Source organism: Actinomyces sp. HMT897 (assembly GCF_016626125.1).
Lineage (GTDB): Bacteria > Actinomycetota > Actinomycetes > Actinomycetales > Actinomycetaceae > Actinomyces.
In genome coordinates, this window is the sequence record NZ_CP067336.1 from 114082 (window position 1) to 170638 (window position 56557).

At 72.9% G+C, this 56557-nt stretch carries 50 protein-coding genes and 1 riboswitch (2 of these 51 running past the window's edge); of the genes, 14 read left to right on the top strand and 36 right to left on the bottom strand.

The genetic code is table 11. From position 1 onward, the window contains the following. Positions 1-625, top strand: the 3' portion of a protein-coding gene (locus JJJ15_RS00480) for a hypothetical protein (RefSeq protein ID WP_246742086.1). 140 nt of this gene lie to the left of the window's left edge; 625 of the gene's 765 nt are visible here — the last part of the coding sequence; its start codon lies off the left edge, out of view; its stop codon occupies positions 623-625. A 1379-nt stretch (positions 626-2004) separates the two neighbouring features. Here JJJ15_RS00480 and JJJ15_RS00485 read toward each other — a convergent pair. From JJJ15_RS00485 to JJJ15_RS00495, 3 genes are all read right to left on the bottom strand, one after another. Beyond that, positions 2005-3021, bottom strand: coding sequence for a GNAT family N-acetyltransferase (locus tag JJJ15_RS00485; RefSeq protein WP_200511075.1), 1017 nt, complete (start codon positions 3019-3021; stop codon positions 2005-2007). A 307-nt stretch (positions 3022-3328) separates the two neighbouring features. Beyond that, complete coding sequence (locus tag JJJ15_RS00490) at positions 3329-3994, bottom strand: hypothetical protein (protein WP_200511076.1); 666 nt, start codon at positions 3992-3994, stop codon at positions 3329-3331. Between the two features lie 166 nt (positions 3995-4160). After that, a complete protein-coding gene (locus JJJ15_RS00495) occupies positions 4161-5285 on the bottom strand; it encodes an ATP-dependent 6-phosphofructokinase (protein ID WP_106109056.1) in 1125 nt (374 codons plus the stop codon). Between the two features lie 222 nt (positions 5286-5507). Here JJJ15_RS00495 and JJJ15_RS00500 point away from each other — a divergent pair, with 222 nt between their 5' ends. Beyond that, entirely contained in the window at positions 5508-5864 is a 357-nt protein-coding gene (locus JJJ15_RS00500) for an RNA polymerase-binding protein RbpA (protein WP_106109057.1), read from the top strand. A 276-nt stretch (positions 5865-6140) separates the two neighbouring features. Here the strand turns inward: JJJ15_RS00500 and lnt are convergent, their stop codons facing one another. From lnt to JJJ15_RS00540, 8 genes are all read right to left on the bottom strand, one after another. Continuing rightward, the gene (gene lnt / locus JJJ15_RS00505) at positions 6141-7814 is read right to left on the bottom strand and encodes an apolipoprotein N-acyltransferase (RefSeq protein WP_246742087.1); all 1674 of its coding nucleotides are present in this window, start codon (positions 7812-7814) and stop codon (positions 6141-6143) included. Continuing rightward, positions 7811-10681, bottom strand: coding sequence for a DEAD/DEAH box helicase (locus JJJ15_RS00510; RefSeq protein ID WP_200511077.1), 2871 nt, complete (start codon positions 10679-10681; stop codon positions 7811-7813). The genes lnt and JJJ15_RS00510 overlap by 4 nt, the downstream gene beginning before the upstream one ends. 61 nt (positions 10682-10742) lie before the next feature. Then, positions 10743-11702 (bottom strand): diacylglycerol kinase family protein, encoded by a 960-nt coding sequence (locus JJJ15_RS00515; protein ID WP_200511078.1) that lies wholly within the window; start codon positions 11700-11702, stop codon positions 10743-10745. Positions 11703-11731: 29 nt separating this feature from the next. Continuing rightward, complete coding sequence (gene tatC, locus JJJ15_RS00520) at positions 11732-12595, bottom strand: twin-arginine translocase subunit TatC (protein ID WP_200511079.1); 864 nt, start codon at positions 12593-12595, stop codon at positions 11732-11734. A 78-nt stretch (positions 12596-12673) separates the two neighbouring features. After that, entirely contained in the window at positions 12674-12946 is a 273-nt protein-coding gene (gene tatA / locus JJJ15_RS00525) for a Sec-independent protein translocase subunit TatA (RefSeq protein ID WP_106109061.1), read from the bottom strand. Positions 12947-12992: 46 nt separating this feature from the next. After that, positions 12993-14018: a WYL domain-containing protein gene (locus JJJ15_RS00530; protein ID WP_200511080.1), complete on the bottom strand. Its 1026-nt coding sequence runs from the start codon at positions 14016-14018 to the stop codon at positions 12993-12995. Continuing rightward, positions 14015-15058: a WYL domain-containing protein gene (locus JJJ15_RS00535; protein ID WP_246742088.1), complete on the bottom strand. Its 1044-nt coding sequence runs from the start codon at positions 15056-15058 to the stop codon at positions 14015-14017. Before JJJ15_RS00535 ends, JJJ15_RS00530 begins: the two co-directional genes overlap by 4 nt. Positions 15059-15104: 46 nt before the next feature. Then, positions 15105-16304, bottom strand: a complete 1200-nt coding sequence (locus JJJ15_RS00540; protein ID WP_200511081.1) for a DUF3866 family protein — start codon at positions 16302-16304, stop codon at positions 15105-15107. Positions 16305-16365: 61 nt separating this feature from the next. Between JJJ15_RS00540 and JJJ15_RS00545 the strand changes: the two genes are divergently transcribed. Then, positions 16366-16629: a phosphoribosyl-ATP diphosphatase gene (locus JJJ15_RS00545; protein ID WP_106109064.1), complete on the top strand. Its 264-nt coding sequence runs from the start codon at positions 16366-16368 to the stop codon at positions 16627-16629. A gap of 38 nt (positions 16630-16667) precedes the next feature. After that, a complete protein-coding gene (gene hisG, locus JJJ15_RS00550; RefSeq protein WP_106109065.1) occupies positions 16668-17513 on the top strand; it encodes an ATP phosphoribosyltransferase in 846 nt (281 codons plus the stop codon). 27 nt (positions 17514-17540) lie between these two features. Here hisG and JJJ15_RS00555 read toward each other — a convergent pair whose 3' ends face one another. From JJJ15_RS00555 to JJJ15_RS00565, 3 genes are all read right to left on the bottom strand, one after another. Further along, a complete protein-coding gene (locus JJJ15_RS00555; RefSeq protein WP_200511082.1) occupies positions 17541-19796 on the bottom strand; it encodes a hypothetical protein in 2256 nt (751 codons plus the stop codon). Between the two features lie 235 nt (positions 19797-20031). Further along, positions 20032-21054, bottom strand: a complete 1023-nt coding sequence (locus JJJ15_RS00560; protein ID WP_200511083.1) for an ABC transporter substrate-binding protein — start codon at positions 21052-21054, stop codon at positions 20032-20034. Between the two features lie 85 nt (positions 21055-21139). Continuing rightward, entirely contained in the window at positions 21140-21883 is a 744-nt protein-coding gene (locus JJJ15_RS00565; RefSeq protein ID WP_200511853.1) for an ABC transporter permease subunit, read from the bottom strand. Positions 21884-22117: 234 nt separating this feature from the next. Continuing rightward, positions 22118-22258, bottom strand: a riboswitch (FMN riboswitch). 264 nt (positions 22259-22522) lie between these two features. On the opposite strand from JJJ15_RS00565, the gene JJJ15_RS00570 reads away from it, so the two are divergent. Both JJJ15_RS00570 and JJJ15_RS00575 read left to right on the top strand, forming a co-directional pair. Further along, entirely contained in the window at positions 22523-23098 is a 576-nt protein-coding gene (locus JJJ15_RS00570) for a YbhB/YbcL family Raf kinase inhibitor-like protein (protein ID WP_200511084.1), read from the top strand. A 128-nt stretch (positions 23099-23226) separates the two neighbouring features. Then, complete coding sequence (locus JJJ15_RS00575; RefSeq protein ID WP_246742208.1) at positions 23227-23949, top strand: SDR family oxidoreductase; 723 nt, start codon at positions 23227-23229, stop codon at positions 23947-23949. A 6-nt stretch (positions 23950-23955) separates the two neighbouring features. On the opposite strand, the gene JJJ15_RS00580 is transcribed toward JJJ15_RS00575, so the two are convergent. Next, positions 23956-24414, bottom strand: a complete 459-nt coding sequence (locus JJJ15_RS00580) for a tRNA (cytidine(34)-2'-O)-methyltransferase (RefSeq protein WP_106109069.1) — start codon at positions 24412-24414, stop codon at positions 23956-23958. A gap of 104 nt (positions 24415-24518) precedes the next feature. Here JJJ15_RS00580 and JJJ15_RS00585 point away from each other — a divergent pair, with 104 nt between their 5' ends. Continuing rightward, entirely contained in the window at positions 24519-25148 is a 630-nt protein-coding gene (locus JJJ15_RS00585; protein WP_200511086.1) for a GNAT family protein, read from the top strand. Between the two features lie 115 nt (positions 25149-25263). Here the strand turns inward: JJJ15_RS00585 and JJJ15_RS00590 are convergent, their stop codons facing one another. From JJJ15_RS00590 to JJJ15_RS00605, 4 genes are all read right to left on the bottom strand, one after another. After that, a complete protein-coding gene (locus tag JJJ15_RS00590; RefSeq protein ID WP_200511087.1) occupies positions 25264-26724 on the bottom strand; it encodes an FAD-dependent oxidoreductase in 1461 nt (486 codons plus the stop codon). A 320-nt stretch (positions 26725-27044) separates the two neighbouring features. Further along, positions 27045-29729 (bottom strand): aconitate hydratase AcnA, encoded by a 2685-nt coding sequence (acnA, locus tag JJJ15_RS00595; protein WP_210338793.1) that lies wholly within the window; start codon positions 29727-29729, stop codon positions 27045-27047. A 238-nt stretch (positions 29730-29967) separates the two neighbouring features. Next, positions 29968-31431 carry a class I SAM-dependent RNA methyltransferase gene (locus tag JJJ15_RS00600; protein WP_200511088.1) on the bottom strand — a complete coding sequence of 488 codons (1464 nt, stop codon included), beginning with the start codon at positions 31429-31431 and terminating at the stop codon, positions 29968-29970. Continuing rightward, on the bottom strand, positions 31428-33491 hold the full coding sequence (locus tag JJJ15_RS00605; protein ID WP_200511089.1) for an APC family permease: 2064 nt from the start codon (positions 33489-33491) through the stop codon (positions 31428-31430). The genes JJJ15_RS00600 and JJJ15_RS00605 overlap by 4 nt, the downstream gene beginning before the upstream one ends. Before the next feature lie 58 nt (positions 33492-33549). On the opposite strand from JJJ15_RS00605, the gene JJJ15_RS00610 reads away from it, so the two are divergent. Together JJJ15_RS00610 and JJJ15_RS00615 are read left to right on the top strand one after the other, a co-directional pair. Next, complete coding sequence (locus JJJ15_RS00610) at positions 33550-34215, top strand: TrkA family potassium uptake protein (RefSeq protein ID WP_200511090.1); 666 nt, start codon at positions 33550-33552, stop codon at positions 34213-34215. A gap of 3 nt (positions 34216-34218) precedes the next feature. Then, positions 34219-34926, top strand: a complete 708-nt coding sequence (locus JJJ15_RS00615) for a TrkA family potassium uptake protein (RefSeq protein WP_200511091.1) — start codon at positions 34219-34221, stop codon at positions 34924-34926. Here JJJ15_RS00615 and JJJ15_RS00620 read toward each other — a convergent pair. The 4 genes from JJJ15_RS00620 to JJJ15_RS00635 all read right to left on the bottom strand — a co-directional run bounded on the left by JJJ15_RS00620 (position 34923) and on the right by JJJ15_RS00635 (position 37089). Further along, positions 34923-35657, bottom strand: coding sequence for a DUF3159 domain-containing protein (locus tag JJJ15_RS00620; protein ID WP_200511092.1), 735 nt, complete (start codon positions 35655-35657; stop codon positions 34923-34925). The two genes, JJJ15_RS00615 and JJJ15_RS00620, sit on opposite strands and share 4 nt — an antisense overlap. Beyond that, positions 35654-36028 carry an OB-fold nucleic acid binding domain-containing protein gene (locus tag JJJ15_RS00625; protein WP_200511093.1) on the bottom strand — a complete coding sequence of 125 codons (375 nt, stop codon included), beginning with the start codon at positions 36026-36028 and terminating at the stop codon, positions 35654-35656. The genes JJJ15_RS00620 and JJJ15_RS00625 overlap by 4 nt, the downstream gene beginning before the upstream one ends. Beyond that, a complete protein-coding gene (locus tag JJJ15_RS00630) occupies positions 36025-36717 on the bottom strand; it encodes a DUF3710 domain-containing protein (RefSeq protein ID WP_200511094.1) in 693 nt (230 codons plus the stop codon). Before JJJ15_RS00630 ends, JJJ15_RS00625 begins: the two co-directional genes overlap by 4 nt. A 66-nt stretch (positions 36718-36783) precedes the next feature. Continuing rightward, positions 36784-37089: a DUF4193 domain-containing protein gene (locus tag JJJ15_RS00635; RefSeq protein ID WP_200511095.1), complete on the bottom strand. Its 306-nt coding sequence runs from the start codon at positions 37087-37089 to the stop codon at positions 36784-36786. 285 nt (positions 37090-37374) lie between these two features. Here JJJ15_RS00635 and sepH point away from each other — a divergent pair, with 285 nt between their 5' ends. Beyond that, positions 37375-38433 (top strand): septation protein SepH, encoded by a 1059-nt coding sequence (gene sepH, locus JJJ15_RS00640; protein ID WP_200511096.1) that lies wholly within the window; start codon positions 37375-37377, stop codon positions 38431-38433. Positions 38434-38966: 533 nt separating this feature from the next. Here the strand turns inward: sepH and JJJ15_RS00645 are convergent. Together JJJ15_RS00645 and JJJ15_RS00650 are read right to left on the bottom strand one after the other, a co-directional pair. Further along, positions 38967-40196: an alkaline phosphatase family protein gene (locus JJJ15_RS00645; protein ID WP_200511097.1), complete on the bottom strand. Its 1230-nt coding sequence runs from the start codon at positions 40194-40196 to the stop codon at positions 38967-38969. Positions 40197-40252: 56 nt separating this feature from the next. Next, positions 40253-40837, bottom strand: a complete 585-nt coding sequence (locus tag JJJ15_RS00650; RefSeq protein ID WP_106110633.1) for a DUF5998 family protein — start codon at positions 40835-40837, stop codon at positions 40253-40255. A gap of 95 nt (positions 40838-40932) precedes the next feature. On the opposite strand from JJJ15_RS00650, the gene JJJ15_RS00655 reads away from it, so the two are divergent. Beyond that, positions 40933-43470 (top strand): DNA topoisomerase IV subunit A, encoded by a 2538-nt coding sequence (locus JJJ15_RS00655; RefSeq protein ID WP_200511098.1) that lies wholly within the window; start codon positions 40933-40935, stop codon positions 43468-43470. A gap of 90 nt (positions 43471-43560) precedes the next feature. On the opposite strand, the gene JJJ15_RS00660 is transcribed toward JJJ15_RS00655, so the two are convergent. Next, positions 43561-44610 carry a GNAT family N-acetyltransferase gene (locus JJJ15_RS00660; protein WP_246742089.1) on the bottom strand — a complete coding sequence of 350 codons (1050 nt, stop codon included), beginning with the start codon at positions 44608-44610 and terminating at the stop codon, positions 43561-43563. Positions 44611-44699: 89 nt separating this feature from the next. After that, positions 44700-46832 carry a DNA topoisomerase IV subunit B gene (locus tag JJJ15_RS00665; RefSeq protein WP_246742090.1) on the bottom strand — a complete coding sequence of 711 codons (2133 nt, stop codon included), beginning with the start codon at positions 46830-46832 and terminating at the stop codon, positions 44700-44702. A 159-nt stretch (positions 46833-46991) separates the two neighbouring features. On the opposite strand from JJJ15_RS00665, the gene JJJ15_RS00670 reads away from it, so the two are divergent. Genes JJJ15_RS00670 through JJJ15_RS00680 form a run of 3 tightly spaced genes read left to right on the top strand, consistent with a single transcriptional unit; the run spans position 46992 to position 48265 of the window. Next, complete coding sequence (locus tag JJJ15_RS00670) at positions 46992-47255, top strand: hypothetical protein (protein WP_106109092.1); 264 nt, start codon at positions 46992-46994, stop codon at positions 47253-47255. A 10-nt stretch (positions 47256-47265) separates the two neighbouring features. Next, positions 47266-47736, top strand: coding sequence for a YbjN domain-containing protein (locus JJJ15_RS00675; protein ID WP_106109093.1), 471 nt, complete (start codon positions 47266-47268; stop codon positions 47734-47736). Between the two features lie 49 nt (positions 47737-47785). Beyond that, positions 47786-48265 (top strand): YbjN domain-containing protein, encoded by a 480-nt coding sequence (locus tag JJJ15_RS00680; RefSeq protein ID WP_200511099.1) that lies wholly within the window; start codon positions 47786-47788, stop codon positions 48263-48265. Positions 48266-48420: 155 nt separating this feature from the next. Here the strand turns inward: JJJ15_RS00680 and JJJ15_RS00685 are convergent, their stop codons facing one another. The 9 genes from JJJ15_RS00685 to JJJ15_RS00725 form a co-directional block, all read right to left on the bottom strand. Continuing rightward, positions 48421-49683, bottom strand: coding sequence for a prephenate dehydrogenase (locus JJJ15_RS00685; RefSeq protein ID WP_281433029.1), 1263 nt, complete (start codon positions 49681-49683; stop codon positions 48421-48423). Then, positions 49680-50657 (bottom strand): pseudouridine synthase, encoded by a 978-nt coding sequence (locus tag JJJ15_RS00690; protein WP_200511858.1) that lies wholly within the window; start codon positions 50655-50657, stop codon positions 49680-49682. The genes JJJ15_RS00685 and JJJ15_RS00690 overlap by 4 nt, the downstream gene beginning before the upstream one ends. Before the next feature lie 1118 nt (positions 50658-51775). Further along, complete coding sequence (scpB, locus tag JJJ15_RS00695) at positions 51776-52372, bottom strand: SMC-Scp complex subunit ScpB (protein ID WP_200511859.1); 597 nt, start codon at positions 52370-52372, stop codon at positions 51776-51778. Positions 52373-52416: 44 nt separating this feature from the next. Continuing rightward, positions 52417-53286 carry a ScpA family protein gene (locus tag JJJ15_RS00700; RefSeq protein ID WP_200511100.1) on the bottom strand — a complete coding sequence of 290 codons (870 nt, stop codon included), beginning with the start codon at positions 53284-53286 and terminating at the stop codon, positions 52417-52419. Further along, positions 53276-54139: a ParA family protein gene (locus tag JJJ15_RS00705; RefSeq protein ID WP_246742091.1), complete on the bottom strand. Its 864-nt coding sequence runs from the start codon at positions 54137-54139 to the stop codon at positions 53276-53278. Before JJJ15_RS00705 ends, JJJ15_RS00700 begins: the two co-directional genes overlap by 11 nt. A 29-nt stretch (positions 54140-54168) precedes the next feature. Beyond that, positions 54169-55095: a site-specific tyrosine recombinase XerD gene (xerD, locus tag JJJ15_RS00710; RefSeq protein WP_106109097.1), complete on the bottom strand. Its 927-nt coding sequence runs from the start codon at positions 55093-55095 to the stop codon at positions 54169-54171. A 63-nt stretch (positions 55096-55158) separates the two neighbouring features. Continuing rightward, entirely contained in the window at positions 55159-55401 is a 243-nt protein-coding gene (gene secG, locus JJJ15_RS00715) for a preprotein translocase subunit SecG (protein ID WP_200511101.1), read from the bottom strand. Positions 55402-55546: 145 nt separating this feature from the next. Next, a complete protein-coding gene (gene tpiA / locus JJJ15_RS00720) occupies positions 55547-56326 on the bottom strand; it encodes a triose-phosphate isomerase (RefSeq protein ID WP_106109099.1) in 780 nt (259 codons plus the stop codon). A 5-nt stretch (positions 56327-56331) separates the two neighbouring features. After that, on the bottom strand, positions 56332-56557 hold the 3' portion of the coding sequence (locus JJJ15_RS00725; RefSeq protein WP_106109100.1) for a phosphoglycerate kinase. It continues 968 nt past the right edge of the window; only the last 226 of its 1194 coding nucleotides appear in the window; its start codon lies beyond the right edge, outside the window — the gene reads right to left on this strand; the stop codon is at positions 56332-56334.

Here is a 56557-nt window from a genome sequence, read left to right on the forward strand (position 1 = left end):
GGTCGGCCCACTTGACGACCTTCCTCATCCTGCGGTCTTTGCCGTCGACGGGCGCGGCGGAGCAGGCAAGACCACCCTCACCAGAGCGATTACGGCCCTCTACCCCAGTGCCCAGGTCCTGTGCATTGACGACCTGGCCTGGAACGAGCCCTTCTACCAGTGGGACTACCTGCTTGTGGCCGCACTGACCAAGCTGCGTCAGACCGGTGTCCTCGACCTTGTGCCCCCGGCCTGGCAGGCCCACCACGTGGAGGGGTCGATCAATATCTCTTCCTGTCCGCTGGTCATCGTGGAGGGCAGCGGGGCGGGTATGCGCGCCGTCAACGGCCTGATCGACGCCCACGTGTGGGTCCAGACCGATGACGACGTCGCCGAGCAGCGCAGGATCAGGCGCGACATCGCCGAGGGCGTGAATGGTGACGACCAGGAGTCGGCGCGTTTCTGGCACCAGTGGATGGCGGCTGAGCGAGCCTTCTTCGCCTTGGACCGTCCCTGGGAGCGTGCCGACGTCATTGTCGCGGGACAGGACCCCCAGGGCCTGGCCGATCGCGAGGTCGCCTGGGTCCGCGGGCCTCTCGGCCCTGCCGGACCGGCTGGCCCCAGGCCTGGCACCACGGGTGAATGACCTGGCGGCTCGTCCCAGCTGTTCTCTGCTCAGCCGCCCCTCCCCCGCCTGCGACCAGCTCAACCAGTGCGAGCCCGAGGACGCCCCTTGACTCCCTGACGTCTCCGGCTGGTGATACCTCCTTTTTACCGGGCAGCTCGACGACGGGGTCCCTCATACGTAATAGCGTGAACGGAACAGGGACTCATTGTGCGGGACGCCCCCTGGTCCCGCTGGCGCGGGTGGGGGCAGCGTGCTACTATTTCGGGAGAGCTTTTCCCTGTCTCCCGGCCTGCCTCGGACAAATAGGTCCAGGATTTAGGTTTTGTTTTGGTGTTATAGGGGGTCCAGTGACGTGGTCCGTCGCCGCCTCATTGCGCGCGTCGTGTGCGAGACGGGTGGAGGTCTACGGCACGGCGCCTGTAATCGACGACGGGGCCTGTATCGGAGGGGATCTTGGTGGGCGGAGAGGGCGTGGGGCGGGTGCTCGCGGGGTTGAGGCTGGCCGATCTTGTGGTCTTGGTCACTGCTACTGTGGTGCGGGACACCCTATCTGACCGCCACTTTTCCGCATGGTCTCGTCCAAAGCCGGCGCTGGATCCGCTCCCGGGGGCCGTCTGTGGCGAGTGGCGTCATACCAACGAAAGGTGGTAAAAATAGGTTTGTTCCGGCCGCTCCCGGAAGGCCCCCCACAGACCGGTGGCGATCCAGTCCCTGGAAACGTTGCAACCACGCGGCTCCCAGGAGCAGGGTCAGGGACCACCCCGCACCGTTAGGTGCATTAAGACAGGCCGCACCCACCACCCAGGCATCGCGGATCCAGTCAGGGAGTACCTCGCACCGCTATGGCGTGAGTAAAACACGATTGGTTTGCGGGGGCGGGGGTCCCTGATTGCTCGTGGCGCGGGATTCGGGTGGTTCTATGCAGTTCTCTGGATGGTCTACCGCCTGTCTGCTGACCCGGTTTCGTGCGTGTGTCGCAATCTGAGGATCAGAACGAGGGCCACCCTTGACCGCGTCGAGGCCCAGGCTCCTGACCTGCGTGGACATTGAGTGTACAAAGAGTTGCGCGGGGTGCCCTCGGCTCTGATCCTCAGATTGCGACAGAACCGTCCGCCCACCACCACCGAGGCCGCGCATACTCTCGCCTCCTCGCCCCAGGGCAGGCCCTGGACAGGCCCCGGACCAGGTGGCGACGGCCTGCCACCCACACCCCAGCCCCACACCTCAGGACTAGGGCCTGCGACAGACCCCTGACTGCGCCCACCGGGGCCTCGCACCGGGCGACCGGACTATGATCGCCGTCATCGAGGCGGGCACCCCGCCTGCCCGCCTGCACGAGCACCGGGGCTCCGCCACAGTCGGCACGATCCCACCGACGGGCGAGAGACGGCGACGGGCTACCGCCCTCCCTCCCACCCGGGGCGCCGGGCGATGACCTCAAAGCGCGTGCACACCACGAGCGTGTCATCGTCGACGGCAGGGGGCTCCGTGCCGCGCACGGTGAACCACCCCCGGTAGTCGGGCCCCGTCCAGAAGCGCTCATGGGCCGCACGCCACCCGACCAGATCCGTGTACCTCTCCCCCTCGGCCACGGCGTGCTCCAGGGTGACCTCGCCCAGGCGGACGACGTCGACAGCCACGTCCTCGGTGACGCACACGGGCGTCCCGGCGGAGTCGACGACGAGCTCGCGGCGGCCGGGGGCCGGCAGGGGCTCGGAGCCCGCCTCGTACTCGGCCAGCAGCGCCGTCGTCGTGCGCTTGCCGCCCGCCAGGACCGCCGCCACCAGCTGGTCGCGCGACGGCCCCGGGAAGGCGTACTCCCCCACGTCGAGCAGCTCCCAGCCTGCCGGCAGCCAGCCCGCGCCACGGCTGGCGCCGAAGGAGCGGAACAGCACCAGCCGGGCGTCGTAGAAGTCCCGGCTCAGGCCGAGGCGTTCCATGCCGATGCGCTCGGCCACGCGCTGCGAGGCGAGGTTCTCCGGGTCGGTGACGGCCACGACCTGCTCCACCCCGGCGGCGTGCACGGCGTCCAGGACGGCCCGCGCCGCCTCGGTGACGTAGCCGTGCCCGCAGTGCTCGGCCACCTGCCGCCAGCCGATCTCCAGCACGCTGGCCTCTGCCCCGTCCGAGGACGGGATCGGCTTGACCAGGACGAGCCCGACGGCGGTCCCCAGTGCCGTCCGCCCACCACCTCCGCCTCCGTCGCGCAGCTCAATGAGGCTGAAGCCCTGGACGGGATGGTCCACCAGGCTCATAAAGCGCCCCAGGCGCCTGCGTGCCGTCGCCTCGTCGGGGGTGGTGGCCGACGGGATGAAGCGGACCAGATCCGGGTTGACGTGCAGACGGCGCACGAACTCGAGGTCACCGGGCGCAAAGGCACGCAGCCGCAGCCGCTCAGTAGTTAGAGGGATCACACGCGGGTACTATACAGCAGGCTCCTGCGCAGGTTCCTCCATCCCGGCCCGCCACCCAGCCAGAAGGTGCCACTCCCCCGGGGCCTGTTCACGCTCGGCCATAAGTGAAGGATGTGCCCGTGGGCACGGGGCCTACGGCTTAGCGTCCGGGCCCGTGACGACGTACACCGCTACTCCCCCGCCAGCGCGGGGCGGGGTCTCCAAGCTCGGGTCGGGCAGAATCAGCGTGGCCGGGCGCCCAACAACCAGGGCCGGGGCCGAGCGCCCGCCAGCGCGGGGCGGGGGCCGGTGAGCAATGCGTGCCAGTTCAGGACACCCGCGCGCCTGGACCGCTGGGAGCGCGCCCGGCGGGCAGCCCGCGCGCCAGCGCCAGGACGCGGTCGGTGACCTCGCACTGGGTGCGTACCGAGGCGCGCCAGGAGGGCACCTGCAGCGAGTGGTTAGCACCGGGGACCGCCCAGACCTGCACGCCTGCCGCCACCGGGGTGAGGGCGGGGCCGCCGTCCCAGTGGGGGTCGTCCGTCCCGCCGACGACGAGGCCGGGGGCCGGGTAGGTCTCAATGGCCCGCCTGACCCGGGCGTCGTCGAGCAGGGGCGTGAGCCACACCCCGGCCACCTCGTGACGGCCCGCCCACGGGGCCAGGCGGGTCCCCAGGGACTTGGCCACCAGGAGCAGCGGGACGTCAGCCTGCTTGAGAGGCGCCTCCAGCGCGCGGGACAGGGCGGCCTCGGCGAGGGCCTCGAGCGCGGCGGGATCAGTAGGCGGCGTGCCCCACTCCAGGACCGTCACCGCCCAACCGTCCTCCACGAGCGCGGTGGCCGGCCAGAACAGCAGCGGCATGGTGGCCGGGTAGCCCCGGCCCGGGACGACCAGGCACAGACCCGCCGGCTCGTCGGGCACCGGGCCCGGCCAGCGGCGCAGGCGGGCCCCGTCGGCAAGGTGGACCCCGGCCCCCGGGCGGGCCGCCGTCACCTGGGACCGCCCGGGGGCCGGAGGGTCTCGGGGCGGCCGCGGTCGGCGTCGGCCAGGACCGTGCCTCCGGGCCCAGACGTGGCGCCCGTCGCAAACCAGGTGCACGTGGGGCGCCCTCGGGGTGCTCCCGGCCTGCGCCCTCGGGGTGCTCCCGGCCCGGGAGGCATCAGTCGCCCAGGGCGGTGCCCACGGAGCGGGCCGCCTGGATCCACTCGTGGTCGCGGGGCACGTACTTGACCTTGCCAGCGACCTCCTTGAGGGGCACGAGCTCGGTGCCGTTACCGCGGTCACCCACCATGACCCCGAAGCTGCCGTCCGCGATGGCGTCGGCGCCGGCCACTCCCAGGCGCGTGCCCAGGAGCCGGTCGGCCCCGCAGGGGGTGCCGCCGCGCTGGACGTAGCCGAGGATCGACACGCGCGCCTCCAGGCCGGTGGCCGCCTCCAGCTGCTCGGCCAGGGTGAAGGTGTTGGCACGGTGCGAGGCCTCCAGGCGCTTGACGCCACGCTTGGCCGCGGCCTTGGCCTCCGGGGAGGAGGCGTCCTTGACCAGGGCCTCGGCGTGGGTGATCTCCTCGCGGTCGACCACGCTCAGCGCGCCCTCGGCCACGGCCACCACGGAGAAGGTGGAGCCGCGTGAGCGGCGCTGCTCGATCCGCTCGGCGATCGCCTCCACCGAGTAGGGGATCTCCGGCAGGAGGATGACGTCGGCCCCTCCGGCGATGCCCGCGCCCAGCGCCAGCCAGCCGGCACGGTGCCCCATGATCTCGGTGAGGATGATCCGGTGGTGGGAGTGGGCCGTGGAGTGCAGGCGGTCCACCGCCTCGGTAGCGATCTCCAGGGCGGTGGCGAAGCCGAAGGACGTGTCCGTCTCGACGATGTCGTTGTCAATGGTCTTGGGCAGGTGCACGACGTTGAGACCGGCGTCCATGAGGCGCTTGGCGTTCTTGGCGGTACCGCCGCCGCCCAGGCAGACCAGGGCGTCCAGCTCGTTCTTCTCGTAGTTCTCCACGATGGTGGGGATCATGTCGCGGGCCTGGCCGTCGACCACCATACGGTGGACCTTGTCCCGGCTGGTGCCCAGCATGGTGCCGCCGGTGGTCAGGATGCCGGACAGGGCCGCGCCGTCCAGCACGGTGAAGCGGTTCTCTGCCAGGCCCCGCATACCGTCCCGGAAGCCGATGAGGCTCCAGCCGTGGTCCTGGATCGCGGCCTTGCCGAATCCGCGGATCGCCGCGTTGAGTCCAGGGGCGTCGCCGCCCGCGGTCAGGATGCCGATGCGTTTGGTTGCCATAGCACCTAGGATAGAGGTCACAGGCCCACCAGGGGGCGTGGTGGGACAAACCGGGTGCACCCTCTTGTGCCGTTCCTGGTGCCGGACCGACGACGGTGGGCCCGGGCCCGGTGCGGACGGTACAATGGTGCGTCGCTGCGCGGGCGCGGGAACAGTCCCGGGCGTCGCAGTGTTGCAACTACCGGCCAGGGGGCCGACGAGAGCCACGAGGGAAGGCACAGCATGGCAGACCGCGCGCTACGGGGGATGACGATCGGCGCCAAGTCGATGGAGTCCGAGGAGGGCGTCGAGTTCGCTGAGCGGATCACTGTCACCTACGAGTGCCCGCTGGGGCACACGACCACCATTCCCATGGCCAAGGAGGCGGAGGTCCCACCCACCTGGGAGTGCCCCGAGTGCGGGCAGGCGGCGGCCCGCCGCGGCGAGTCCGAGGAGCCTGAGGGCGACGAGCCCAAGAAGGCGCCGCGCACCCACTGGGACATGCTCCTGGAGCGGCGCAGCGTCGACGAGCTCAAGGTCCTGCTGGAGGAGCGTCTGACCATGCTGCGCAGCGGGGAGATCTACCGGGAACGCTTCTGAGCCCCGACGCCGCGGCCCGGGCCAGCCGATCGCGCCTGCCAGCCGCCGGAGATCCGCCGCCAGCCCGACGCCGGGGCCAGGGTCGGGGCCGGGGCTGGCCTGCCTTAAAGTCGCGGCGGTCGGAGTCGGAGGGCGGCGGCCCGGCACACCGCAGGTCAGGGGCTGACCGCCCGGCGGCCCGGTAAGGGCCCGGCAGGCTGCGCGCTGGCGCAGGGTCGGCCTGTACCCGTTCTCACGGGCAATAAGTACCGTTCTCGCGGCGAACAAGTACCGTTCTCACGCTCGGGTGGGGCGGCTGGCCCCGGCGGAGACGGCGCCCGCCCGGACCGGGACAGCACCTGCTCGGGCCGGGATCGCACTTGTCAGGACCGGGGCAGCACCTGCCAGGACCAGGACGGTGGCGGCGGCCAGGACGACCCGTGCGGGCCAGGGCCCCAGGCGGTCGGCCACGCTCAGCCCCCGGCGCAGGGGCACGTCGGCCACCAGGTACGCACGGGTGTAGGGCCGGGCCTCCTGGGTGACCACGCCCCGGGGGCTAATGACCGCAGTGACCCCCACGGTCGAGACCTGGACCACGGCCCGGCCGTGCGTCACCGCCTGGACCCGGCCCTGGGCCAGCTGCTGGGCGGCCTCGCTGGAGCCCCCGAAGGAGGCGTTGTTCGTGGGGACCACAATGACCTCCCCGCCCTGGCGCACGCCCGCGCGCAGCACGTCGTCGTAGGCCACCTCGAAGCAGATCCCCACGGCCAGGGGCACGTCACGGCCGTCACGGGTGCGGACGGTGAGCGTGTGGCCCCCGCTGCCGGGCAGCAGGTCCGAGCCGATCCGGTCCACCTGCCCGCTGACCGCTCGAATGAGGCGGCGCAGCGGGACGAACTCGCCGAAGGCCACCGGCCGGTGCTTGGTGTAGACCTGGCCCGCCCCGCTGCCCGGGGTCCACACCACCATGTCGTTGTAGCGGACCCGCCCCGTCACCCCGCTCATCCCCTCCGGGCGGTCGGCGAAGGCGATGGCGCCCACCAGGACCGGGACCCCGACGGCCTGGGCGGCGCGCTCCACCAGGACGGCGGTGACCCGGTCCTGGCGCGGGTCGCGGTCGGCGGCGTTCTCGGGCCAGATGACCAGGTCCACCCCGGTGGCGGAGCCGCTGGCGGCGAGCTCCACGGTAGCCAGGACGTGGTTGCGGGTGACCTCAAGGGCCCGTGAGTAGGCATCCTCGGCGTCCCCGGCCACATTGCCCTGGACGGCGGCGACGCGGACGGTGCCGTCCTCGGCCCGCTCCGGCAGGCCCACGAGCGCCGGGGAGGCGGTCAGGGCGCAGGCGGCGGTCGCGCAGACCAGCGTCGTAGCACGCCGCCCGTCGCGCAGCGCCCGGATCCCCTCCGCCAGCACCGCGCCCGTGAGGGCCACCAGGAGCCCCAGCCCCGTGCTCCCGGCCAGGGACGCCAGCGGGAGGACGGGCGCGTCGGCCATGGCGAAGGCCAGCCGCCCGAAGGGAAGACCTCCCCAGGGCCAGGAGGAGCGCACCTCCTCCACGGCCACCCACAGGACCGGGAAGCACACGGCCCGGACGGCCGGTCCCCGCCACCGGGCACCAGGACCGGGGACGAGGCGCTGTGCCACCGCCCAGGCCCCGCCCAGGGCCGCCAGGTAGAGGGACTCCACCACGGTCACCGCCAGCCAGCCCACGACGTTGCCCATGGACACGGCGGTGAAGTGCAGCAGCGGGGTGAAGAACCCGAGCCCGTGGGCCAGCCCCAGCACCACGCCCGCGCGCACCCGGCGTCCGTACAGCACGGTCACCAGCCCCGCCACCCCCAGGGGGGCGGCCCACCACCAGGACAACGGCGCGAAGGCCGCGTCCAGGAGCAGGCCGCTGCCGACCGCCGTCAGGAGCAGGCCGAGCCGGTGGCGGACGGTGGCCGCCCGCCACGCGGCCGGTCGGCTCACAGGGCCGACCACGCCAGGACCCCCCGGTTGACCGCGCTGCTGGCCTGGGCGGCGCTGTGGGCCAGGACGGCCAGGGCGGTGTCCCTGTCCGAGAGGGCGGGTTCCAGGGCCGAGATCTGCCCCAGGACGTCAAGCAGCTGCTTGCACCAGCGCACGAAGTCCCCGGCCGTCAGGTCGCTGTCCTCCAGGACCTGGGCCAGGTGGGCCCCCTGCGCCCAGGTCAGGACCGCCCCGGCCAGGGCGGGCTCGGCACCCGAGGAGGACTCGATCTGCGCCAGGGACTCCAGGTCGTGGATCCTGCGTGACAGGTCCAGCTCGGCGCGCAGGACCTCCCCCAGGCGCGAGCCCGGGGACACGGCCGGTCCCACAGAGCGCACAGCTGCGCGCGGCTCGTAGACGCAGGCGCTCACGGCGCCCGCCAGCTCGGCCGGTCCCAGGTCCTCCCACAGCCCCTCCCGCAGGCACTGGGCGATGAGCAGGTCCCGCTCGGCGTAGACCCGCGACAGGACCCGTCCGGCCGCGGTGACCCGCAGCTCGCGCTCAGGGTGCCCCCGGTCCACGGGCTCCAGGTAGCCCAGGGCGGTCAGGACCTCGCAGACGGCTTCAAAGAGCCGGGCGATGGTGCCCGTGCGCGCCTGGATACGCTCCTGGAGCCGTTCGGAGGTGACCAGGGCCTTGGCCCACCTGCGGCCGACGCGGGCGTGCTCCTCCCTGTCCGGGCAGGCGTGGCAGGGGTGGTTGCGCAGCTCGTGGCACAGCGCCTGAACCTGGCCCACGTCGGTGCCGGTCCCGTCGTCCGTCTGCTCCCCTGCCCGGGTGCGCCGTCGACGGCGCCCGTCCTGGGCCAGGTCGCCTGAGCGGATGGCGTCCACCAGGCGACGCACCAGACGGTCCCGCTGACGGGGGCGACGGGGGTCCACGGTGTCGGCCACCGTGAGGGCCCCGACCCTCACGACGCCGTCGGGCGCGGTGTCCGGGGTGAGGGTCACCAGGCGGGAGTCCTCCCCCAGGACCTCCAGGAGGGGGACCCCGGTCTGGTCGGTGCCGGTGCCCAGGACCACGCCGTGGCGGCGGCGTCGGCCCCGGGGGTAGACCACGACGTCACCGCGGCGCAGGGACTCCATGGAGTGACGTGCGTTACTGCGACGCCCCTCCCGGTTGGCGCGGGCCAGCTCGGCCTGCACCTCCCCCAGGCGCTGGCGCAGCATGGCGTACTCCCGGAAGTCCCCGTGGCTGCACTCCATCTGCCGCTCCAGGGCGGCCAGCCCCTGGCGGGCCCGGCGCGCCTGGGCGGCGAGCTCGACCACGCCCCGGTCGGCCTGGAACTGGGCGAAGGAGGACTCCAGGACCTCCCGGGCCCGGGCCCGGGAGGTGCGTCCCAGGAGGTTGACGGCCATGTTGTAGGTGGGTCGGAAGGCCGAGACCAGGGGGTAGGTGCGCCTGGAGGCCAGGGAGGCCACGACCTGGGGCTCCACCTGGTCGGCGGCCAGGACGACGGCGTGCCCCTGGGTGTCGATCCCCCGGCGTCCCGCCCGCCCGGTGAGCTGGGTGTACTCCCCCGGGGTGAGCTGGACGTGCCCGGAGCCGTTCCACTTGCGCAGGGACTCCAGGACCACCGTGCGTGCCGGCATGTTAATGCCCAGGGCCAGGGTCTCGGTGGCGTAGACGACCTTGACCAGCCCGGCGCTGAAGAGCTCCTCGACCGTCTCCTTGAACACCGGCAGGAGCCCGGCGTGGTGGGCGGCCACGCCCCGCTGGAGGGCGTGCGCCCAGGAGTGGAAGCCCAGGACGGCCAGGTCGCCCTCGGGTACCGCGGCGGTGCGCCGCTCGATGACCTCCTCGATCTGCCGGGCCTGGGCCCTGGTGGTCAGGTCCGCTCCCCCGGCCACCACCTGGCGGACGGCCTGCTCGCACCCGTTGCGCGAGAAGACGAAGACGATGGCCGGCAGCAGGTGGGCCTGGTCCAGGACGCTAATGACGGTGGTGCGCGAGGGGGGACGGAGCCGGGCCGCCCGGGCGCCGGCCGGGGCGGGCCACGTGGTCCGGCGGCCACGCCCCCAGGTCTGGGACCGGGCCGTCTGCTCGCTGGCGGCGGCTCGGCGGGCGTTCTTGACGGCCCTGACCAGGTCGGGGTTGAGCGGCGGGGTGCCCGTGTCCGTGTCGGGCGACCCGGTGGGCCCAGGCGGCTCCGCGGCGTAGAGGTCCATGAGGTGGCGGCCCACCATTATGTGCTGGGTCAGGGGGACGGGACGGTGCTCGGAGACGACCACGGCCGTGGTGCCGCGCACCTGGCCCAGCCAGTCGCCGAACTCCTCGGCGTTGGACACGGTGGCGGACAGGGAGACCACCTGGACGGCGGGGTCCAGGTGGATAATGACCTCCTCCCACACGGGGCCGCGGAAGCGGTCGGCCAGGTAGTGGACCTCGTCCATGACCACGAAGCCGAGCCCCTCCAGGCTGCGTGAGCCCGAGTAGAGCATGTTTCGCAGCACCTCGGTGGTCATGACCACGACCTGGGCGTGGGGGTTGACGGAGGTGTCGCCGGTCAGCAGGCCCACGGCCTCCTGCCCGTGGCGGGCCGCGAGGTCGAGGTACTTCTGGTTGGACAGGGCCTTGATGGGGGTGGTGTAGAAGGTCTTGAGCCCCCTGGCCAGCCCCAGGTGGACGGCGAACTCCCCCACGATCGTCTTGCCCGCGCCGGTGGGGGCGGCCACGAGCACGCCCTCACCGCGCTCCAGGGCCTGGCAGCCCTGGACCTGGAAGTCGTCGAAGGGGAAGTCGTAGCTGGTGGCAAAGCGTGACAGCTCACTGTTGGCGGCGGCCTGACGACGGCGTGCGGCGGCGTAGCGCTCTGCGGCTGACGGCATAGGGGCAAGACTACCCGTGACGGTGCGCCCGGGCACCAGGGGCCCGTCTCACCGGGCCCGCTCAGGCGGGCAGCAGGAGGCCTACCGCCTGCGGTACCACCTCCAGGTGCAGGGGCAGGCCGGCCAGGCGCTCACCGTCGGCGTAGGGGTGGGGCGGGTCACGCAGCCAGCCGCCGGCGCCGTCGTCCGGCCAGGGCTCGATGGTCAGGCTCCGGCTGCGCTCCAGGTGGACTCCTGGGCGGCCCACGTGGGTCCCCGCGAAGACCCGGCGGAGGAGGGCCAGGACGCTCAGGCGCCCGCAGGGGTCCAGCCGGACGACCTCCAGGAGGCCGTCGGTGGGGTCGGCCTGGGGCGCCAGGTCCATGCCGCCGCCGATGTACCGGGTGTTGGCGGCGCTGACCAGCAGGGCCGCCCCGGTCCAGGTGCCGGAGTCGGTGGTGAGCCGGTAGCCGTAGGGGGCCAGCCGGACGATCTCCTCCAGGGCGGCCACGGTGTAGCGGCTCTCCCCGGAGGGCCAGGGCAGGGTGTTGGCGCGGGCGTTGACGGCCGCCTCGATACCGGCCCCCACGGTGGCCATGGACCACTGGTGGCACGCCTGCACCGGGGTGCCGTCGGGGCGGGCGGCGTGGATGGCGTCCACCGCCAGGACGCGCCCGGTGCCGGCCAGGGCGTGGTTGACAATGGACACGCTGGCACCCACGTCGCCGACCGGCAGCCCAAAGTGGCGGGCGATGTCGTTGCCGGTGCCCACGGCCACCACGCCCAGGGGCACGCCGGTGCGGGCGACGACGCCCAGGCCCAGGTGGATCATGCCGTCCCCGCCCACCACGACCAGGGCGTCGGGCCGGTGGCCGATGTCGGTAAGGAGCGCGACGGCCCTACGGCGGGTGGCCTCGTAGCCGGTGGAGGTAGCCACCAGCACCTCGTGGCCCGCGTCCTCCAGGGCGGCCACAGCGGCGTCGGCCGCACCGCTGTGGCGGCCGTGCCGGGAGGTGGGGTTGCTCAGCAGGATGATACGCATGGTGGGGCGAGTGTCTCGTACTGGTCCGCTCAGCCCTGCGGCTGGGAGGGCGGGGTGAGGGCGGCGGGGCCCTCGGAGCTCAGGGCGGCGTCGAGCTCGGCCTCAAAGGCGGCGCGCTTCCTGTCCACGCGCTTGTCGTGGCGGATGGCGATAAAGCAGGCCAGGAAGTACAGGCCGGTGACGGGCACGGCCATAAAGATCATGGACCAGGGGTCGGGGAGCGGGTTGGCGAACGCCATAAAGGTGAAGATGATGACCACGGCCCAGCGCCAGCCCTTGATCATGGTGGTGCCGCGCATGAGGCCCAGGCTGTTGAGCGCCACCAGCAGCTCGGGCAGCAGGAAGGCCGCGCCGAAGACCAGGACCAGTCTCATAATGAAGGACAGGTAGAGACTGGCCTGGATGAACCCGGTTCCTACATCCGTGGGGATGAAGTTCGTCAGGATGACCACCGCGTGGGGCATGACCCACATGCCCAGCGCCGCCCCGGCGGTGAACAGGACCACCCCGACGGTCCCGTAGGCCCAGGCGTAGCGCTTCTCCTTGCGGGTCATGCCCGGACCCACGTAGGCCCAGAACTGGAACACCCACAGGGGCGAGGACATAATGACGCCCAGCCAGATCGACACGCGCAGCTTCATGTCAAAGGAGGACAGGATGGTGTCGAAGTTAATGGACAGGTGGGCGCCCCTGGCGTTGGCCTCGGTAATGGGGGTGGTAATGAGGGCGAAGACCGGGTCGTAGAGCATGTAGCCCACCACCGACATGACCAGGACGCCGACGGCGGAGACAAGAAGACGGTTACGCAGCTCGCGCAGGTGGTCTCCGATAGACATGCGCGCCTCGGGGTTCTCCTTGCGGCGCACCTTCGAGACCCTGGGCAGTCTGGGCATCGGTGTCTCCCTCTCGCGTTTCGGTCAGCCAGGCGGCGCCCGGGCTACGGGGGCGCCGGGCGTAGGGCCGCCGGGGCCTTACTTCTGGGTCTCGGTGGGCTGCTGGGGGGCGGCCTGACCGGTCTGCGTGGGCTGGGTGTAGTAGGTGCCCTCAGCCGGCTGCTGGATCTGGGCCGGGGCCTGCTGGCCGGAGGCGGCCGTGGTGTCCTCGTCGCGCAGCTCCTTGATCTCCTTCTTGAAGACCTTCATCGACTGGCCCAGGCTGCTGGCGATCTGCGGGAGCTTGGTGCTGCCGAAGACCAGGATGAGGACAATGAGCAGGACGATAATGTGGGTCGGCGTGAACTTCATGGCTCGACATCCTAGTGATCTCGTGGTGGTCCGGGTAGTCGTGAGTCTAACGTCCCCGCGGACCCGCCTCGTCACGCCCAACGTCCTGTTCCACCACAGGCGTAGGTGCGAGATCCTGGTAAACGGCCTGGTCAGCGGCCAGTGCGGCCCTCGCCCGCCGGACTGTGACATGAGCCAGGTCGAGGGGCTGGACGTCCAGGAGGTGACGTCCGGCGGACAGGACGAGACCGACCAGCCACTCCTCGTCACGCCCCTCCACCACCGCCGTAATGGTGCCGTCGGGGTTCGTGGTGGTCCGCAGGGTCGGGACCTGCTCGGTCAGCCAGCGCCCGGTGGGGCGCAGGTGCAGCGTGGCCGTGGGCCTGGCCCCGGCGGGGCGACGTCGTAGGCGGTGGGGGCGGGAGCGCTCCCCCAGGACCCTGGCCGCCAGGACCCGGTCCAGGCGGAAGCTGCGCTCCGCCCCGCTGTCCAGGCACCAGGCCCGCAGGGTGAGGTGGGATCCGTTACTGACCAGCTCCAGGGGGTCCACGTCACGCTCGGTGCGCCGGTCGGTGGCCGAGACGTAGGCCAGGTGCAGGCGGCGTCCCCCGTCCATGGCCTGGCGGACCGCGGCCAGGACGGCGGGGTCGGGCCCGCCTGGCACCCCGGCCGGCGTGCCGGCCACGGCGGCGTGCGGGTCGGCGCCCAGCGCCCCCGCCAGGGCCTGCCTGGTCCGGGTGATGACGGTACCGGCGTGAGGGTCGGAGGCCAGGAGGTCCTCCAGGACCCGCAGGGACAGCAGGAGGGAGACGGTCTCCTGCGGGGTCAGGCGTACCGGGTGGTCCAGGCCCTGGGAGTCGGTCAGGCGCAGGCGCCCCGCCTCCCAGGCCGTGGCGTCGAAGTCGACCAGGTCGTCGGGCATGCCCCCGGGCAGCCCGGAGAGCCACAGGGTCTCCACGTCCCGGCGGATGGTGGCGGGGCTGACCTGGAAGTGGCTGGCCGCCTCCTGGACGGTGACGCCGTCGTGGTCCGCCACCCAGGTGAGCAGGGCCAGGAGCCGGACCAGGCGCCCGGTGGCGGACTGGCGGCTCATGCCCGCCCCCGCCCGGGCAGGGCCCCCGCGCCGTCCGGGTCCGGGTCCCCTGCCGGCAGGGCGGCGGCCCCGGCCAGGTGCTGGAGCACCTGCGCGCGCAGGGAGGCGGGGGCCAGCACCACCACGCCCTCACCGTAGGAGGCCAGGAGGCCCGCGAAGGCCAGGGGGTCGGTGTAGGGCACGCTGACCACGTCCCGCCCGGCCCGCAACGCCGCCTGGTGCAACGCCGCCCCGCGCCGCCCCGTGCCGTCCGGCGACGGCCCCTGCCCGGGGCGGTCGGTGGCGGGGGCCGCGTCCAGGGCCTGGGCCCGCAGGGCCAGCGCCCGACGGGGGGCCAGGGCCAGGGTCGCGACCAGCGTCGTCGGCTCGCGCGCCGGGGCCGGTGGGGTGAAGGCCCCGGGCGAGCCCACCGGGGTGACCGGCCCCGTGATCCGTGTCAGCCGGTACCGGCGCGCCTGCCCCACCGAGGTGTCCACCCCCTGGAGGTACCAGGCCCCCTCTGACAGGTGCAGCCGGTGCGGCTCCACCCGGCGCGTCCGGGGACCCTGCCCGGGGCTGGCGTAGTCGAAGGTGACCACCTGGCGCTGGACGACAGCGGTGGCCAGGGCGGTGGGCACCTGCTGACCGGCCAGGTCCAGGCTCAGGGCGGGCAGGGCGTCCGGGGCCCCCGGCTCCGCCACGGCACGCAGCTTGGTCAGGGCCCGGTGGGCGGCCTCAGGCAGGTCCCCGTCCCTCCACGCGGAGGCCGCCAGGGTCAGGGCCGCGGCCTGTGCGGCGTCCAGGTGCAGCGGTGGCAGGGCGTCACCCCGGGGGACCCGGTAGCACAGGGCGCCCTTCGTGCCGGTCACGACGAGGGTGATCCCCAGGTCCCGCAGGACCGCGATGTCCCGCTCGAACATGCGGTAGGCGGCCTGCGGTGAGGTGGCGTCGTAGCCGGAGACCTGGCTGATGACGTCCTGGGGCCTCATCCCGTCCCGGGTGTGCCGCAGCGCCAGGAGGAGGTTGATCTGGCGCTCCTGGGTCGGGACGGTCTGGCTCACGGCCCACAGCCTAGCGGGGAGGAGCCGGAAGAGGTACGGGGTGGCCCTAGGGGCGCCCGGTCGCGCCCGCCAGGAGCGAGCGGGCGTGGCGTCCGGCGGCCGCGGCGGCAAGGAAGGCCGCCTCGTCCTGCTCCAGGCCGCGCCCCATGGTGGACAGGCGCAGGCCCGTCTGCCGCTGCGCGGCCTCCAGGACCTCGCGCAGCCCTGAGGTGCTGACCGCAACCAGGCGGTGCCGCTGCCCCTCCCGCGGCCCGCAGAGCCCCTGGGCGTCCCGGCGCACGCGCGCCGCCAGGCCGTCGCCGGTCTCCTCCAGCTCGGGCAGGACCACGTCGGCACCGGCCAGGGCGACGCGCCCGTAGGCGGTCAGGGAGTGGTGGGAGACGCCGCGGTGCCGGTCACGGGCGTCCGCCTGCGAGACGCGCAGGCAGGCGACCGGGCGCCCGCCCAGGGTGGCGACGGCGTTGACGGCGTCCCCGCAGGCCACGCCGGAGAAACCCCAGGGCGTGTCCGTACCGAGGTTCCCCGGGCCCTGGGCCACCACGACGACGTCGGCCCCCAGGACGTGACGGGCCGCCAGGAGGGCGTTGTGGAGGCTGGCGGCCTCGACGTCACCGCCCCAGGCCTGTCCGGCCGTCACGGTCCCGGCCAGCCAGCCCGCCCCGGTCAGGGCCGCTACGGTGCGCGAGTAGGGCAGGGGCAGGGCGCCGCCGTCGGTCATGACGTAGACCACGCGCGGTGCCGCCTCGCCGCGGCCCGGGAGCCCGCCCGCGGCACCGGCCCTGACCCCCGCGACCACGGCGGGGAGGCTGGAGTGCAGGTCGGCCACGACCACGGGCACACCCCCCAGGGTGAGGGTGCCCACCGGCGCGGACAGGAGCCGGTGGTGGGGCGTGTCCTGCTCGTCGACCCCGGTGACCATGACCTGGTCGGGCATGTAGCGGGCCTTGACCAGGTGGCCGCCGGGGGCGGGGTCCTCGGGCAGGACGGACAGGCGGGCGGCGAGCATGGCGTGGCCGCCGGTGCCCAGGCCCCGGGCGAGGGCGGAGACCTCGAGGCGGACGGCCTCGCCGACCTCCGGCAGCCCGGTGAGGGTCTCGTAGGCCACGGCCCGGACCACCGTGCCCGCCAGGAGCGTGTCGGCGCCGGCAGGGGCGCGGGTGACCTCGACCACGAGCTCGGCACAGCGTCTGGGCCTACTGCCCCAGATCCGCCGGACCCCGCCCACCTCGCCATCACGCCACATCATGGGACCAGCCTAGCCCCGGCCGCCACGGCAAGGCGCCACCGGGTGCACTAGGCTCAGCGCCATGAAGACGTTCGAGGACCTTTTCGCCGAGCTCCAGGCCAAGGCGGCCAGCCGTCCCGAGGGCTCGGGCACGGTGGCCGAGCTGGACCGGGGCGTGCACTTCATCGGCAAGAAGCTCGTGGAGGAGGCCGCCGAGGCGTGGATGGCCTGCGAGCACGAGCCGGACGAGGCCGCCTGCGAGGAGATCAGCCAGCTGCTCTACCACGTCCAGGTCATGATGCTGGCCAAGGGCTACACCCTGGCGGACGTCTACCGGTTCCTGTGAGCACCGGCCCACGCCACCCCCACCTGCCAGGAGCGTCCATGCTGCGTATCGCCGTCCCCAACAAGGGGTCCCTGTCCGAGCCCGCCACCACCCTGCTCAGGGAGGCCGGCTACCGTACCCGCCGCACCGGCCGGGAGCTGGTACTGGTCGACCAGCCCAACGACGTGGAGCTGTTCTTCCTGCGCCCGCGTGACATCGCCGTCTACGTGGGGCAGGGCACGGTCCACGCGGGCATCACCGGACGGGACCTGCTCCTGGACTCCGGGGTGGAGGCCGTGGAGCACCTGGCGCTGGGGTTCGCCCGCTCCACCTTCCGCTTCGCCGCACCGGCCGGGACCATGAGCGCGCTCGCGGACGTGGCCGGCAGGCGTATCGCCACCTCCTACGACGTCCTGGTGCGTGGCTTCCTGGCCAGCAGGGGCATTGAGGCCACCACCGTCCACCTCGACGGCGCCGTGGAGTCCTCCGTCCAGCTGGGGGTGGCCGACCTCATCGCGGACGTGGTGGAGACCGGCACCACGCTGCGGGCCGCGGGGCTGGAGGTCTTCGGGGAGCCCATCCTCGCCAGCGAGGCCGTCCTGATCACCACCGGGCGGTACCGTGACGAGCCCGCCCTGGCCACCCTGGTGCGGCGCCTGGAGGGGGTCCTGCGGGCCCGCTCCTACGTGCTCATTGACTACGACGTGCGGGCGGACGACCTGCACCGGGCGACGGCGATCACGCCGGGCATTGAGTCACCCACCGTCTCCCCGCTGCAGAACCCTGACTGGGTGGCGGTGCGCTCCATGGTGCCCCGCAAGGACGTCAACCGCGTCATGGACGAGCTCTACGAGGTGGGGGCGCGGGCCATCCTGGTCTGTGAGCTCCTGGCCTGCCGGCTGTAGGGGACGACGCCTGAGCCCCGGGTCCGGTCAGTAGCGTCCGGAGCGGATCTGGTCCAGCATCTCCCCTGCGTCCGAGATCTTTTGGCGCAGGTTTCTGAGGACCTTGTAGTAGCCCGTATTATCACTCACGTAGTGCATAAAGGTCCCCTTCTGCTCATCGGTCATGGAGGACCACGGGATCAGATGATTGTCGTCGTCAACGAAACTACTGTCCTTAGAAAAGGACCTGGACAGGGCCTCCAGGTCAATGGGCCTCCCGTTCATGTCCACGAGGGTGCCGCCGTCGGCAATAGCCGAGTACAGTTCCTCCGTCATCCACCTGGCGGCCTCGGTCCTCTTCTCCTTGACGGCGGGCCAGGCCTGCTCGGCATTGTTGGTGGGAAGAAGGCGGTCCAAGCCCCGGGACAGGTAGCTGGGGCCCCCGTCGAGCAGCCAGTCGGCGAGCTTCCTATCGACCAGGTTGCTGTACGGCACCAGGTCGTAGGCCTCTCCGATAATAGATCTCTGTGCCGCGTTCTCCTCGTCCACGGCCTGCGCTACCGACCTGGTCGCCTCGGCGGGTGCGGCGTAGAGGACGGTCAGGAGCATCGCCCATTTCCTGCCCACGTTATCAAGGGAATGTTTTAGGTACTGGTCCCGTTGCGCGGGGGCGGAGCTCGCCTCGGCGAGGTCACGGGTGTAACCGTCCTGGGCCGACGCGAGCAGCGTCTTAATGGCCGGGGGCCTGCCGCCCTCGTACTCGTCGTCACGCGGGTCGTCCGGGTCGTGGGGGTCAGTGACCGCCGGGGCGTCAAAGGCGAGATCCTCGAATATGCTACCTCTATTCAATAAACGGTACCTGCTGCTGGGGTCAAACTTGATTACGGTGTCATGCCCCCTCATTCCTCCGATCGCTAACGTATGCACATTTATCGGATAGCGTTCACCGAGAGAATTCGCCATGCCGCTTAGGTGGGGTGAGATAATCGTTCCGGCCCAGGAACGCAGCCGGGAGCTCGCTCGCCCCCAGGTGGGCTCACCGTCGACCTCCCGCTCGACGTCGTCCTGCGGCGACCCTCGTCTCCAGTCGAGCCCGTCTTGGTAGCCGACCACAAAGTTCGCAGCTATCTCGGCGCGGAGCTTGTCGTCAGCCTTCTTGGCGTCGTAAGCGTCCCGGTCCTCCAGGTAGGCCGGGTCGTCCTTACCGCCTGCGTAGGCACTTGGGTCAGGCGATCTCCAGTCCGCGTCCGTGTCCGGATCCGGGCGCGAGGCGTCCGCCAGTACGTCACCAAACGCCTCACCACCGTCCTGGAAGCCGGGGAAGTCCCCGTCCACCCGGTGCCCGGTAAGGTACCGTGCGGTACTCATGGGGAACGGCCTGAGCATCTCCACTGCGTCGACGCTGAAACCGGTGTCCGAGGCCAGGAAGCCCCGCAGCGCCTCCAGGCGCCGCTCCTCCACGGGGCCCACTGCCGGGCCGGCGGCAGCGCAGAGAGGGTCCGGGGTGTCAGAGAGCAGGTACACGGAGTGCAGGGGATCCATGACCGACCGGTCTGAACCCACCATTAACTCGGTATCTGCCATATCCGCGTGGAAGACCTCGCTCCCGACCTCCTCGTCATGGTCCCAGGTGACTATGTCCGCCGCCATGGAAGGACCTGAGTCATGTTCCTGGTAGAACCCGGCCCCCAGGGCCAGGCCCGGGTTCCTCTGGGCCGCGGCCCCCGTGAGCTGGGAGAACAGGGAGTAGCCCAGGGTCTGGCGCACCTGGCCGAACACCTTGCGCCCGGCCTCCTGGTACTCGGCCACCCGGTAGGCAGCCAGCTCGTCCATGGTCTCACCGTGGGCACCGCGCAGGTCACCACGCACCTGGTCAAAACCGGCCTGCGCCGCCGACCCCAGGTTCACCCCGCCGGTGGACAGCACCAGCACCTCACCCAGCTCGTACAGGATATCCGCACGGGCCCGCCCCGCCGTCGAGTACGGTGAGGGCACTCCCACACGCTCCGCAAAGGCGTACAGCTCGCGAGCCGATACCGTCTCCATGAGGGCGTTCGCCACGAACGGGTCCCCCAGTGCGGGACCGTACTCATCCTGGAAGGTCCGGATCTCCTCGTCGGTCAGGTCGGTGTCCCGCACCACCTGGGCAATAGCAGGAGCGGTCGTGCCCTGCGCGTAGTCCCACGACTCCAGGCCACCACCGGTCTGCCCGCCACCGGCCTGACACGAGGGGACAGCGTCCTCCCGTCCCACCTCAGGAACCGGCCCGGGAGCATCAAGGCCCACCAGTGCCGCGACCACCATGACGACTACGACGACGGCAGCGTGGCAGAGGAGGCCGCGATAATCCCACGCAACCGCGACGTACCTGAGCCTCCCTGCGAGCGACAGCACGGCCCTCACGCGGCCCCCTGGTGCGAGGACCCGCCTTGACGCCATGGGCGTTCTGTCAAACTTTGTGTCACTCATTGACGCTGCTTCCTGGTGCGCAGGACAACCGTGACCCGCAGTATAGTGGCAGAAACCCGGTCCCTCTGTCTCAGACGGTCAGCAGCGGGTCGCAGATCGTCTCGGGCGTGACGGCCGTGTCCCCGAGCAGCTGGTGGCTGCCCAGGAAGCTGACCATGCTGGTGACCAGCTCGCGGTCCAGGGCCCCGATGACGCTGCCCTCGTCCGGCTTAATGAGGGCGGCCGTGGCCACCGCCACCTCCCGGGCGTGGGCCGCCTGGGTGGCGTCCACCAGGTCCGGGACGTAGGCCCTGGCAGCCTCCACGGCGGCGTCGGGATCCTCGACGAAGGCGCTCATGCCCCGGGCGGTGGCCACCACGGCGTCGGCCAGCTCCGCCCTGCGCGCCGCCAACACGCTGGCGCTGGTCACGATTGAGGCGCCCAGGAGGGGGACCGTCTGCGCCACGTCCAGCCCCCGCACCGGGAAGCCCGCCTGGCCCAGCTGCACGGCGTCGTTGTTGGAGAAGCCCACAATGGCGTCGACCTTGCCGGTCATGAGGGCGGAGACCTGGGTGTAGCCGGTCTCCTGCACCGTGACGTCGTCCTGGTTCAGGCCCGCCGTGTCCAGGGCCAGCCTGAGGCCGTACCAGGTCTCCCCGGAGCGGCCGGGCAGGCCCACGGTCCTGCCCCTGAGGTCGGCCAGGGTGGTGACCGGGGAGTCCTGGGACACAATGACCTGGACCGGGTACCTCTGGTAGTAGCCGCCGATCACCACCAGCTCACGGCCGTTGGACGCCGCCACGGCCGCCTCGTCCCCACCGGCGACCACCGCGTGCTCGGTACCCGCCAGCAGGGCGTCGAACAGGCCCTCCTGGGCCCCGTGGTGGCGCAGCGCGACGTTGGCGGCGTAGTCGCCGTTACGCAGAGCCAGGTAGGCGGGGGCGAACTGGATGTTGGGGGTGTAGGTCAGGCCCAGGGTCAGGGCGTCCGTCCCGCCGGAGCCGGGCGAGGCGGACCGGCTCCTGGCGGCGGTGCCCGAGGCGCAGGCGGCCAGGGCCCCGGCACCGCCCAGGGCCAGGGCGGTCAGGAGACGACGGCGGTTCACGGTGGTCATAACAGGTTCCTTAGACGATGACGACGGGGACGAAGCGGTCTGGGCCGCGAGCGCGCAGGGGGCTGGCGTGCCTGGCCGGTGGTGCTCAGGTGGCGCGGCGGCCGCGGAGGGCGGAGACGGTGCGGCTGCGGTGCTCCAGCTCGGTGAGGGCCCAGTGGATGGTGGTGGCCAGGGTGCACAGCAGGGTGATGGTGGAGAACAGGCCGGTGGTGTCGACGGCGTCGCGCTGGGAGGACAGCAGCAGGCCGAGTCCTGTGCCGCCCATGGTCATCTCCCCTACGACGGCTCCGGTGATGGACAGGGTGAAGCCGGTGCGCAGGCCGGTGAGGACGGCTGGCAGGGTCATGGGCAGTTCCATGTAGACCAGCATGCTGGTGCCGTGGGCGCCGTCGAGGCGGGCGGCGTCGATGATGTCGGTGTCCAGTCCGCGTAGGCCCAGGAGGACGGTGACGGTGATGGGGAAGAAGACCATGAAGGCGCACAGGATGACTACCGGGAGGGTTCCGTAGCCGATCCACAGGACCAGCAGGGGGGCGATGGCGATGGCGGGTACTGCCTGGCTGGCGGCCACGTAGGGCAGGGTGGCGCGGGAGAAGAGGCGGCAGTGGTGCAGGGCCCAGGCCAGGGGTAGGGCCAGGGCCGCGGCCAGTAGGCAGCCCAGGAGGGCCTCGTGCAGGGTGGTTGCGGCGTAGTCCAGTAGGTGGGCTCGGGTCAGTCCCAGCCACAGGCGGTGCAGGACGGCTGTGGGTGCGGGTAGGAAGACGGCGGGTACGGAGCCTGAGCGGGTGGTGAGGTCCCAGGTCAGGAGCAGGGTCGCGCCTAGTGTCAGGGCCGGCCAGGGTGGGCGGTGGGTGTGTCGGTGTCCCCGGGGGCGCCGGGTGCTGCCGGTGCTGCCGGGGTGGGTGGGTGGTGGTGTGGGGTCCTGGTGGTTGGCCGGGTGTTCAGGGTGGGTTGTGGTGCTCAATGGGGCCTGCCCTTCCTCGGGGGCGTCCCCGGGACAGTCCGGGGTGAGGGCGCAGGCGCCAGGTGCCCAGGGCCCTGTTTGCGCAGGGTCCTGGGCGCCTCGTGTCTCCTCCCATCCGGACTCTCACCGTCGGTGCCGGGGTTCCACCGGCTCAGCCGGTCACGTCACCCCGGCGGGGTGGTGTGGCCGGGTCGCGGACTGTTACCGCCGGCTCGGACTTTCACCGACCCCGGAGCACGTTGCTGGGCAGCAAGACTACCGGGTGTCACGGTTATCGCCAAGGTGACGTCTCGCGTGTGACTGATCGCACCTTGTTCCTGGTGGGGTGGGGTTGGTCGGGGGTGACGTCGCGGTCACGGCTGGTGTCCGTGCGCCACTGCCCCTGTGTCGGTCCTGGTTGTCAGGGCTCATCGGCGGCGACCTGTGTGGTCGCGGGGCCGCATGGGCCTGGCGGAGGCCGTAGAGTAGGTGGCGCCGTGGTGATTACCTGTTCTGGAGGTTCCTGTGTCCGTCAACCTGGCCCGACCGCGTCCCCCTTTTCCTTACGACCTCCTTCCCCCGGTTCCTGCCTTTGAGCTGGCATCGGCGGATCTGAGTGAGGGCGCCCCGGTGCCGGAGCGTTTTACCGCCCTGGGTCAGGGGGTCTCCCCTGAGCTGCACTGGTCGGGGTTCCCGGGGCGGACGCGGTCGTTTGCCGTGACGTGCCTGGATCCTGACGCCCCGACGGGGTCGGGGTGGTGGCACTGGGTGGTGGTGGACCTGGCTCTGTCCACCACCTGCCTGGCGCAGGGGGCGGGGGCCTCTGACCTGGGTCTGGACGGTGCCGCCTTCCATGTGCGTGGGGACAATGGTGAGCACGCCTACTTCGGGCCCTGCCCGCCTGCGGGGGACGGGGTGCACCGTTACGTGTTCGCGGTCAGTGCCCTGGACGTGGAGAGCCTGGGGCTGGACGAGGACGCTACTCCTGCGGCGGTGGGTTTTACCGTGGTCCACCACTGCATCGCCCGTGCCACCCTGACCGCCACCTTTGAGGTCCAGGGGGTCGATGGCGCCGCCCCCTTCCTGCGGGACGCCCAGTGACCCCGACGATCACCACCGCCCAGACCCGTCGGCGGCGTCGCCTGGACTCCGTCAACGCCGCCTCTCGCGGCTCGTCGCGTGCGGCCTCCCGCAGCGTCTCGCGCTCGGGGCGTCACGAGCGTCGTCCCCTGGCCCTGGTCACGGGTGCCACTAGTGGGATCGGGCTGGCCGTGGCCCATGACCTGGCCCATGACCACGACCTCATCCTGCTGGCCCGTACCGCCTCGGACCTGGAGGACCTGGCGCGTCTGCTGCACCGGGAGACCGGTTGCCTGGTGACTACCTGTGCGGTGGATCTGACCCTGGACACGGATCTGGCCCAGGCGATCGCCGAGCTGGACGTGGAGAGCCTGGACGTCCTGGTCCACTCCGCGGGGGTGGAGGGGCCCGGGGTCGTGGAGGGGCTCAGTCCCGCCCGGTGGCGTGACGTGCTGGACCTGGATCTGGTGGCGGTGGCTCATCTCACTAGTCTTCTGCTGCCGGCTGTGCGTGACGCCCAGGGGCTGGTCGTCTTCATTAACTCGGGGGCCGGTCAGCACTCCTGGCCGGGGCAGGCCCTGTACTCGGCGGCCAAGCACGGGCTGGTGGCCCTGGCTGACGCCCTGCGTGAGGAGGAGCGCGGTCAGGTGCGGGTCACCTCGATCTACCCCGGGCGGGTGGACACCCCCATGCAGAAGCGTCTGCACCGTCATGCGGCGCCGCTGACCAGCTCGGGGCGGCGTCGGCCCTACCGGGCCAGGGACCATATGCGGCCGGGTTCGGTGGCCTCCTGCGTGCGTCTGGCCGTGAGTATGCCGCACGACACGATTGTGGAGGATCTGAGTGTCCGCCCGGAGAAGGCCGGCCGCTAAGGGGGTTCAGCGCCCGCCGGTGAAGCCCAGGGTGTGCCAGGCGTGGTACAGGCCGATGGCGGCGGAGTTGGCCAGGTTGAGGGAGCGGTTGCCCTCTACCATGGGGATGCGTACGCGTGCGGTGACGTGGGGGTCGTCCATGACGGCCTCGGGCAGCCCGGTGGGTTCGGGGCCGAACAGCAGGGCGTCGTCGTCCTGCCAGTCCACCTGGGTGTACAGGGTGGTGGTGTGGGAGGTGAAGGCGTAGATCCGTCCCGGGATCCTCTTCAGGCAGTCCGTCCAGGTGGGGTGGACCAGGGTGTGGGCCAGGTCGTGGTAGTCCAGGCCCGCCCGGCGCAGCTTGGAGTCCTCCATGTCGAACAGGGGGTCGACCAGGTGGAGCCAGGCCCCGGTGTTGGCGCTCAGGCGTATGGCGGCCCCGGTGTTGCCCGGGATGCGGGGCTCGTAGAAGATGACGTGCAGCACGGGGTCATCCTGCCACCGGCCTCCGGGCCCGGTGGGCGGGGCCGGGGGCGTCCGCCCTGGTCGACGCCGCCCCGGGGGGTAGGCGGTCGCATATCCTCGCGGTCATGACCACCTCCCACGTCCTGACCGCCCCGCCCCTGGAGGGCGACGTCGTCCGTCTTGAGCCGCTGCGCGCCTCCCACGTGCCCGGCCTGCGCCAGGCCGCTGACGGGGCGGGGCCGGGCGCCTGGGCCACCGTCCCCACCCCGGAGGAGGTGGAGGCCTACGTGGAGCACAGCCTGGGGCGGCGCGCCACCGGGTGCTACTGGCCCTACGCCCAGGTCGACGCCGCTACCGGGCGGGTCCTGGGGCACACCGCCTACCTGACGCCGCGGTGGATGCCGGACGGGCGCCTGTTCGCCGTCGAGGTCGGGTCCACCTGGCTGGCCCCGGCCGCCCGGGGCACGGCCGTCAACCCCGCCGCCAAGCTCCTGCTGATGACCCAGGCCCTTGAGGGCTGGGGCGTGGACCGCCTCGACATTAAGACCGACGCCCGCAACGAGGTGGCCCGCCGGGCTATCGCGGCCACGGGGGCGTGCCTCGAGGCCGTGCTGCACGCCTGGCAGCCCTCCCTGGCGCCCGGTGAGCAGGGGCGGGTGCGGGACACGGCCATGTACTACGTGACGCCCGCCACCTGGCCCCGGGTCAGGGCCCGTCTGGAGGAGCGTGTCGCCCGCCACCTGGCTGCCGGCTGACGCCGCCCGGCCGCCGGCGCGCCAGTGGTACGCCGGTGGCTTGCACGCGGGTGCGCCGGGGCTGGGCGGCCTCGGGGGCGGGCGGCGGGGCACCTGCGTGCCCGGCTGCGGGGTCCTAGCCCAGGGAGTCCAGGACGATATTGAGGCCCTCGCCCATGGTGGGGTGGGTGATGACGGCGTCGCGCACCTGGCGCCAGGTCAGGCCGCCCAGCATGGCCATCTGCACGCTGGTGACCACCTCGCTGGCCTCGGGGCCGATAATGGCGGCGCCGAGGATCTCGTCGGTGTCGGCGTCGACCATGACCTTGTAGAAGCCCTCGGTGCGTCCCAGGGTCCTGGCGCGCGGGACGGCGGCGGTGGGGGTCCTGGCCACGAGCACCTCGTGCCCGGCGGCGCGGGCCTGCGCCTCGGTGAGGCCCACGTGCCCCAGCTCGGGGGTGGTGAAGACGGCCCAGGGGACCAGGCGCCCGGAGGTGGAGGCCTCCTTGCCCGCCAGCAGGTCGCGCAGGATACGGAAGTCGTTCCAGGAGGCGTGGGTGAACTGCGGGCTCCCGGCCACGTCGCCTGCGGCGTAGACGCCCTCGGCGCTGGTGCGCAGGTGGTCGTCCACCTTGATAAAGCCGCGCCCGGTGGTCTCCACCCCGGCGGCCTCCAGGCCCAGGTTCGCGGTCACGGGGGTGCGTCCCAGGGCCACCAGCAGGTGGGAGCCGGTGGCCTCGCGACCGTCCTGGGCGGCCACGACGACGCCGCCCGGGGCGGCGCCCACCCGCGTGGCGCGGGCCCCGGTGAGGACCGTGACGCCGAGGGCCTCCAGCCCGGCGGTGACCTCGGCGGCGACGTCGGCGTCCTCACGGTCCAGGACGTGCTCCCCGGCGTGCAGGAGCGTGACCGGCACGCCGAGCAGGCCCATGAGGGAGGCCATCTCCACGCCGATGACCCCGCCGCCCAGCACCACCAGGTGGCTGGGCAGCTCGGGCAGGGTCAGCAGGTCCTCACTGGTCCAGTAGGGCACGACCTCCAGCCCCTCGATCGCGGGGAGGGAGGGCGTGGTGCCGGTGTTAATGAGCACCCTGGCCCCGCGCACGCGCCGGGTGGTGCCATCGGTCAGCGTGATCTCCACGGTGCGCTCGGCGACGAAGCGGGCGGTGCCCTTGACGAAGTCCATGCCGGAGGCGGGGAACATCGTCTCGTGGGCGGCCACCATGGCGCCCACGACGCCCTCCTTGCGCGCCCGCAGGGCGGCCAGGTCGATACGGGCCCGCTCCAGGGCGGCCGTCCCGCCGTCGGCCTCGGGCAGGGTGACGCCGTGGGTACCCGCACCCTGGACGTCGCGCAGGACGCGGGCGGCGGAGATGAGGGTCTTGGTGGGGATGCAGGCCACGTTAATGCAGGTCCCGCCGACCTTGTCGCGCTCGACCATGACGACGCGATCGCCCTTCTTGGCGCGCAGCATGGCCAGGGACTTGCCCGCCTTGCCCCCGCCGACGACGAGCAGGTCGACGTCCTCCACCGGGATCGCCGGGGCGTCAGCGCGCCCGGGACCGGTGTCGGCCGTACTGGTGGTGGCGTGGGTCATGGGTGGTCCCCCTCGATGTCGCGGCCGGTGGGTCGCCACAGGCCGGTGGTGGTGCTGGCCGCCTCGCGGCCACCGTGGTCGCCAGGGCAACCGCGTGGGGCCTGCCCCTATTCCCCCCTCCCCTGCTCCCCCTCCCCCGCCGGGGCGGACCGCCGCCGGTGGACCCTGCCGCCCGGGGCGGTAGGTCATCTTCTCCCCGTAAGGAGTAGGCGGCGTCCGTGCCGCCCACGCCGCCGGGGTGGTAGGCCGCCAGCAGGAAGAGCAGGCGGGTCGGGCCCACGGCGCCCGTGCGGGGGCGGGCCCCGTGCGGGCCGGGCGCCTTACCTGGCGGCCAGCTGGCGCAGCACGTACTGCAGGATGCCGCCGTTACGGAAGTAGTCGGCCTCCCCGGGGGTGTCGATACGCACCACGGCGTCAAAGGAGACCACGCTCCCGTCGGGCCTGCGGGCCCGGACCGCCACCGTGCGCGGGGTGACGCCGTCGTTGAGGGCCGTCAGCCCCGTGACATCGAAGGTCTCGGTGCCCTCCAGGCCCAGGGTCGCGGCCGACTCGCCGGCCGGGAACTGGAGGGGGACCACGCCCATGCCAATGAGGTTGGAGCGGTGGATACGCTCGAAGGACTCGGCGATGACCGCCTTGACCCCCAGCAGCGCGGTGCCCTTGGCCGCCCAGTCGCGTGAGGAGCCGGACCCGTACTCCTTGCCGCCCAGCACCACCAGGGGGACGCCCGCGGCCTGGTAGGCCTGGGAGGCGTCGAAGATGGACTCCTGCTCACCGGTGAGGAAGTTGCGGGTCCACCCGCCCTCCACGCCGTCAAGCAGCAGGTTGCGCAGCCTGATGTTGGCGAAGGTGCCGCGGATCATGACCTCGTGGTTGCCGCGGCGCGAGCCGTAGGAGTTGAAGTCGCGGCGGGCCACCCCGTGGGCGGCCAGGTAGCGGCCCGCCGGGGAGTCGGCCTTGATGGCGCCGGCCGGGGAGATGTGGTCGGTGGTCACCGAGTCGCCCAGGAGCGCCAGGACGCGGGCCCCGGCGATGTCGCCCACCGGGGCCGGCTCCATGGTCATCCCCTCGAAGAAGGGGGCCTTGCGCACGTAGGTGGACGCCTCGTCCCAGGCGAAGGTCCGCCCCGCCGGGGTGGGCAGGCCGCGCCACCGCTCGTCGCCGGCGAAGACGTCTGCGTAGTCGCGGGTGTACATCTGGCGGTCGATGGTGGCGTCGATAGTGGCCTGGACCTCGGCGGGGTCGGGCCAGATGTCGGCCAGGAAGACGTCACGGCCCTGCTTGTCGCGCCCCAGGGGCTGGGTGGCGAAGTCGAAGTCCATGGTCCCGGCCAGGGCGTAGGCGATGACCAGCGGCGGGGAGGCCAGGTAGTTCATCTTGACGTCGGGGTTGATACGCCCCTCGAAGTTGCGGTTGCCGCTGAGCACCGAGACCACCGCCAGGTCGGCGTCGGCCACGGCCGCGCTGACCTCGGCCGGCAGGGGGCCGGAGTTGCCGATGCACGTGGCGCAGCCGTAGCCCACCACGTTGAAGCCCAGCGCGTCCAGGGCCGGCCACAGCCCCGCCTTGGCGTAGTAGTCGGTGACCACCTGGCTGCCCGGCGCCGTGGAGGTCTTGACCCACGGCTTGCTCCTCAGCCCCCGGGCCACCGCGTTGCGGGCCAGCAGGCCGGCGGCCACCATGACCGACGGGTTGGAGGTGTTGGTGCACGAGGTGATGGAGGCGATGGCCACGTGCCCGTGGTCGAGCTCGGTGACCGTGCCGTCGGCCAGGGTCACCGGGGTGGGCTGGTGGGGCTGGGCGGCGTAGGCGGGCAGGGTCGCCTCGAAGGACTCCTTGGAGCGGGAGAGCTCGATACGGTCCTGGGGGCGCTTGGGCCCGGCGATGGAGGGCACCACGGTGGACAGGTCCAGCTCCAGGTACTCGGAGTAGACCGGCTCGCGCCCCGGGTCGTGCCACATGCCCTGGGCCCTGGTGTAGGCCTCCACCAGCGCCACCTGCGCCTCGTCCCGGCCGGTCAGGCGCAGGTAGTCCAGGGTGACCTCGTCAATGGGGAAGATCGCGGCGGTGGAGCCGAACTCGGGGCTCATGTTGCCGATGGTGGCCCGGTTGGCCAGCGGCACGGCGGCCACGCCCGCCCCGTAGAACTCCACGAACTTGCCCACCACCCCGTGGGCGCGCAGCATCTGGGTGATGGTGAGCACGACGTCGGTGGCGGTGGCCCCGGCCGGGATGGAGCCGGTGAGCTTGAAGCCGACCACCCGCGGGATGAGCATGGACACGCTCTGCCCCAGCATGGCGGCCTCGGCCTCGATGCCGCCCACGCCCCAGCCCAGCACGCCCAGGCCGTTGACCATGGTGGTGTGGGAGTCGGTGCCCACGCAGGTGTCCGGGTAGGCCTGGATCGTGCGCGCCCCGTCGGGCCCGGCCACCTGCCTGGTGAACACGGTGCGGGCCAGGTACTCGATATTGACCTGGTGGACGATGCCGGTGCCCGGGGGGACCACCCGGAAGTTGTCCAGCGCCCCCTGCCCCCAGCGCAGGAACTGGTAGCGCTCGGCGTTGCGCTCGTACTCACGCTCCTTGTTGGTCTCCAGGGAGGAGGACAGGCCGAAGGAGTCGATCTGCACGGAGTGGTCGATCACCATCTCCGCGGGCGCCAGGGGGTTGATGACCGCGGGGTCGCCGCCCAGGTCCGCCACGGCCTCGCGCATGGTGGCCAGGTCCACGATGCAGGGCACGCCGGTGAAGTCCTGCATGATCACGCGGGCTGGGGTGAACTGGATCTCGGTGTCCGGCTCGGCGGCGGGGTCCCATGTGGCCAGGGCGCGCACGTGGTCGGCGGTGACGTTGGCCCCGTCCTCGGTGCGCAGCAGGTTCTCGGCCAGGACCTTGAGGCAGTAGGGCAGGCGCCCCAGGCCGGGGACGGCCTCCAGGCGGAAGATCTCGTAGTCCGTACCGGCTACGCTCAGGGTGCTGCGGGAGGCGAAGGTATCCAGGCTCACCGGTCTGACTCCTGTTCTGGCAAGGGGATCCTGCTGGCTCAGCAGGCGAGGAACCCCGTCACCGTAGCCGACGCCCTGTGACACGGCGTCAACACGGCGTCATGGGCGCACAGTAACGTCACTGTCATGGTGCGCAATCCCCCGCACCCGGCCCTGGCGACCGCCTCCAGGGCCCCTGGAGGCCGGCTGGCCGGCGAGCAGCGCCGCCGACGCCACCGGGAGCTGGCGCCCGGGGCGGTCAGGCGCGCTCCAGGACGGCGACCGCCTCCAGGTGGTGGGTGTGGGGGAACATGTCCAGGGCGGCCAGGTCCCCCAGCCTGAACCCCAGGCCCAGGAAGGCGGCCAGGTCCCGGGCCAGGGCCGCCGGGTCGCAGGCCACCAGGACCACCCGGGAGGGCCCCAGCGCGGCCACGGCCTCCACCACCTGCCGCCCGGCCCCCCGCCGCGGGGGATCCAGGACGACGACGTCGGCCCCCCACCCCCGGCCGGGTCCGAAGGAGCTCCCCAGCTCGGTGACCGAGTCCGCCGTGACGGCCCCGGTCACCAGGCGGGCGTCAGGGTGGTCGTGGAGGTTCCTGCGGGCGTCGGCCACGGCCTGGGCGGATCCCTCCAGGCAGGTCACCCGGGCCCCCAGGGCGGCCAGCGGCAGGGTCAGCAGCCCCGAGCCGGAGTACAGCTCCAGGACCCGCAGCCCGTCGGCCCTCAGGGCGCCGGGGCCCGGGTGGCCGCCCGCCGCGGTGGGGTGGTCCTCCACCACCGCCCGCACCACCCGCTCGGTCAGGACCCGGGGCGCGTCCCGGTGGACCTGCCAGAAGCCGCCCACGTGGACGTGGTAGCGCAGCTCGCCCAGCCCCAGGGCGGTGGCGTCCACGACCTCGGTGACCCGCCTCCGGCCGGTGGGACGGGCCCGGGCGGTGAGGACCTCCTCGCCGACGACGACCAGGGGCTCGCCGGTGCTGGGGGCCACCGCCGTGAGGCGGGCACCGGGACGGTAGTGGTGGCGCCACCGCCGGTCCTGGGTCAGGCCCAGCTGCTGGATCGGCGCGACCGCCAGGGGCAGCTGCCGGACCTCCAGGACCTGCCCGGAGCGGAAGCCGTGCATACCGGCCCGCCCCTGGGCGGTGACCTCCAGGGACACGCGCGTGCGCGTCCTGGTGCCCGCCCGGGCCCGGGTGCGGGGGTCGTCACTGGCCTGCGCGGCCAGCTCGGAGGGCATGGCCTCCACGGCCACGGCCTGCCCCGGGGCCGCCCCGGGCAGGGCCTCCACGGCCTGGACGACGTCGCCTCCCCCGATCCGCCGCAGGCAGTCGGCCAGCACCCAGCGCTTCCAGGTGCGCTGGGCGCCCAGGGCCACGTGGGAGAGCTCGCCGCCGCCCACGCCCCCCGGGCCGGCCTCCGCCCACACCGGGCTCACCCGGTCCGGTGAGGCCCGGAGGACCTCGACGGCCTCGGCGTACCAGACCCTGGAGGCCCTGGCGGTCACCCGGGCCCGGACCCTCTCCCCGGGCAGGCAGTGGCGGACCAGGACCACCACGCCCGTGGGGTCGTCGTCCTTGCGGGCCACGCAGAAGCCTCCGTGGGCGGGGGACCCGGCGTCCAGCTCCAGCAGCTCGGGGGCTGTCCCGCCCCCGCCAAGGGCCTGGGGACGCGGGGCGCGCCGTGGGCGGGCGGACCCGGGTGCGGCGGGCGGGGTGGGGGTCATGGCTGCTCCTCGTGAGGCAGGGGGGCCAGGCGGCTGGCGTCGGCGTCACGGGAGGCGACGTCGGCGTCCTGGATGTCGGTACGGCTCCGGGAGGTACGGCTCAGGCGGGCCCCCTCCCCCAGGCCCAGCTGCCAGGGCACGGAGGCCACGACCACGCCGGGGGTGAACAGCAGGGCCGTCTTGAGCCGCAGCGCGGTCTGGTTGTGGAGGATCTGCTCCCACCAGTGGCGCACCAGGTACTCCGGCAGGAAGACCACCACCAGGTCACGGGGGGACTCGCGGCGCACGCTGCGCACGTAGGAGATGATGGGGCGGGTGATGTCACGGAAGGGCGAGTCCAGGATGGTCAGCGGCACCGGCAGCTCGGCGTCGTCCCAGGCGTCCAGGAGCCGGTCCGCGCCGCCGTCGCCGGTGTCCACCGTGACGGCCTCGATGGAGGTCGGGTGGGTGGACTGGGCGTAGGTCAGGGCCCGCAGGGTGGGCTGGTGGAGGCGTGAGGCCAGGACGATGGCGTGGACGTGGGCGGGCAGGACCCGGGAGTCGTGGAGGTCGGCCACGGCCACCTCCTCCGCCACCCGCTGGTAGTGGCGCCGGATACGGTTCATGACCAGGTAGAGGAAGCCCATGATCGTCAGGGTGACCCAGGCGCCCCGGGTGAGCTTGGTGACCAGGACGATGACCAGCACCAGGCCGGTGCCGGCCACCCCCACGGCGTTAATGACCCGCGAGCGCCGCATCCGTGAGCGCGACCGGGCGTCGGTGACGGTGGCCAGCTCGCGGGTCCAGTGGCGCACCATGCCGACCTGGGACAGGGTGAAGGAGATGAACACGCCCACGATGTAGAGCTGGATGAGGCTGTTGGTGTCGGCCTGGAAGCCCACGATGAAGGCGACGGCTCCCAGCCACAGCACGATAATGCCGTTGGAGTAGGCCAGGCGGTCGCCGCGCTGGGAGAGCTGGCGGGGGAGGAACTCGTCGCGGCCCAGGACGCTGGCCAGGACGGGGAAGCCGTTGAAGGCGGTGTTGGCGGCCAGCACGAGGATGAGCCCGGTCACGGCGGTGACCAGGTAGAACATGGGCTTGAAGCCGGAGAAGACGGTGGCGGCGATCTGCCCGATGACGGGGTCCTGGTGGTAGGAGGCGCCCAGGGGCTGGCCGTTGCTGGTCAGGCCGGTGGCGGGGTTCTCCACCATGTGGACGCCGGTGGCGCCGGCCAGGTGGATGATGCTCAGCAGCATGAGGGCCGCGATGGAGCCCAGGAGGAGCAGGGTGGTGGCGGCGTTCCTGGACTTGGGGCGCTGGAAGCTGGGCACGCCGTTGCTAATGGCCTCCACGCCGGTCAGGGCGGCGCAGCCTGAGGAGAAGGCGCGCAGGATGAGGAAGGCCCCGGCCAGGCCGGCCAGGCCCTGGTCCCAGCCGGGCTGGGCCACGATGTCGAAGCCGGCGGACTCGGCGCGTCCCAGGTGGCCGGTGAGCTCCTGGAGGAGCCCGGCCACCACCATGGCGCCGATGGCGGCCATGTACAGGTAGGTGGGGACGGCGAAGGCGCCGCCGGACTCCCTGGAGCCGCGTAGGTTGAGCACGGCCAGCAGGGTGACGACGCCGACGGCGACCTGGACCTTGTAGGGGGCCACGGAGGGTACGGCGGCGGCCAGGTAGGAGGTGCCCGAGGAGACGGAGACCGCGACGGTCAGGACGTAGTCGACCAGGAGGGCGGAGGCCACCAGGAGGCCGGCGTGGGGGCCCAGGTTGGTGGAGACCACCTCGTAGTCCCCGCCGCCGGAGGGGTAGGCGTGGACGGTCTGGCGGTAGGAGGCCACGACGACGACCAGGACGCCGACGACCGCCAGGGCGATCCAGGGGGACAGGGCGGTGGCGGCCAGGCCCGCCACGGCGAGGGTGACCAGGACCTCGTCGGGGGCGTACCCCACGGACGACAGGGCGTCGGAGGCGAAGACCGGCAGGGCTATCCGTTTGGGGAGGAGGGTCTCCCCCAGGGCCTGGCTGGGTACCGGGCGGCCGACGAGGAGCCGTTTGAGGCGGTCAGCGAAGTCACGCACAAACTCAGATGCTACTCCGTGGCCGCTCCGGGGCGGGACGAGGGGTACGGTTGGCCCCGTGCACTTCGTCATTATGGGCTGTGGGCGCGTGGGCGCCTCCATGGCCACGCAGCTGGACCGGATGGGGCACTCGGTGTCGGTGATCGACCGGAGCTCGGACGCCTTCAGGCGCCTGCCCTCTACCTTCAACGGCCGTAAGGTCAAGGGGATCGGCTATGACCGTGACTCCCTGGAGCAGGCGGGCATTGACGAGGCCTACGCCTTCGCGGCGGTCTCCAACGGGGACAACTCCAATATCGTGGCCGCGCGGGTGGCCCGGGAGAGCTTCGGGGTGGAGCGGGTGGTGGCGCGGATCTACGACGCCCGCCGGGCCGACATCTACGAGCGCCTGGGGATCCCGACGGTGGCGACGGTGCGTCAGACCGCTGACCAGATGATGCGTCACGTCCTGCCCGGGGGCGCGGCCAGTGAGATGGTCGACGCCTCGGGGGCGGTGAGCCTGGTGCAGCCTGACGTGGCGGGCGCCTGGGTGGGGATGACGGTGTCGTCCCTGGAGGAGCGCCTGGGGGTGCGGGTGGCCTGGATCTCCCGGGGCTCGTCGGCCCTGCTGCCCGAGGCGGCCACGGTGGTCCAGGATCTGGACCGGCTGCACGTGGCGGTGGTCTCCGAGCGTGTGGGTGCCGTGCAGCGTGCCCTGTCCCGTCCCCCTGTCAGTGAGGTGTGAGTCATGAAGATCGTTATCGCCGGGGCCGGGTCGGTGGGGCGCTCCATCTCCCGTGAGCTCATTAGCCACGGGCACCGTGTGGCCCTGATCGACCGGTCCCCTGAGGCCATGCGTATTGCCTCGGTGCCTGAGGCGGACTGGCACCTGGCTGACGCCGGTGACATCGACGTGCTGACCGAGGCCGGTGTGGGGGACTGCGACGTCATGGTGGCGGCCACGGGGGACGACAAGACCAACCTGGTGGTCTCCCTGCTGTCCAAGACGGAGTTCGGGGTCCCCCGGGTGGTGGCGCGGATCAACAACCCCAAGAACGAGTGGCTCTTTGACGAGGCCTGGGGCGTGGACGTGTCGGTGTCGACCCCGCGTATCATGACCTCCCTGGTGGAGGAGGCGGTCTCGGTGGGGTCGCTGGTGCCGGTGTTCTCCTTCCACCAGTCCGGGGCGCTCATGCACGAGCTGACCCTGCCTGACGACTCGCCGGTCATCGGTGAGCTGGTCAGCGAGATCCCCCTGCCCCCGCACACGGTGCTGGCCGCTATCCTGCGTGAGTACCGTCCGATCAACCCTGACGGGGACGAGCGTTTTGAGCGCGGGGACGAGCTGATCTTCCTGACCGCCAAGGAGGGTGAGGGCACGCTGGGCGAGATCCCGTTGATCTTCTCCCCCGAGGACGACGCGCCGGCCCCCGAGGAGCTGGACGAGCTGCTCTAGGGGGCGGTGGTATCGGGGGCCGTGTGGTGGGCGGGGCCGACCAGCAGCCAGACGAGCCAGAGGGTCAGGGCGAACAGGGGGACGCCCAGGGCCAGGCGGGCCACCCCCAGGGGGCCGGTGGCGCCGGCCAGGTACAGGGGGGTCTCCACGGCCAGGCGGGTGGCGAACATGGCGGCCAGGATCCAGGTCCCCAGCCGGTAGCGCCGGTTGAGGTGGCGCAGGCCGGGGTCGGTGCGCCAGGCCCAGGGGGCCGGGGCCTGGTCGTCCCGGGGGGCCGGGGCGTCGTCCTGCCCGGCTCCCGTGGCACCCGCCAGGGCCTGGACGCCGTTGATGGCCAGGCCGACCACCGGCCAGCCCAGGGCCAGGGAGGCCAGGGAGCCGGCCAGCCAGGCGGCGTTGACGAGCAGGCCGGTGGCGTAGAAGTCGGTGGCGCTGCCGCTGTGCCAGGCCCAGGCGGCGCTGAGGGCCGCCAGGGCGGCCCCGCCCACGGCCTGGGTGGGGGGCTCGTGGCGGAGCAGGCGGGCCGCCAGGGCCAGGGCGCTCAGGGCCAGGGAGGCCCCCAGGGCCGCCAGCAGGGCGCTGGGCCGGGCGGCCAGGACCAGGACGAAGACGAGCGTGGGGGCCACGGACTCGGTGACGCCGCGCCACCCGCCCAGGGCGGCCAGGGCGTCGAAGGACTGCGACCCCAGGGCGCCCACGCCCCGGGCCGGGCGGGCCGGTGGTGTGCTCATGCGCCTGGCACCAGGAGCTCGTAGGCGGGGTTGTAGATGACGGGGCGGGCCCGGCCCGACACCACGGTGCCCGAGGCGATGAGGTGCCTGCCGGGGGTCACCCCGGCGATGGAGCGCCGTCCGATCCACACCAGGTCGACGCTGCCGGTGCCGTCGAAGAGCTGGCCCACCAGGACGGGCTTGGCGGTGGCGGGGCGGTAGGTCACCGCGCGCAGCACCCCGGAGACCCGGGCGGGGCGGCGGGGGGTGAGGTCGCCGATGGGGACCGTGCCGCGGGCGCTGGCCGAGGCCGCCTCGTCGCGCGCGTCCAGGTCCTCACGGCTCCAGCGCAGGGCCGCCAGCAGGTCGTGGGCGCGTCCGGCCAGGCTCATCGGACCTCGGCGATCGTCGGCCCGGGACGCAGGGGGTCGAGCCCGGGCAGGTCCTCCGGCTCCGGGCCGGCGGCCGCCGAGGGGTCCCGCAGGGGCAGGATCTCCCGGGGCGGGCGGGCCTGGGAGTCGCGTACCACGACGACCTGGTCGAGGACCTCGCGCAGGGGGGCGGCCGCGGCCTCGTCGGAGGCGGCCCGCCCCTGGAGGACGCCGCGCAGGAACCAGCGGGGGCCGTCCACGCCGATGAACCGCACGTTGACCACCGCCTCGTGGCCCTGGGAGTCGCGTACCGGCACCTGGCTGGTGATCTCCGGGCCGTGGGGGCCGTCGGTGACCGAGGTGCGGGCCCGGCCACGGCGCAGCTCCAGGGTGATGTCCTCACGCAGCTCCTCCCAGATCCCGGTGGTGCGCGGGGCGGCGAAGGCGCGCAGCTCCAGGCTGGAGCCTGCCAGGACGATGACGGCGGCCGTGGGGTGGCCGTCGGGGGTCATGCTCTCCAGGCGCAGCTGCATGCCGGCCACGGCGGGCACGCGCAGGGAGCCCAGGTCAATGTAGGAGGCCGTGCTGACGGCCTCGGGTACGGCGGCCGCGTCCCAGGGACCCTGGGGGTCCGGGTCCGGGTCGGGCGGGGCGGGCTCGGTGGCGGCGTCGGCGACGCGGGCGGCACGGTGGCGGGAGAACAGACCCATGACGGGCTCCTTGGGTGGTGTGGCCCGCCGTCGGCGGGCGTGGTGGTGGGCCGGGGGCGGCCGGTGTCAGCCGGCGCAGTCGGTGCACACCGGCAGGCCGGTGGCGTCGTCGACGTAGGCGAGCTGGCTGCGGTGGTGCACCAGGAAGCACTCCGAGCAGGTGAACTCGTCCTCCGCCTGGGGTACGACGTGCACGCTGAGCTCCTCGCGGGACAGGTCGGCGCCGGGCAGCTCGAAGCCCTCGGCGACCTCGTTCTCGTCCTCCTCGATGGCCTCCTGGGAGTGGTCCTTGCGGCGGGCGGTGAGCTCCTCGATGGAATCGGCCTCCGGCTCGTCATCGTTCTTGCGCGGGGCGTCGTAGTCAGTTGCCATGGCCTCGTCACTCTCTCTCGTCGACGGCACTGGGTGCCCGGGACGTGGCCGGTCTCACTGTGGTAAGCGGGTCCGCGCGCCGGGCGAGGCACGCGCACAGTAGCACCGCTAACCGCCCCCGGGCACCCGGAGCCGGGTCTGTCATAGGGGCTGTGGGCGAACAGGTACGGGTGGATCCGGGGCGGCTGCCGCGTCACAATGTGCTACACCGGCCAGCCTCCGCCCCTGACACCACCGGTGATGGCAGTCTGGGATGCGGACAGCGCGACACGAGGAGGCCCGTCCATGATCGAGCTCGAGCTGCTGGGCGCCAACGGCGACAGCGTCGTGATGACCGACGCGCGTGGGACGCGGTACAACATTGTGGTCGACGACGCCCTGCGCGCGGCGGTCCGCAGGGAGCGCCCGTCCGCCCGTCCGCCCGCAGAGGAGCCCCCGGCCCCCGGAACGCCGGTGCGTCCGCGTGACATCCAGGCCCTGCTGCGCTCGGGGGCCTCCGTCCAGGAGGTGGCCACGGCCACCGGCCTGACGGTGGACCACGTCTCCCGCTTCGAGGGCCCGGTGAGCGCCGAGCGCCACAACGCGGTCCGGCAGGCCCAGTCCTACCGGATCGGCTGGGAGAAGGACTCCCCCGTCCTGGGCGAGCTCGTCGTGGACCGCCTGGCCACCCGCGGGGTGGATCCCGCCACCCTGAGCTGGGACGCGCTGCGCCACGGCCGCGACCCCTGGCAGATCACCCTGACCTTTATCCAGGGGGCCGAGGAGAAGGAGGCCCGCTGGGAGCTCAACCTGCCGGCACGCTCGGTCATCGCCCTGGACGACGAGGCCCGCTGGCTGACCGAGGCCGCCTCGCTGGGGCGCCGCCCCTCGGTCTTCGACCAGGACACCGAGGCCTCCGGGGCGTCCTCCCACCCCGAGGACGCCGAGTCCGCCGCCCCCACCAGCACCGACAAGATCCTGGATGACCTGGCCTCCAACCGGGGCCGGCGCCTGATGGTGCTGGAGCCCCTGGAGGAGGACGAGGACAGCATCCGGAAGGACGACGAGGAGGGGCAGGCCCAGGTGCTGTCCATGTCGGACCACCGCCGCTCCTACGGCCAGGCGTCGGCCCAGGCCCCCTCCGAGGTGCCGGTGACCGGGGCGGTACACACGCTCACGGGGGCCGTGCGCACCACCGCCGGCGTGCAGACGGCCCTGACCGGCACCCAGCGCCCCGTGGAGGAGGAGATCGTCCAGGACGGCGCCGTGGAGACGCCCGATCCCCGCCGCTCCCAGCGCAGGCGCAAGCGCCGCCAGCAGGTGCCCTCCTGGGACGAGATCGTCTTCGGCGCCAAGCCCGAGTAGGGCGCCACCGCCCGTAACCACTGACTGCAAGGGAGACGGCCATGGTAGCTGACACTGACCACGACACCCAGGGCAGGGAGCCGGCAGAGCCCGGGGAGGAGCCCGAGCCAGCAGAGCCCGGGACCAGCCCGGAGGAGCCCGAGCCCCGCAGGCGCGTGCCCACCTGGGACGAGATCGTCTTCGGCGCCAGGCCGGACGGGGCCCGACCCACCCCGGCACCCCGACGACCCCGGCAGGAGGACAGTCTTCTCGAACTCCCGATGGACATGGTCGAATCCGCCTCCCACGACGAGCCACACAGGGACCACTCCGACCCGCCCACCCCGATGCCCTGGGAGGAGGAGCCCGCTCCCGCCCAGGAACGCGTGATCGACGTGGTCGAGTTCGCCTTCCACCTCAAGATGCACAAGGACCGCTCCGGCCCGCCCCGGCCGGACTGGGCCCAGCCCACCCCGGCGCCCCGGCAGGAGGACACCGCCCCCGACCAGGGAACCGTGGTCGTCTTCCCTCCCAGGTCGGGCCGGGCCTGGGCCTCAGGCGCGACGCACCAGCAGGGGGACGCTGGTCTCGGCACGGGTCAGGGAGCCGTGGACCCCGGGCAGGGCCATGGCGGCGGGGGCGTGGACGCGGGGGTCGACGACGACCCAGGAGCCGGCCATGGCCACCAGGACGTCCCCCACGACACCCCGGGCACGCGGTGACAGGGGCCCCAGCAGCGCGGCGGACTGCTCGCGGGTGCCCACCCACAGGGCGGCCTGGCCCAGGTGGTCGCGCCAGCGCCGGGCCACCTCGTGGGCCAGGTCGGGGTCCGAGCCGCGCACGCACAGGGAGGTCAGGCGCGGCTCGCCGGCCACCGCGGTGACGTCCCGGACCAGGTCCGGGTGGTCGGTGACGGTGACACGGTGGTCGGCGTCGGTGTCCACCATGCCGTGGTCGGCGGTCAGGACGACCCGGGTGCCCGCGGGCACGGCGCGCAGGAGGTGGTCCAGGGCCCTGTCGAGGCGCTCGAGCTGGGTGAGCCACTGCTGGGAGCGCCAGCCGTGGGCGTGCCCGGCGTGGTCGAGCTCGCCGACGTAGAGGTAGACCAGGGGGACCCCGCGGCGCAGGGCCCTGACCGCGTGGGCGGGACGGTCCTCGAGACGGTCGGCCCCGACGTGACGGGCCCCGCGCAGGGCGGCCTCGGTCAGCCCCGAGCCGGCGAACCGGGCGGGGGTGACGGCCACGGCCAGGGGGGCGGGGCGGCGGGCACCGGGGCGCAGGCGCTCGAAGACGGTGGGGACGTCCTGCCAGGCGCGGGGGGCGGGGGCGTCCTGGCCCTCCCAGGAGATGAGGCACAGGAGGTGCTCCCGGCAGGGGGTGGCATCGGGGGGCAGGGGCTGGTGGGCGGGGTTGACCACGCTGTAGCCGACCATGCCGGTGGTCCCGGGCAGGGCGCTGGTCCCCAGGGTGGTCAGGGCGGCCGCGGTGGTGGTGGGGGCGCAGGTGGTGGCCTCCAGGGTGGGGGCGGACTCGGCCTCGGCCAGCCACGAGCGCAGGGTGGGTGCGTGCCCGCGCCGCTGGAGGAGGAGCTCCAGGCCCAGCCCGTCGGCCATGACCAGCACGGTCCCGCCGGGGTCCTGGCCCAGGCCCCAGGAGCGGGCGGCCCGGCAGGCCTGGTCGTGGGTCAGGGCCCCCGGGACGGTGCCGTGCAGGTGCAGGCCGGAGCTGACGGCGGCGGCGGCGAGCACCTCACGCAGGTGGGGCACGCCGGTCGCCCCGGTCACGGTCCCCGGGCCCGGGCGGGGCCGTGCCGCGGTCCCCGGGCCGGGGGGCGCGGGGCTCACCACGGCGAGCGCGCGGTCGCGGCGGACAGGCTGCGGGCGAAGGCCTCGGCACGGGCCAGGGCGTGGGCGCCCTCGACCCCCGCGGCCACCCGGATGACGACGTCCTCGGGCACGGAGGTGCCGGTCAGGCCGTGGTCGGCCTTGCAGGCGGGGTCGGGGCAGGAGGCCGGCTCCAGGTCCAGCCGGCGTACGGCGCCCCAGGCCACGGCGATGGTCAGCTCGGTGAGCACCCCCCCGGCGTCGGCCGGGCTGGTCACCGCGCGGGTCAGGACCACCGAGCGTATGGAGGACACGGGCACGGCCTCGCTGGTGGCCACGGCCCCGGGGGCCCCGTCAGGGCCCGGGACGTCGTCGACGTGGACGATGACCAGGCGCGTGGCGGTCAGCGCCATGACGGTCACGTGCCGGTGGACGTCCTCCCCGAAGGTCGTCTCGCTCTGGACCAGGTCGGCCACGACCTCCTCGGCCCCCAGGGCCAGGTCGAGGGAGGCCAGCACCAGCTCGGGGTAGTAGCCGGCGCGGGCGACCTGGGCGGCGAGCGTGGTGGCCGCGTCTGCGTCCGTAGGGGAGGGCTGCGTCATGGCCGCCATTGTGCCACCGCCGGGCCCAGGCGGCGCCGTCCACCTCACGCCCCGCCCTGCGCGGGCACGTCGGAGGGGCAGGTCATAATGCCGCCATGACTCCTCAGCCCTCGACGCCTCCCTCCCCCGTGCACGGCGACGGCGAGGTCGTCGAGCAGGACCTGTCGGTGGAGATGCGCACCAGCTTCCTGGAGTACGCCTACTCCGTCATCTACGCGCGCGCCCTGCCCGACGCCCGCGACGGCCTCAAGCCGGTCCAGCGGCGCATCCTGTTCCAGATGGACCGCATGGGCCTGCGCCCCGACCGGCCCCACGTGAAGTCCTCCCGTGTGGTGGGCGACGTCATGGGACGCCTGCACCCGCACGGGGACACGGCCATCTACGAGGCCCTGGTGCGCCTGGCCCAGCCCTTCACCATGCGCCTGCCCCTGGTGGACGGGCACGGCAACTTCGGCTCCCTGGACGACGGCCCGGCGGCCCCCCGCTACACCGAGGCGCGCCTGGCCGCCCCGGCGCTGGCGCTGACGGCGGACATCGACCAGGACACCGTCGACTTCTCCCCCAACTACGACTACACCCTCACCGAGCCCGAGGTGCTGCCCGCGGCCTTCCCCAACCTGCTGGTCAACGGGGCCTCGGGCATCGCGGTGGGCATGGCCACGAACATGCCGCCCCACAACCTGGCCGAGGTGGTGGCCGCCGCCCGCCACCTCGTCAGCCACCCGGACGCCACCCTGGAGGACCTGACGGCCCTCGTGCCCGGCCCGGACCTGCCCACCGGCGGCGTGGTGGTGGGCCTGGAGGGGATCCGGGAGGCCTACCGCACCGGGCGGGGCCGCTTCTCCACCCGGGCGGTGGCCCGCGTGGAGAACCTCACCCCCCGCAGGAAGGGCATTGTCATCACCGAGCTGCCCTACCTGGTGGGCCCGGAGAAGGTCATCGCCCGGGTCAAGGAGACGGTGGCCTCCAAGAAGCTCCAGGGCATCGCCGACATCGCGGACCTGACCGACCGCCACAACGGCACCCGCCTGGTGGTCACCGTCAAGAACGGCTACAACCCCGAGGCGGTCCTGGCCCAGCTCTACCGGTACACCCCCCTGGAGGACTCCTTCAGCATCAACAACGTGTGCCTGGTGGACGGCCAGCCCCGCACCCTGGGCCTGCGCGAGCTGCTGGAGGTGTTCGTGGGCCACCGCCTGGCGGTGGTGAGGCGCCGCACCCGCTTCCGCCTGGGCAAGCGGCGTGAGCGGGCCCACCTGGTGGACGGGCTCCTGGTCGCCGTGGTCAACATCGACGAGGTCATCGCGCTCATCCGCTCCAGCGACGACGCCCCCGCCGCCCGGACGCGCCTCATGCAGGCCCTCGACCTCTCCGAGCCCCAGGCCTCCTACATCCTGGAGCTCCAGCTGCGCCGGCTCACCAGGTTCTCCGTCATCGAGCTGGAGAAGGAGCGTGACGAGCTGGCCCGTGAGATCAAGGACCTGGAGGCGGTCCTGGCCGACGACGCCCGGCTGCGCCGCCTGGTCTCCAGGGAGCTGGCGCAGGTGGCCAAGGAGCTGGGCACCCCGCGGCGCACGGCGCTGCTGGAGTCACCCGGTGGCGTCGCGGTGGCCGGGACGGCGCCCCCCGGGGCCGACGCCGGGCCCCAGGAGGCGGGCCCGGCGGTCAGCCTCGTGGCCGGGGCCAGGGACGTGCCGCTGACCATCCCCGACGACCCCTGCCGGGTGCTGCTGTCCGCTACCGGCCTGGTGGCCCGCGTGCCCGGGGCGCAGGCGGTGCCCCGCACCGGGGCGCGCCAGGCCCACGACGCGCTGGCCTCCCAGGTGGCGGGCAGCGTGCGCGGCCAGGTCGGGGCGGTCACCAGCCGGGGGCGGCTGGTACGCCTGGAGGTGGTCTCCGCCCCGGAGGTGGCCCGCACCCAGGGGGCGCCCGCCCTGGACGGGGGCACGCCCGCAGGCCTGCTGGCGGAGCTCGAGGACGCCGAGACCGTGGTGGGCCTGGTCCCCCTGGCCGGGCCGGGCCGTGGCGGGGACGGCCCGGCCGCGCCGATCGCCCTGGCCACCGCCCAGGGGGTCGTCAAGCGGGTCAAGGTCGGTGACGAGCCCAGGAACGGCGACGCCTGGGAGGTCATCTCCCTGGCCGAGGGCGACGAGGTGGTCTGGGCGTCCACGGCGGCCGACACCGACGTCATCGTCCTGGTGGCCTCCGACGCCCAGCTGCTGCGCTTCCAGGCCGCCCGGGTACGCCCCCAGGGGCGGGGTGCCGGGGGCATGGCGGGCATCAGCCTGCACGAGGGCGCCCGGGTCGTCGCCGCGGGCCGCGTCCCGGCCGACCTGGTGTCCGAGGCGCTGGTGGTCACCGTGGCCGGGGCCCGGCAGGCCCTGCCGGGCACGAGCGCGGGCAGCGTCAAGGTCACCCCCCTGGACCGCTACCCCGCCAAGGGGCGGGCCACCGGGGGGGTGCGCGCCCAGCGCTTCCTGAGCGGGGAGGACCACCTGACCCTGGCCTGGGTGGGCCTGGGGCCGGCCCGCGCCGTGGACGCCCGGGGCCGGGCCGTGGACCTGCCCGAGGCCGACGAGCGCCGCGACGCCTCCGGCACGCCCGCCCCCGCCCCCATCGCCGCCGTCGGGTGACGCCCGTCCCCGCCCCCGCGGGCGGGGACGCCCGGGGCCCCGGGGGACACTCAAGGCCGCCCCCCGGGGAACGGTCAGGTCCCGGCCTCCTCACACGTCCAGGCCGTAGAGGATGGTGCCGCGGGTGGCGTGGTAGCCCAGGCCCTCGTACAGGTCGACGGCGCCGCTGGGGTTCTCCGAGTCCACCCCCGCCGCCGCGTAGTCCATGCCGTCGGCCGCGTAGGCGCGCATGGCCGCCGTCAGCAGGGCCCGGCCCACGTCCCGCCCGGCGTACTGGGCGCGCACCCCCAGCATGTCCGTGTAGCCCTCGGACCACCCCAGGGCCTGCCAGTCCTGCTCGTAGCGGGCGCTGCGCAGGTAGCCGGCCACCCGGTCCCGGTCCCCGGAGCGGTCCACGGCCACCAGGCTCCAGGAGGGGGCGAAGAAGGCGCGCCCCACCGACCACTCCTCGGGGGTGAGGACCTGGTTGCCCCACCCCTGGCCGATGACCTCGTTGTGGGCCCGGCGCACCGCGTCCTCACGCTCCGCCGTCCAGGGCTCGATAGTCAGGAACCCGTCGGTCCGCACGTGCGGGATCGGCTCGCTCAGGGACCTGCGCACCTCCCGGTACCAGCGCCGGGGCTCGAAGCCGAGCTCGGCCAGGTGGTCCTTGAGGCCCTCGTCGTCCTCCATGACGGTGGTCACCACGTGGGCGGGCACCGGCCTGCCCCCCTCCGGGGACGCCCGGCCGCTGCGCTCGGCCCCCACCAGGTGGCGGGCCCGCTCGGCCTGCCAGTGCAGCAGGGCCATGCCGATGCCGCGCCTGCGCCAGGCGGGGTCGACCACCCCGCTCATGGAGGCGAAGATCTCAGCGGCCGGGCGCAGGCGCACCAGCCCGAAGGCCCGCATGATCCCGTCCTCGTCACGCCCGGCCACCCCCGAGTAGGTGGGGTCGAGGAAGTACTCGGCCGTCTCCTCCGCGCTGGTGCGGAAGGGAGGGTTGTCAGCCTGCTCCGCCCGGGCGATGAGCGCGGCGAGGTCGGTGTTGTCCGCGGGCCCCAGCGGGGACCAGCTCAGGAGGCGGGGTAGGGCGGAGCGCAGGCCGGGTCGGAGCATTGACCAGGCGGTACCCCGCCGGGGGCCGCCGTAGACGGGAGTCAAGGGGACCTCCTGGGGTTGGTGTGGCTGCCAGGCTACCGCAGGGACGTTACCGTCCCGTGACCTTTGCCCCGGGGCGCCCCGGGCGCAGGTCAGGCGTCGATGCGCTCGCGGTCGATGTCCCTGGCACCGGCGATAATAAAGTCCCGGCGGGGCTCAACCGACGCGCCCATGAGCAGCTCGAAGACGCCCTCGGCCTCGGCCAGGGCGGCCTCGTCCTCCACGGTGATGCGCCGCAGGGTGCGGTGCCCGGGCTCCATGGTGGTCTCGGCCAGCTGGTGGGCGTCCATCTCCCCCAGGCCCTTGTAGCGCTGGGGCTCCTTGAAGGTGCGCCCGGCCCTCTCCAGGCGGCGCAGGGTGTCCACCAGCTCGGCGTCGGAGTAGGTGTAGATGACCTCCTTGCGGCGCCTGCCCTTGGCGGCCACCTCCACCCGGTGCAGGGGCGGGACGGCCGCGAAGACCCGCCCGGCCTCCACCATGGGGCGCATGTAGCGGAAGAAGAGGGTCAGCAGCAGGGTGCGGATGTGGGCGCCGTCCACGTCGGCGTCGGTCATGAGGATGACCTTGCCGTAGCGGGCCGCTCCCAGGTCGAAGGTGCGCCCGGACCCGGCGCCCACCACCTGGATAATGGCCGAGCACTCGGCGTTGCGCAGCATGTCGGCCTGGGAGGCCTTCTGGACGTTGAGGATCTTGCCGCGGATGGGCAGCAGGGCCTGGAACTCGGAGTTGCGCGCGTTCTTGGCCGTGCCCAGGGCGGAGTCGCCCTCCACGATGAACAGCTCGCAGGAGCCCACGTCGTCGCTGCGGCAGTCCGCGAGCTTGGCCGGCAGGGTGGAGGTCTCCAGGGCGTTCTTGCGCCGGGATATCTCCTTGTGCACCCGGGCGCTGACCCGGGCGCGCATCTCGCCGACGACCTTCTCCTGCAGAGCCCGGGACTGGGCCTTGAGGTCCCGCTTGGGGCTGGTCAGCAGGGCGGTGAGCTCGGCCTCGACCACCTTGGCCACGATGGCGCGCACCGGGGCAGTGCCCAGGACCTCCTTGGTCTGCCCCTCGAACTGCGGCTCGGGCACGCGCACCGTGACCACGGCGGTCAGGCCCGCCAGGATGTCGTCCTTCTCGATGCGGGGGTCCTTGGTGGTGACCTTCAGGGCCCGGGCGTTGGACTCGATCTGCCTGCGCAGCACCCGCACCAGGGCCTGCTCGAAGCCGGTCAGGTGGGTGCCGCCCATGGGGGTGGCGATAATGTTGACGAAGGACCGCTCGGTGGTGTCGTAGCCGATGCCCCAGCGCAGGGCCACGTCCACGGCGCAGGTGCGCTCCACCTCCACCGGGCGCAGGTGCCCGCTGTCCTGGTCCAGCTGCTGGACGGTCTCGGTGTAGGTGCCCGACCCGGTCAGGTGGAGGGTGTCGGTCACCGAGGCGTCGGTGGCCAGGAAGTCCACGAAGTCGGCGGTGCCGCCCCTGGCCAGGAAGGTCCGCGCCTGGCCGGGGGCGTGCTCCGGGTCCCCCGGGCGCTCGTCCACCAGGCGCAGGGTCAGGCCCGGCACCAGGAAGCTGGTCTGGCGCAGGCGGGCGGCCAGGGCCGCGGCGTCGTAGTCGGTGGGGGCGGGGAAGATCTGGGGGTCGGCCCAGTAGCGCACGCGGGTGCCGGTGATCCCGCGCCCGACCCTGCCGACCACCCGCAGCTCGGTGGCCCGCGTGTACTCCGTGAAGGGCGACCCCGGGCCGGGCAGCGGGGTGCCGTCGGGGCCGACGGGGTCGGCAAAGGCCCCGGGCACGCCGCGGTGGAAGCTCATGGCGTAGGTCCTCCCGCCCCGGTCCACCTCCACGTCCATGCGCGCGGCCAGGGCGTTGACCACCGAGGCGCCCACCCCGTGCAGGCCGCCGGCCGCCCCGTAGGAGCCCCCGCCGAACTTCCCGCCGGCGTGGAGCTTGGTGTAGACCAGCTCCACGCCGGTCAGGCCGGAGGAGGGCTCGACGTCCACGGGCACGCCCCGGCCGTTGTCGCGCACCTCCAGGGAGCCGTCGGCGTGGACGGTGACGCCGATGGTGTCCCCGTGCCCCTCCAGGGCCTCGTCGACGGCGTTGTCCACGATCTCCCACACGCAGTGCATGAGGCCGCGCTGGTCGGTGGAGCCGATGTACATGCCGGGGCGTTTCCTCACCGCCTCCAGTCCCTCCAGGACGGACAGGTGCCGGGCGGAGTACGAGTTGTCTTGGGCCACGGCGCGAATCTAGCCCACATCCGTCGAACACGTGTTCTGCCGCGCCGCCCGCGCCTTCCCCGCCCCCGGCGCCTGCGCCGTCGGCGTAAGCCGTGCGCCGGAGGCGGACAGAGGCGCGGAACCGGGCACGACGGCTCCCTGGCGTGCTGCAATGCAGCCATGAACGCGATGAGTGCCCCTGTCACCGCACCGGCCGTGCCCGCACGGGTCCAGGACGTCCCCGCCGCGACGACCCGGCCGACCTCCCGCCCCCTGACCAGCGCGGACCGCTGTGACGTCTGCAACGCCCAGGCCTACGTCCGGGTGGTCCTGGGCCGGGGCGAGCTCTACTTCTGCGGGCACCACGCCCGGGCGGCGGGGGCGCGCCTGCGCGAGGCCGCCCTGCTCTACCAGGACGAGACCAGCCGTCTGGCCGCAGGCTAAGGTAAACCCTATGGCCCCCTTCCCCTTCCTCGGCCGCGCTCCGAAGCCGGACGAGCCGGACCCGCTCGTGCCCACCCCCATCAGCCAGCAGCGGCTCATCGACCTGTTCAGGAGACAGGACTGGCACTACTTCATTGACTCCGACGGCGACCTGGGCGGGCAGTGGGACGACGTCACCTTCTACTTCTTCATCACCGGCTCCGACGACGAGCTCCTGGTGATCCGCTCCCAGTACCCCGGGACGGTCGACCCCGCCCGGGTGGGGACCGTCCGCGACGTCCTGGAGGACTCCCACCGGCGGCGTCCCTTCCCCAAGAGCTGGTACCGGATGGACGACGAGGGCCAGATCCGGGTCATGGCCTCCAACGCCTTCGACTGCGAGATGGGGGCCACCGACGACCAGCTGCTCCAACACGTACGGTGCTCGATCGGGACCTCCCTGACCCTGTACGAGTCCATGGACAAGGCCCTGGGCCGCTAGGGGCCCGGCCCCGCCCTCACCCACCCCCACGGAGAAACGGAGAACCCTCATGCCCTGGTTGTCCCGGGCCAGCAGCTCGACGCCGGAGCCCGCCCAGCGGGTCAGCCCCCTGACCAAGGAGCGGGTGGCGGCGATCTTCGACGAGCGGGGGTGGCGCTACAGCGAGGACGACGACGGTGACCTGACCGCCGTCTGGGACGGCGACTTCTTCTCCTACCTGCTGCGCGGCGACAACAACGAGATCCTCAACGTCCTGGGGTACATCAAGGAGGACATCCCCATGACCAGGCTCGACGAGGCGCGCTTCGCCCTGGACGAGTGGCACCGGGACCACCTGTGGCCCACCGCCTTCTGGCGGGAGAACGACGACGCGGGCCTGACCTTCTCCATCGGCGCCGCCGTGGCCATCGACTGGGAGCACGGGGTGACCGACAAGCAGATCTACCTCCAGTTGGACTGCGCCATGTCCACGATCCTCAAGTGCTTCGACGACGTCCGCTCCCGCCTGGGCATGGAGCAGCCCAGCTAGCCCCCCTTCAGCAACGTGCCTTAAGTCATGGGCGACGTGCCTTAGTCACCGGTGACGTACCCTTAGAGTACGTTCCCGGTGACTAAGGCACGTCCCCGAAGGCACGTCCCCGGTGGGCGGGCGGGCCGGCGGGGCGAGGGTGCCCGTGGCGGCCGCTAGCCGCGCACCACGCGCCAGCCGCGCCCCTCCAGGGCCTGCTCCAGGCCGGCGGCGGCCCCGGGCACCACGGACAGCAGGGCCAGGCCCGCGCGCTGCCCGGCGGAGTGCTCCAGGGAGAAGTCCTCGATATTGACCCCCGCCGCACCGACGTCGGAGAACAGGCGCCCCAGCTCACCGGCGGAGTCGGGGACCAGGACCTGCACCCGGGCGTAGCGGCGCGGCGCCCCACCGTGCTTGCCGGGGATGCGCGCCTGACCGGTGTTGCCCCGCATCATGACGTCGGTGACCGCCCCCACGGCACCGGGCGCCGCGACGGCCCCCTCCCCGCCGACCCCGCCGGCGGCCGGGGCCACCCCCTCAATGAGCTGCCCCAGGTCCGCGGCGACCTCCCGCAGCAGCCCGACCACCGGCCCCGCGTTGGCCACCACGATGGCCGACCACAGGCGGGGGTCGGAGGCGGCGACGCGGGTGACGTCCCGCAGCCCCTGGCCCGCCAGGGCCAGGCAGGACTCGGGCAGCCCCTCCAGGCGGGCCGCCACCAGGGAGGAGACGAGCTGGGGGACGTGGCTGACGGCCGCCACCGCGGCGTCGTGCTCGGCGGCGCCCATGGGCACCGGGGTGGCCCCCACGTCCACGGCGAGGTCGCGGACGACCAGCTCGGCCCGGGCGGACGAGCCGTCGGCGACCACCACCCACGGGCGGCCCGCGAAGAGGTCGGAGTCCGCCGCCGCGGCCCCCGAGCGCTCGCGGCCGGCCATGGGGTGGCTGCCCACGTAGCGTCCGGCCGCCGCCCCCCCGTGCCGGCGGACCCGGGCCACCACCTGGTCCTTGACGCTGGCGACGTCGGTGACCACGGCGTGGGGGTGGGCGGCGAGGGCGTGCAGGACGACGTCGGCGGCCACGTCCGGGGGCGTGGCCACGACCACGAGCCGCGGCTCGGCGTCACCCGGGCGGCGGGGGCGCCCGGCGCCCATGTCGCGGGCCAGGGCCAGGGAGGTCGGGGAAGTGTCGGAGAGCTGGACCTCCACGCCGGCGGCGCTCAGCGCCAGGGCCAGGGAGGTGCCCAGCAGGCCGGTGCCCACCACCAGGACGGGGCCCTGCGTGGCCGCGCGCCGGGCCGGGGGGGCACCGGCCTCAGGGTCCGGGGGGCGCGCCCCCGGCTCCGGCTCCGTCCTCGGGTCCGGGTCCGTCTCCCCGCCCGCCTGGTTCGTCCTCCCGCCCGCCTGGTCCGGGCCGTCGGGGATCCCCGGGGTGCTCACAGCCCGACCTCCCTCTGGAGGGAGACGACCTCCTGGGAGGTCAGCGCGCGCACCTGCCCCGGGCGCAGGCCCGCCAAGGTCAGCGGCCCCAGGCGGGTGCGGGACAGGCGCACCACCGGGTGGCCCACGGCGGCCAGCATGCGGCGCACGACCCGGTTCCTGCCCGAGTGCAGGGTGATCTCCACGATCGAGCGGCGCGGGCCGGCTTCCTTGACCACCACGCGGTCGGCCCGGGCCGGGCCGTCCTCCAGCTCGATGCCGCGCCTGAGCTTGCGGGGCACCCACGGCGCCACCCTGCCCTCCACGATCGCCACGTAGGTCTTGGCGATCTCGTAGGAGGGGTGGGTCAGGCGGTGGGAGAGCTCACCGTCGTTGGACAGCAGCAGCAGCCCCTCGGTCTGGGTGTCGAGGCGGCCGACGTGGACCAGGCGGGGCCGCTCCCGCACGCCCAGCTCCTGGGCGTGCTCGTCCAGGTAGCGCTCGGCCAGGCCGGCCACGGTGGGACGCCCCTGGGGGTCCTCCATGGTGGTGACCACGCCCGCGGGCTTGTGCAGCATGACCGTCAGGACGTCGGGGTCGGCCAGGAGGCGGGAGCCGTCCACCCGGATCTCCTGGGAGGCGGGGTCCACCCGCATGCCGGGCTCGCGCACGGTCACCCCGTCCACGCTCACCCGCCCGGCGGTGATCATGGCCTCGCTGGCGCGCCTGGAGGCCACGCCCACGTGGGCCATGACCTTGGCCAGACGCTCCCCGCCGACCACGTAGGGGTCGTCCTGCCCGCCCCGGGACGCGCGCTGGCGCCGGGTGAGCTCCTGGGCCTCCTCGTCCTCCCCGATGGCGTCCTGGTCGAAGGAGGCCAGGGCACCGGCGCCGGCGGAGCCGTCAAGCTCCTCCAGGTCGTCCTCGTCGTAGAACTCCTCGCTACCCAGCTCCCCTACCGGTGCGACCTGGTCAAAGGTACGTCGCGTACTCATGGGCCTCCCCTGCTCGTGTCTACCCGCCCGTGGCCCGGGGCGCCGGGCTGCGGTCCAGGCCCCATCATGCCCGAGACCGCCGGCGTCCGCCCCGCCCACCGGCACGTCCTCCGACCGGGCGCCCTGGCGCGCCGCCCCGCCCGGCAGTGCCCCGGGGCAGCCCCGGGGCGGCCTCTGCCCGTCGTCCAGGTCCAGGAGGCGCTCGACCTCGTCCTGGCCGACCTCACGCACCTCGGGGTCCTCACTGGCCAGGGCCCGCTCCGCGACCCAGGCAACCTCGTCGTACAGGCCGAAGTGGTAGAGGATGCCGGCGTGGCAGCGGTAGTCCCACCAGTCGGGCTCCACCGGGGTGGACAGCTCCCTCCTGACGCAGGGGACCACCACCTGGCAGATCCCCCGGCGGCCCAGCCGCCCCAGCAGGCGCAGCACCCTCTCGCGGTACCTGAGCACGGTCGACCAGTACACCAGCGCGGGCGCCAGGACCCTCACCCCGGCGGTATCCAGGAACCCCGCCGCGGACAGGGCCTGCTCCACCGAGACGCCCCCACCGCCCCGCGTCCTGGTGGTCAGGCACCGGCCCAGGACCCCCATCACCCGCCCTGACACGTCCCGGGGAGCCAGCAGGGAGCACCCCGCACGCCACCTGTCCGCAACCCCCACCACCCGCCCGACCGGGCCACCGACCTCACACCCGTCACCTGATCTTGACATACTTCTGCCATCCCATCGACTTGACCCTCGCGCTGAAGCCATCAAACGTCATCCACCTTCCCCGGCCAGGAACAGCACCGCCTCCGACCCCACCACCACGAGAACACGCGGCGGGCCCCAGCTCATCCCACGAGGACCTCCTCCCCGCGACCAGGCCCTGCCCTGCTCACGCTGTACGGCGCGCAGCGGAACATTTTGTGCACAGGGTAACCAATTGCGCACAAAGTGACCTAGATTCGTTACCTTCTGCGCAAAACGTTACCCTGTGCACAAAATGTTCCGCCCTGTACAAAGTACGGCATGCCTCGAAGGCGACCTTCTGGGTACTGCCCTGTGCCGTCCTCCGACTGGTTGAGCTTGCCGACGGTAGGCAACCAGCATGGGGCGTTAAAGGGGTAGGCAGAGGCTCAGCCGTCCAGCTCGGCGTCGAGCTCGTCCAGGGACCCGGCCCCGGGCAGGTAGGGGGCCAGGGGCGGCAGGTCCTCCAGGCTGTCCAGGCCGACCAGCTCCAGGAAGTCCTCGGTGGTGCGGTACAGGACGGCCCCGTTGGGCTGGGTCCCAGCCTCCTCGACCAGCCCGCGCGCCTGGAGGGTGCGCACGACGCCGTCCACGGCCACGCCCCGGATCGCGCTGACACGTGAGCGGCTCACGGGCTGGCGGTAGGCGATGACCGCCAGGGTCTCCAGGGCGGCCTGGCTCAGGCGCGCGGTGGCCCCGCCGATGACGAACCCCTCCACCACCCGGCAGTAGGCAGGCGCGGAGGCCAGGCGCCACCCGCCTGCCGCCCGCCGCAGCACGAACCCCCGGGCCCGGTACCCGGGCACCTCGCCGCGGTACTCGGCGGCCAGGCGCGCCAGGAGCCGCTCCACCTCGGTGGCCCCCAGGCCCAGGGCGGCTGAGAGCGCCCTGGTGGTCACCGGCGCGTCGGAGACAATGAGGACGGCCTCCACCGCCGCCAGAAGACGCTCCTGGCCCCCCGGGGCCGGCGCGGCCTCCTCCCTCAGGGCAGCCTCCTCCCCCTGGGCGGGATCCCCAGCAGGGCGTACGCTCACGTGAACTCCTCCTCCACCTCGGGGGCCACCAGCCCGGTCAGGTCGGACGCCGGGCCGCACCAGGTCACGGCGATCTCCCCCATGGCCTCGGCCTGCTCCAGGTCCACACTGCCCTGACGGTACAGCACCAGCAGCGCCAGGAAGCGCGCCACCACCACGGAGGCGTGGTCGGCGTCCCCTATGAGCTCGCTGAAGGCCAGGCGCCCGGCGCCCCGCAGCCGCAGGGCGATCAGGTTCATCTGCTCCCCCACCGCGACCCGCTCGTGGAGGTGGACGGTCTGGACCTCGGGCGGCCCCGGACGGGTCAGGGCCCGCAGGGCGTGCCGGGCCAGGTCCTGGGGGCTGAGCGTGCCGACCAGGGGCGGCAGGAGGGCGGCCAGGTCAGGGGCCAGGACGACCCGCCTGGGCACGCTGCGGGAGCCGTCGCGTACCGCCCGGGCGATGGCACCGGCCGCCTCCTTGTAGGCCCGGTACTGCAGGAGACGGGCGAAGAGCAGGTCGCGGGCCTCCAGGTACTCCATGTCCGCCTCCTCCTCACCCGGCTCCTGGGGCAGGAGGCGGTGGGCCTTGAGCGCCACGAGGGTAGCGGCCACCACCAGGAACTCGCTGGCCTGCCCCAGGTCGGGTGAGGTGCGCATGAGGGTCAGGAAGTCGTCGATGACCTCCGCCAGGGCCAGCTCGGTGACGTCCAGGCGCCTGCGGGCGATCAGGGTCAGGAGCAGGTCGAACGGGCCCTCGAACTGGGGCAGCGCCACCAGGAAGCCCGACAGGCGGGTGGGTCCCTGCCCCCCGGCCTCCGTGCCCGGCAGCGGTACCGGCGGCCCGTCGGCCCGCGCCGTCGTGGTCCCGTGCCTCTCAGGCGACATTGCCTCGGACAATGACCTCCCTGGCCAGGCGCCGGTAGGCCTCGGCGCCGGGGTGGCTGGGCGCGTAGCTGGTAATCGGCTCCGCCGCCACGGAGGCGTCGGGGAACTTGACGGTGCGACGGATCCGGGTGTCGTAGAGCTTGTTCCCGAAGGCCTGCTCCAGGCGCTCAATGACCTCGCGGGAGTGCAGGGTGCGCTGGTCCACCATGGTGGCCAGGATGCCGTCAATCTGCAGCCGCGGGTTGAGGCGGTCACGGACCCTGTCCACGGTCTCCACCAGCAGGGCCACGCCGCGCAGGGCGAAGAACGCCGTCTCCAGGGGGATGATGACCCCGTGGGAGGCGGTCAGCGCGTTAATGGTCAGCAGTCCCAGGGAGGGCTGGCAGTCCACCAGGATGACGTCGTAGTCGTCCGTGATGGGACGGAGCACCCTGGCCAAGGCCTGTTCCCTGGCGACCTCGTTGACGAGCTGGACCTCGGCGGCAGACAGGTCGATATTGGCGGGCACAATGTCCATCCCCGGCGACGATGTGGGGCGGACGGCCGAGCGGATATCCGGTCGCGGGGCCACCAGGAGCTCGTAGATCGTCTTGTCGACCTCGTTGGCGTTAATTCCCAGGCCCGCGGAGGCGGCTCCCTGGGGGTCAAAGTCCACAATGAGGACCCGGCGCCCGTACTCCGCCAGGGCCGCACCGAGGTTGATCGTCGTCGTCGTCTTGCCGACACCTCCCTTCTGGTTACACATTGAGATAATGCGAGCCGGCCCGTGGGACTCCAGGGGCGCTGGCGCCGGGAACTCCTTGTCGGGGGGCTCTGGCAGGTCATCAGGACCAGACTGGATGAGGTCATTCACACACCCAGCCTAACCCAGGGCGCTGAAAACTAGCCGAGAGCCCGAGGATGGCTAGTGACGTAGACCTCACGCAGCTGGTCAATGGTGACCTTGGTGTAGATCTGGGTCGTGGTCACCGAGGCGTGGCCGAGCATCTCCTGGACCACGCGCACGTCCGCCCCCCCGGCCAGGAGGTGGGTGGCGAAGGAGTGGCGCAGGGTGTGCGGGGAGACGGGCCGCTGGCTGCCGGTCCCCTTCCTGCCGCCCAGGCCCGCCCGGGCGGCCGCCGCCTGCAGCACCGCCCAGGCGCTCTGGCGGCTCAGAGGACGCCCCAGGGTATTGAGGAACACCTCAGGTACCCCCTGGCCGCGGCTGGCCAGGGTCGGGCGGCCCCGGACCAGGTAGGCGTCCAGGGCCGACCAGGCGTAGGTGCCCATGGGCACGATCCGCTCCTTGCGCCCCTTGCCGAACAGGCGCAGGCAGCCCGAGTCAGGATCCAGGTCGTCCACCACCAGGCCCACGGCCTCCGAGATACGTGCGCCGGTAGCGTAAAGAAGTTCCAGGAGGGCCCGGTCGCGCAGCCCGACCGGGGTGTCGGCGTCCCCGGCGGCCTCCAGGAGGGCCTGGGTCTGGGGGACCGTCAGCGCCTTGGGCAGGCGCCGCCCCACCTGGGGCGGGTGGACCCTGGCGGAGGGGTCCTCGGTGGCCTCGCCCTCCTGGAGGACGAACTGGTGCCACCCGCGCAGGGCGGTCACCGCCCGGGAGGCGGAGGAGGTGGCCAGCGCGCTGCCGCCGTCCGCCCCCGTGCGCAGCGTCTCCAGGTAGGCGGTCACGTCGGCCTCGGTGGCCTGGCCCAGCGTCCCGCGGCCCCGGGCGCGCAGGAAGGAGGCGTAACGCCTCAGGTCGCGGCGGTAGGCGCCCACCGTGTTGGTAGACAGCCCCCGCTCGACCTGGAGGTGGGAGAGGTAGCCGCGCAGGGAGCGCTCCAGCGCGTCCCCGCGCGGGCCCGGGTGCGTGGTGGTGCTAATGGCCGTACCCGGTCAGGCGTACCTGGTCAGCAGGCCCAGGCCCACAATGGTGGCCACCCAGACCACCGCCACGCTCACCGTGATCCGGTTGAGGTTGCGCTCGGCCACGCCCGAGGAGCTGGCCACCGAGGAGACCCCGCCGCCGAAGACGTCGGACAGGCCCCCGCCCTTGCCCTTGTGCAGCAGGATCGTCAGTATGAGGAAGAAGCTCGACGCCACGAGCAGCACCTGGAGGATGATGCGGAGGATGTCCACGCTCGTCCCTTTCGACAGGAGGAGGATCAAGGGGACGGAACCGGCCCGTCCAGGGTGACTCTACCTGAGAGCGGGGCGGGCCCGGGCACCGGTGAGGGTGCCCGGGCCCGCCGGGGCCGGTGGCGCCGAGGACGCCACCGGGATCTCAGGCGTAGAAGTTCGCCATGGCGGCGAAGGAGTCGGCCTTGAGGGAGGCGCCTCCCACCAGGGCGCCGTCGACGTCGTCCTGGGCCATGAGCTCCTTGATGTTGCCGGGCTTGGCGCTCCCGCCGTACAGGACGCGGGTGGCCTCGGCGGTGGCGTCCCCGTAGTCGGCGCGCAGGGCCTGGCGGATGGCGTGGCAGACCTCCTGGGCGTCGGCGGCGGTGGCGGTCTCGCCGGTGCCAATGGCCCAGATGGGCTCGTAGGCGATGACGATCCTGGCGACGTCCTCACCGCTCCAGCCCTTCAGGGCGGCGCGGATCTGGGCCAGCACGAACTCCACGTGGGTGCCGGCCTTGCGCACCTCCAGGGCCTCGCCGCAGCACAGGATCGGCGTCATGCCGGCGTCCAGGACCTTGCGGGCCTTGGCGCCGACCAGCTCGTCGGACTCGCCGTGGTACTCACGGCGCTCGGAGTGGCCCATGACCACGTAGGTGCAGCCGAGCTTGGTGAGCATGGCGGTGGAGATCTCGCCGGTGTAGGCGCCCTTGTCGTGCACGGAGACGTCCTGGGCGCCGTACCTGATGCTCAGGGAGTCGGCGTCGACGACCGTCTGCACGGTGCGCAGGTCCGTGAACGGCGGGATGACGACGACCTCGCACCTGGCGTAGTCGTGGTCGTGGTCCGACAGCTCCATGGCCAGGCCCTGGACGAGGTGGTTGGCCTCGAGGTGGTCCAGGTTCATCTTCCAGTTGCCCGCCATGAGCGGGGTGCGGTTGCTCATTGGTCTCAGCCCTCCAGGACAGCGATACCGGGGAGGGTCTTGCCCTCCAGGAGCTCCAGGGAGGCGCCGCCGCCCGTGGAGATGTGGGAGAAGGTGGACACGTCGAAGCCGAGCGTGCGCACGGCGGCCGCCGAGTCCCCGCCGCCGATGACGCTGAAGGCGTCGGAGTCGGAGACGGCCTGGGCCACGGCCTTGGTGCCCTCGGCGAAGGCCGGGAACTCGAAGACGCCC

Excerpts from the sequence above, each read along its gene's own strand:
- JJJ15_RS00625 (WP_200511093.1), bottom strand. The coding sequence starts at position 36,028 with ATGAGCCTGGCCGGACGCGCCCACGACCTGCTGGCGGCCCTGCGCTGG.
- sepH (WP_200511096.1), top strand. The coding sequence starts at position 37,375 with ATGATCGAGCTCGAGCTGCTGGGCGCCAACGGCGACAGCGTCGTGATG.
- JJJ15_RS00650 (WP_106110633.1), bottom strand. The coding sequence starts at position 40,837 with ATGACGCAGCCCTCCCCTACGGACGCAGACGCGGCCACCACGCTCGCC.
- JJJ15_RS00555 (WP_200511082.1), bottom strand. The coding sequence starts at position 19,796 with ATGGTGGTCGCGGCACTGGTGGGCCTTGATGCTCCCGGGCCGGTTCCT.
- JJJ15_RS00700 (WP_200511100.1), bottom strand. The coding sequence starts at position 53,286 with ATGTCGCCTGAGAGGCACGGGACCACGACGGCGCGGGCCGACGGGCCG.
- tatA (WP_106109061.1), bottom strand. The coding sequence starts at position 12,946 with ATGAAGTTCACGCCGACCCACATTATCGTCCTGCTCATTGTCCTCATC.
- hisG (WP_106109065.1), top strand. The coding sequence starts at position 16,668 with ATGCTGCGTATCGCCGTCCCCAACAAGGGGTCCCTGTCCGAGCCCGCC.
- JJJ15_RS00600 (WP_200511088.1), bottom strand. The coding sequence starts at position 31,431 with ATGACCCCCACCCCGCCCGCCGCACCCGGGTCCGCCCGCCCACGGCGC.
- JJJ15_RS00540 (WP_200511081.1), bottom strand. The coding sequence starts at position 16,304 with ATGATGTGGCGTGATGGCGAGGTGGGCGGGGTCCGGCGGATCTGGGGC.
- JJJ15_RS00675 (WP_106109093.1), top strand. The coding sequence starts at position 47,266 with ATGGCCCCCTTCCCCTTCCTCGGCCGCGCTCCGAAGCCGGACGAGCCG.
- JJJ15_RS00630 (WP_200511094.1), bottom strand. The coding sequence starts at position 36,717 with ATGGGTCTGTTCTCCCGCCACCGTGCCGCCCGCGTCGCCGACGCCGCC.
- JJJ15_RS00495 (WP_106109056.1), bottom strand. The coding sequence starts at position 5,285 with ATGGCAACCAAACGCATCGGCATCCTGACCGCGGGCGGCGACGCCCCT.
- JJJ15_RS00670 (WP_106109092.1), top strand. The coding sequence starts at position 46,992 with ATGAACGCGATGAGTGCCCCTGTCACCGCACCGGCCGTGCCCGCACGG.
- tatC (WP_200511079.1), bottom strand. The coding sequence starts at position 12,595 with ATGCCCAGACTGCCCAGGGTCTCGAAGGTGCGCCGCAAGGAGAACCCC.
- JJJ15_RS00690 (WP_200511858.1), bottom strand. The coding sequence starts at position 50,657 with ATGAGTACGCGACGTACCTTTGACCAGGTCGCACCGGTAGGGGAGCTG.
- JJJ15_RS00590 (WP_200511087.1), bottom strand. The coding sequence starts at position 26,724 with ATGACCCACGCCACCACCAGTACGGCCGACACCGGTCCCGGGCGCGCT.
- JJJ15_RS00515 (WP_200511078.1), bottom strand. The coding sequence starts at position 11,702 with ATGCGTATCATCCTGCTGAGCAACCCCACCTCCCGGCACGGCCGCCAC.
- JJJ15_RS00615 (WP_200511091.1), top strand. The coding sequence starts at position 34,219 with ATGAAGATCGTTATCGCCGGGGCCGGGTCGGTGGGGCGCTCCATCTCC.
- JJJ15_RS00500 (WP_106109057.1), top strand. The coding sequence starts at position 5,508 with ATGGCAGACCGCGCGCTACGGGGGATGACGATCGGCGCCAAGTCGATG.
- JJJ15_RS00545 (WP_106109064.1), top strand. The coding sequence starts at position 16,366 with ATGAAGACGTTCGAGGACCTTTTCGCCGAGCTCCAGGCCAAGGCGGCC.
- tpiA (WP_106109099.1), bottom strand. The coding sequence starts at position 56,326 with ATGAGCAACCGCACCCCGCTCATGGCGGGCAACTGGAAGATGAACCTG.
- JJJ15_RS00635 (WP_200511095.1), bottom strand. The coding sequence starts at position 37,089 with ATGGCAACTGACTACGACGCCCCGCGCAAGAACGATGACGAGCCGGAG.
- JJJ15_RS00585 (WP_200511086.1), top strand. The coding sequence starts at position 24,519 with ATGACCACCTCCCACGTCCTGACCGCCCCGCCCCTGGAGGGCGACGTC.
- JJJ15_RS00620 (WP_200511092.1), bottom strand. The coding sequence starts at position 35,657 with ATGAGCACACCACCGGCCCGCCCGGCCCGGGGCGTGGGCGCCCTGGGG.
- JJJ15_RS00560 (WP_200511083.1), bottom strand. The coding sequence starts at position 21,054 with ATGACCACCGTGAACCGCCGTCGTCTCCTGACCGCCCTGGCCCTGGGC.
- JJJ15_RS00655 (WP_200511098.1), top strand. The coding sequence starts at position 40,933 with ATGACTCCTCAGCCCTCGACGCCTCCCTCCCCCGTGCACGGCGACGGC.
- JJJ15_RS00680 (WP_200511099.1), top strand. The coding sequence starts at position 47,786 with ATGCCCTGGTTGTCCCGGGCCAGCAGCTCGACGCCGGAGCCCGCCCAG.
- JJJ15_RS00510 (WP_200511077.1), bottom strand. The coding sequence starts at position 10,681 with ATGCCGTCAGCCGCAGAGCGCTACGCCGCCGCACGCCGTCGTCAGGCC.
- JJJ15_RS00530 (WP_200511080.1), bottom strand. The coding sequence starts at position 14,018 with ATGAGCCGCCAGTCCGCCACCGGGCGCCTGGTCCGGCTCCTGGCCCTG.